This window comes from Candidatus Neomarinimicrobiota bacterium (assembly GCA_018647265.1).
Classification (GTDB): Bacteria; Fidelibacterota; Marinisomatia; order Marinisomatales; family TCS55; genus TCS55.
In genome coordinates this window covers 1-52457 of sequence record JABGTK010000022.1, presented here as the reverse complement: position 1 = coordinate 52457, position 52457 = coordinate 1, and the positions used below count along the sequence as shown (strand labels likewise).

The 52457-nt window shown below is 40.0% G+C and carries 47 protein-coding genes, 1 tRNA gene, 1 pseudogene and 1 riboswitch; of the genes and pseudogenes, 35 read left to right on the top strand and 14 right to left on the bottom strand.

The window, feature by feature from the left end:
- The 13 genes and pseudogenes from miaB to HN459_01790 all read left to right on the top strand — a co-directional run.
- Positions 1-1314, top strand: a 1314-nt coding sequence (miaB, locus tag HN459_01850; protein MBT3478183.1) for a tRNA (N6-isopentenyl adenosine(37)-C2)-methylthiotransferase MiaB, incomplete at its 5' end; no start/stop codon positions are given.
- Complete coding sequence (locus HN459_01845; protein MBT3478182.1) at positions 1314-1631, top strand: LapA family protein; 318 nt, start codon at positions 1314-1316, stop codon at positions 1629-1631. The genes miaB and HN459_01845, both read left to right, overlap by 1 nt.
- Positions 1632-1633: 2 nt before the next feature.
- On the top strand, positions 1634-2680 hold the full coding sequence (locus tag HN459_01840) for a tetratricopeptide repeat protein (GenBank protein MBT3478181.1): 1047 nt from the start codon (positions 1634-1636) through the stop codon (positions 2678-2680).
- Positions 2677-3522 carry an outer membrane protein assembly factor BamD gene (gene bamD / locus HN459_01835; GenBank protein ID MBT3478180.1) on the top strand — a complete coding sequence of 282 codons (846 nt, stop codon included), beginning with the start codon at positions 2677-2679 and terminating at the stop codon, positions 3520-3522. Before HN459_01840 ends, bamD begins: the two co-directional genes overlap by 4 nt.
- 19 nt (positions 3523-3541) lie before the next feature.
- Positions 3542-3634 (top strand) — tRNA-Sec (locus HN459_01830).
- A gap of 252 nt (positions 3635-3886) precedes the next feature.
- Positions 3887-4063: pseudogene (locus HN459_01825) on the top strand (histone).
- An 8-nt stretch (positions 4064-4071) separates the two neighbouring features.
- Positions 4072-4275 (top strand): hypothetical protein, encoded by a 204-nt coding sequence (locus HN459_01820; GenBank protein MBT3478179.1) that lies wholly within the window; start codon positions 4072-4074, stop codon positions 4273-4275.
- A gap of 8 nt (positions 4276-4283) precedes the next feature.
- Positions 4284-5012, top strand: a complete 729-nt coding sequence (locus HN459_01815; GenBank protein MBT3478178.1) for a TIGR02206 family membrane protein — start codon at positions 4284-4286, stop codon at positions 5010-5012.
- Positions 5002-6378: an NAD-dependent succinate-semialdehyde dehydrogenase gene (locus tag HN459_01810; protein ID MBT3478177.1), complete on the top strand. Its 1377-nt coding sequence runs from the start codon at positions 5002-5004 to the stop codon at positions 6376-6378. Before HN459_01815 ends, HN459_01810 begins: the two co-directional genes overlap by 11 nt.
- The gene (locus HN459_01805; protein MBT3478176.1) at positions 6375-6881 is read left to right on the top strand and encodes a hypothetical protein; all 507 of its coding nucleotides are present in this window, start codon (positions 6375-6377) and stop codon (positions 6879-6881) included. Before HN459_01810 ends, HN459_01805 begins: the two co-directional genes overlap by 4 nt.
- A 148-nt stretch (positions 6882-7029) precedes the next feature.
- A complete protein-coding gene (locus tag HN459_01800) occupies positions 7030-8106 on the top strand; it encodes a site-2 protease family protein (GenBank protein ID MBT3478175.1) in 1077 nt (358 codons plus the stop codon).
- Entirely contained in the window at positions 8106-10370 is a 2265-nt protein-coding gene (locus HN459_01795; protein MBT3478174.1) for a hypothetical protein, read from the top strand. The genes HN459_01800 and HN459_01795 overlap by 1 nt, the downstream gene beginning before the upstream one ends.
- On the top strand, positions 10367-10567 hold the full coding sequence (locus tag HN459_01790) for a hypothetical protein (protein ID MBT3478173.1): 201 nt from the start codon (positions 10367-10369) through the stop codon (positions 10565-10567). The genes HN459_01795 and HN459_01790 overlap by 4 nt, the downstream gene beginning before the upstream one ends.
- Here the strand turns inward: HN459_01790 and HN459_01785 are convergent.
- Genes HN459_01785 through HN459_01775 form a run of 3 tightly spaced genes read right to left on the bottom strand, consistent with a single transcriptional unit; the run spans position 10564 to position 14772 of the window.
- Positions 10564-11826, bottom strand: a complete 1263-nt coding sequence (locus tag HN459_01785; GenBank protein ID MBT3478172.1) for a cystathionine gamma-synthase family protein — start codon at positions 11824-11826, stop codon at positions 10564-10566. The two genes, HN459_01790 and HN459_01785, sit on opposite strands and share 4 nt — an antisense overlap.
- Positions 11827-11840: 14 nt before the next feature.
- Positions 11841-12902 carry an adenosine deaminase gene (gene add, locus HN459_01780; GenBank protein ID MBT3478171.1) on the bottom strand — a complete coding sequence of 354 codons (1062 nt, stop codon included), beginning with the start codon at positions 12900-12902 and terminating at the stop codon, positions 11841-11843.
- 4 nt (positions 12903-12906) lie between these two features.
- Complete coding sequence (locus HN459_01775) at positions 12907-14772, bottom strand: oligopeptide transporter, OPT family (GenBank protein ID MBT3478170.1); 1866 nt, start codon at positions 14770-14772, stop codon at positions 12907-12909.
- A gap of 108 nt (positions 14773-14880) precedes the next feature.
- Positions 14881-14986, top strand: a riboswitch (TPP riboswitch).
- On the opposite strand from HN459_01775, the gene HN459_01770 reads away from it, so the two are divergent.
- On the top strand, positions 14979-17282 hold the full coding sequence (locus HN459_01770; protein ID MBT3478169.1) for a TonB-dependent receptor: 2304 nt from the start codon (positions 14979-14981) through the stop codon (positions 17280-17282). Its footprint overlaps the riboswitch before it by 8 nt.
- A gap of 32 nt (positions 17283-17314) precedes the next feature.
- On the opposite strand, the gene HN459_01765 is transcribed toward HN459_01770, so the two are convergent.
- Both HN459_01765 and HN459_01760 read right to left on the bottom strand, forming a co-directional pair.
- Positions 17315-18391, bottom strand: coding sequence for a beta-lactamase family protein (locus HN459_01765; protein MBT3478168.1), 1077 nt, complete (start codon positions 18389-18391; stop codon positions 17315-17317).
- 1 nt (position 18392) lies between these two features.
- Positions 18393-19052 carry a pyridoxamine 5'-phosphate oxidase family protein gene (locus HN459_01760; protein MBT3478167.1) on the bottom strand — a complete coding sequence of 220 codons (660 nt, stop codon included), beginning with the start codon at positions 19050-19052 and terminating at the stop codon, positions 18393-18395.
- A 114-nt stretch (positions 19053-19166) separates the two neighbouring features.
- On the opposite strand from HN459_01760, the gene polA reads away from it, so the two are divergent.
- The 11 genes from polA (at position 19167) to acs (ending at position 32443) form a co-directional block, all read left to right on the top strand.
- Positions 19167-21884 (top strand): DNA polymerase I, encoded by a 2718-nt coding sequence (gene polA, locus HN459_01755; protein ID MBT3478166.1) that lies wholly within the window; start codon positions 19167-19169, stop codon positions 21882-21884.
- Positions 21884-22810, top strand: a complete 927-nt coding sequence (locus HN459_01750; GenBank protein MBT3478165.1) for an ABC transporter ATP-binding protein — start codon at positions 21884-21886, stop codon at positions 22808-22810. The genes polA and HN459_01750 overlap by 1 nt, the downstream gene beginning before the upstream one ends.
- Positions 22807-23556 (top strand): ABC transporter permease, encoded by a 750-nt coding sequence (locus HN459_01745; GenBank protein MBT3478164.1) that lies wholly within the window; start codon positions 22807-22809, stop codon positions 23554-23556. Before HN459_01750 ends, HN459_01745 begins: the two co-directional genes overlap by 4 nt.
- Positions 23553-24026 (top strand): hypothetical protein, encoded by a 474-nt coding sequence (locus tag HN459_01740; protein MBT3478163.1) that lies wholly within the window; start codon positions 23553-23555, stop codon positions 24024-24026. The genes HN459_01745 and HN459_01740 overlap by 4 nt, the downstream gene beginning before the upstream one ends.
- 9 nt (positions 24027-24035) lie before the next feature.
- On the top strand, positions 24036-25142 hold the full coding sequence (alr, locus tag HN459_01735) for an alanine racemase (GenBank protein MBT3478162.1): 1107 nt from the start codon (positions 24036-24038) through the stop codon (positions 25140-25142).
- Between the two features lie 31 nt (positions 25143-25173).
- On the top strand, positions 25174-26478 hold the full coding sequence (locus tag HN459_01730; GenBank protein ID MBT3478161.1) for a DUF1343 domain-containing protein: 1305 nt from the start codon (positions 25174-25176) through the stop codon (positions 26476-26478).
- A gap of 3 nt (positions 26479-26481) precedes the next feature.
- The gene (locus tag HN459_01725) at positions 26482-27624 is read left to right on the top strand and encodes a hypothetical protein (GenBank protein MBT3478160.1); all 1143 of its coding nucleotides are present in this window, start codon (positions 26482-26484) and stop codon (positions 27622-27624) included.
- Positions 27625-27657: 33 nt separating this feature from the next.
- Complete coding sequence (locus tag HN459_01720; GenBank protein ID MBT3478159.1) at positions 27658-28938, top strand: MFS transporter; 1281 nt, start codon at positions 27658-27660, stop codon at positions 28936-28938.
- A gap of 164 nt (positions 28939-29102) precedes the next feature.
- Positions 29103-29498, top strand: a complete 396-nt coding sequence (locus HN459_01715; protein MBT3478158.1) for an acyl-CoA thioesterase — start codon at positions 29103-29105, stop codon at positions 29496-29498.
- Complete coding sequence (locus HN459_01710) at positions 29482-30396, top strand: hypothetical protein (GenBank protein MBT3478157.1); 915 nt, start codon at positions 29482-29484, stop codon at positions 30394-30396. The genes HN459_01715 and HN459_01710 overlap by 17 nt, the downstream gene beginning before the upstream one ends.
- 109 nt (positions 30397-30505) lie before the next feature.
- Positions 30506-32443 (top strand): acetate--CoA ligase, encoded by a 1938-nt coding sequence (gene acs, locus HN459_01705; protein ID MBT3478156.1) that lies wholly within the window; start codon positions 30506-30508, stop codon positions 32441-32443.
- 3 nt (positions 32444-32446) lie between these two features.
- On the opposite strand, the gene HN459_01700 is transcribed toward acs, so the two are convergent.
- The 6 genes from HN459_01700 to HN459_01675 all read right to left on the bottom strand — a co-directional run bounded on the left by HN459_01700 (position 32447) and on the right by HN459_01675 (position 35126).
- Complete coding sequence (locus tag HN459_01700; GenBank protein MBT3478155.1) at positions 32447-32812, bottom strand: cupin domain-containing protein; 366 nt, start codon at positions 32810-32812, stop codon at positions 32447-32449.
- Between the two features lie 7 nt (positions 32813-32819).
- Positions 32820-33197 (bottom strand): PIN domain-containing protein, encoded by a 378-nt coding sequence (locus tag HN459_01695; GenBank protein MBT3478154.1) that lies wholly within the window; start codon positions 33195-33197, stop codon positions 32820-32822.
- The gene (locus tag HN459_01690; protein MBT3478153.1) at positions 33194-33406 is read right to left on the bottom strand and encodes a DUF2191 domain-containing protein; all 213 of its coding nucleotides are present in this window, start codon (positions 33404-33406) and stop codon (positions 33194-33196) included. Before HN459_01690 ends, HN459_01695 begins: the two co-directional genes overlap by 4 nt.
- Positions 33407-33508: 102 nt before the next feature.
- Positions 33509-33913 (bottom strand): GFA family protein, encoded by a 405-nt coding sequence (locus HN459_01685; protein ID MBT3478152.1) that lies wholly within the window; start codon positions 33911-33913, stop codon positions 33509-33511.
- A gap of 71 nt (positions 33914-33984) precedes the next feature.
- Positions 33985-34800, bottom strand: coding sequence for a hypothetical protein (locus HN459_01680; protein ID MBT3478151.1), 816 nt, complete (start codon positions 34798-34800; stop codon positions 33985-33987).
- A gap of 20 nt (positions 34801-34820) precedes the next feature.
- Positions 34821-35126 (bottom strand): HigA family addiction module antidote protein, encoded by a 306-nt coding sequence (locus tag HN459_01675; protein ID MBT3478150.1) that lies wholly within the window; start codon positions 35124-35126, stop codon positions 34821-34823.
- A gap of 181 nt (positions 35127-35307) precedes the next feature.
- Between HN459_01675 and HN459_01670 the strand changes: the two genes are divergently transcribed.
- Genes HN459_01670 through HN459_01655 form a run of 4 tightly spaced genes read left to right on the top strand, consistent with a single transcriptional unit; the run spans position 35308 to position 38862 of the window.
- Positions 35308-36777 (top strand): leucyl aminopeptidase, encoded by a 1470-nt coding sequence (locus tag HN459_01670; GenBank protein ID MBT3478149.1) that lies wholly within the window; start codon positions 35308-35310, stop codon positions 36775-36777.
- A complete protein-coding gene (locus HN459_01665) occupies positions 36777-37361 on the top strand; it encodes an HD domain-containing protein (GenBank protein ID MBT3478148.1) in 585 nt (194 codons plus the stop codon). Before HN459_01670 ends, HN459_01665 begins: the two co-directional genes overlap by 1 nt.
- Complete coding sequence (gene rmuC / locus HN459_01660; protein MBT3478147.1) at positions 37358-38455, top strand: DNA recombination protein RmuC; 1098 nt, start codon at positions 37358-37360, stop codon at positions 38453-38455. The genes HN459_01665 and rmuC overlap by 4 nt, the downstream gene beginning before the upstream one ends.
- Positions 38452-38862, top strand: a complete 411-nt coding sequence (locus HN459_01655) for a hypothetical protein (GenBank protein MBT3478146.1) — start codon at positions 38452-38454, stop codon at positions 38860-38862. Before rmuC ends, HN459_01655 begins: the two co-directional genes overlap by 4 nt.
- 34 nt (positions 38863-38896) lie before the next feature.
- Here the strand turns inward: HN459_01655 and HN459_01650 are convergent, their stop codons facing one another.
- A complete protein-coding gene (locus HN459_01650) occupies positions 38897-42079 on the bottom strand; it encodes a hypothetical protein (GenBank protein ID MBT3478145.1) in 3183 nt (1060 codons plus the stop codon).
- Between the two features lie 12 nt (positions 42080-42091).
- Positions 42092-44458, bottom strand: a complete 2367-nt coding sequence (locus tag HN459_01645) for a DUF5117 domain-containing protein (GenBank protein MBT3478144.1) — start codon at positions 44456-44458, stop codon at positions 42092-42094.
- 201 nt (positions 44459-44659) lie between these two features.
- Here HN459_01645 and HN459_01640 point away from each other — a divergent pair, with 201 nt between their 5' ends.
- Entirely contained in the window at positions 44660-45664 is a 1005-nt protein-coding gene (locus HN459_01640; protein ID MBT3478143.1) for a formylglycine-generating enzyme family protein, read from the top strand.
- A gap of 29 nt (positions 45665-45693) precedes the next feature.
- Here the strand turns inward: HN459_01640 and HN459_01635 are convergent, their stop codons facing one another.
- The gene (locus tag HN459_01635; GenBank protein MBT3478142.1) at positions 45694-48684 is read right to left on the bottom strand and encodes an ATP-dependent helicase; all 2991 of its coding nucleotides are present in this window, start codon (positions 48682-48684) and stop codon (positions 45694-45696) included.
- 121 nt (positions 48685-48805) lie between these two features.
- Here HN459_01635 and HN459_01630 point away from each other — a divergent pair, with 121 nt between their 5' ends.
- From HN459_01630 to HN459_01610, 5 genes are all read left to right on the top strand, one after another.
- Positions 48806-49828, top strand: coding sequence for a hypothetical protein (locus HN459_01630; protein ID MBT3478141.1), 1023 nt, complete (start codon positions 48806-48808; stop codon positions 49826-49828).
- A gap of 142 nt (positions 49829-49970) precedes the next feature.
- On the top strand, positions 49971-50924 hold the full coding sequence (locus HN459_01625) for a hypothetical protein (protein MBT3478140.1): 954 nt from the start codon (positions 49971-49973) through the stop codon (positions 50922-50924).
- A gap of 112 nt (positions 50925-51036) precedes the next feature.
- On the top strand, positions 51037-51558 hold the full coding sequence (locus HN459_01620) for a sigma-70 family RNA polymerase sigma factor (GenBank protein MBT3478139.1): 522 nt from the start codon (positions 51037-51039) through the stop codon (positions 51556-51558).
- Positions 51559-51561: 3 nt separating this feature from the next.
- Complete coding sequence (locus HN459_01615; GenBank protein MBT3478138.1) at positions 51562-51942, top strand: hypothetical protein; 381 nt, start codon at positions 51562-51564, stop codon at positions 51940-51942.
- Positions 51939-52442, top strand: a complete 504-nt coding sequence (locus tag HN459_01610; GenBank protein MBT3478137.1) for a hypothetical protein — start codon at positions 51939-51941, stop codon at positions 52440-52442. The genes HN459_01615 and HN459_01610 overlap by 4 nt, the downstream gene beginning before the upstream one ends.
- Positions 52443-52457 lie beyond the last annotated feature (15 nt).

Genomic DNA, 52457 nt, shown 5'->3' with positions numbered 1-52457 from the left:
TTCATAGAAACATTCGGTTGCCAAATGAATGTGGCCGATTCTGAATTGGTATCAGGACTACTTACCCAAGAAGGTTATACGGAATCCAATGATATCCACAGCGCTGACGCTATTTTTGTAAATACCTGTGCAATCAGGGAACATGCTGAAGATAAGGTGCATTCCCGATTGGGTTTTTATCACCAGATTAAACGGAAAAACCCTAGTACGATTATTGGAGTTCTTGGTTGCATGGCCCAGAATTTGAAAGAAGACATTTTAGAATCGAAACCCTATGTGGATATTGTCTTGGGCCCCGACTCCTATCGTCGCCTACCAGAAATGATTCGAGAAAGAAGTAGCGTTTCTACCCATTTGGTGGATACCAAACTGTCCCGTTTTGAAGTGTATGATGATATGTTCCCCAGCCGCCATGAAGGGATCAATGCGTGGATATCCATTATGCGTGGATGCGATAAATTTTGCACTTTTTGTATTGTACCATTCACCCGAGGGAGGGAGCGATCCCGCAGTGTGGAAGGCATAGTAAAGGAAACGGCCCGGGCAGTGTCCGATGGATTTGTTGAAGTTACCCTATTGGGGCAAAATGTAAATTCATACAATCACGATGGTAAGGAATTTCACCAATTGTTAGATGCCGTGGCCCAAATACCTGGTTTAAAACGCATTCGCTATACCTCGCCCCATCCACAGGATATGACCCAAGAAGTTCTGGATGTAATGGCCATGCATGATAATATTTGCAACTACGTTCACTTACCTTTGCAGGCTGGAAATGACCATGTTTTAAAAAGGATGAATCGTACATATTCCAAAGAAGAATTTGTTTCACTTGCCGATAAAATTCGAAAAACATTACCAAATGCAGGCATTTCTACTGATCTTATTGTGGGATTTCCCGGTGAGAATGAGATTGAATTCCAGGAAACTTTGGACGTGATGGAAACAGTGAAATTTGATTCTGCTTATACATTCAAATATTCTTCTCGGCCGGGAACAAAAGCAGCAGAATTTGAAGATCATGTTCCCGAACCGGAAAAACAATATCGTTTGGAACGGGTGATAGAAACACAAAAACAACATACTTTACTGCGGAATAAAGAATTTGTGGGACGGGTAGAATTGGTTTTAGTCGAAAAAGAAAGTAAACGCTCGGCCGATCAATGGGCAGGCCGAACCGATTCTAATAAGTGGGTAATCTTTAACAAGGGCGATGCCCAGATTAAAGATATTGTTCCCGTAAAAATTAATGATGCGAAGGGAATTACCCTTCGTGGCGAAATAGTTCAAATCCATGAAATGGAGGCAGCCTGATGAAGATGGTTAAAATATTTGCAGGATTGGTCGTGATGATAATTGTTCTTTACTTCTTGATGCAGAATACAAATATTATTTCTGTCGATTTGATCTTTGCCCAGTATGAAAATGTACAAGTTGCTGTGGTAATGCTGGGAGCCCTTACCGTCGGTATGTTAATAGGTTATGGCGTTGCATTGACAAATATTCTGTCCGGAAAATCAGAATTGCGATCGTTAAAAACGAAGAATCGTCGTCTATCAGATGAGCTAAATGACCTTCGTAATGTGGCCATTGATGAAGGAATATATGATACGGAAGATGGAGATATCTAATTTTGAATTGGATTATACTGGCTGCCGTTGTGCTGATACTGGCAGGCGGATTTACATTTTATTATTACCGCCCCAAAAAGCAAAAACGCACTGAATCTATTTATACCCATGCATTAAATGCAATGGTGCGGGGTGATACGCGCACAGCCCTTAACCATCTTAGGGATGTGGTTAAGCAGGATACCAATCATATTAACGCCTATCTTCAAATGGGAGATATCCTACGGGAAGAAGGCCATACCCAGGCAGCAGTAAAAATTCATCAGTCATTGACTGTTCGTCCAAATTTATCCAATGATATCCGCAGGGATATTCATCAATCTTTAGCGTTGGATTTTGAACAGATGGATTATTTGAATAAAGCCCGGCGAGAAGCAGAATTGGTATTAAAACTGGATCGAAAAAATTTATGGGCGAATCATTTTTTACTTAAAATATTTGAAAATCAGCGGGAATGGGATAAAGCAACTCAGATTACCAAATCGATTCAGAAGTTGAAACAATCCCAGGACCCAAACCAGATTGCTCGATTCTTGGTATATCAAGGAATGGACAAATTAGAAAAAGGACATAAGAAGGAAGCAGAAGCGCAATTTTTAAAAGCCATCAAAACGGCGCCTGAATTTGGACTACCCTATCTCAGGCTCGGCGATCTTTTTGCAGAAAACAGGGAATTGGTGAAGGCGATCGAAAATTGGGAAAGTTATGCTTTATTTACACCGGAAGAAGGTCGCGTAGTATATACCAAAATTGAGTCCGCATTATTTGATCTTGGCCGCTTCAGTGAAGTGGAAAAATTCTATGAACGCATTCTTGAAAAAGATCCGTCAAATTTGAATGCGTTAGCCAAATTGGCTAATGTGCTAGAAGAAAAGGGTGAACATAATAGTGCTCTTAATCTAGTTGAAGATGCCCTTTCAAAGAATAAAGGATCTGTTCATGGGAGGCTCATGAAATTGAAGTTATCCCTTCATATTTCCAAGCCCCACGAATTGTCCAACCAGATTGATGAGATAATTCAATTATTAACCAGTTCTAATGAAAAATGATGAAGCGTTGGCTTCCAATCTTTGCGATCCTTTGGGGAGGACAACTTTTTGCTCAAAATATTGATCTGTATCTAACTCTCCTAGAAAAGGGCAGAATGGATGAGGTGAAAGAAAATTTATCCGAATTGCTCTCCCGTTACCCCGATGAAGCAGGCATTTTTTTTCTTGAGGCGATGGTGACTGAAAATGGTGATTCATCTTTAGCACAATTTCAATCTATCGTAAAAAAGTTTCCCGAATCAGAATTTGCTGCAAAATCCGAAATGAAGATTGGCGAATATTTATTTTCCCGTGGATTATACTCCCAAGCAGGTGTCCAGTTTAAAACGGTGCTGTACAAATATCCCCAAGGAGATCACCGTCAACGTGCCATGGATCTTATGGTGAACTCCTATTTTGCTACAGGACAAGAAGACTCTGCCAAGGCTTCCCTTCGAATCATTAAGCAACTATACCCTAGTTTAAATTTTTCTCAATATGGTATTAAAGGATTGGACAGTTCGGCGCGGGAGGCTCGACTCGTAAAGTTAGATCCCAATTCAATTAGCAAAAAAATTAAATCCGCCAAAGCAGCACGTAAAATTGTTATTCCAAGATCTGTATCTAAACCGTGGGTGATTCAAGTTGGTGCTTTTGGTAAATATGAAAATGCGAACAGATTAAAAAAACAGATTCAAGGTCATGGGTATGCTACGGAAGTTCATACAGTGAATTCAAATGGAAAAAGACTGCACGCTGTTCGAATTGTTCGATATAAAACAAAATATTCTGCAGATAAAATTGGACAGAAATTGAAAAAGAAATTTGGATTAGATTTCCGGGTCATAAACAGCCCCGAATAACCGAGTTTGACGAATATATGGGAATGATTAGGAGGCTGGTGCCCCTCGCGGTCTTCAACACCGTTGTCCTGCTGATAAAGTAGGAGGTGAGTTCGATTCTCACGCGTTCCCGCAAAGGATAGAAGATTCCCTTTCCGTCGTTGCAAGGTGGAAGCAGATTGAGTTTGCCCCTCAAAGTTTTAATGGGACGTAGATGGGCATTCCTACTAAATATTTAAACATTAAAGGAAGTATCATGAATAAGAAACAAAAGTTAGTTGCAAGGAAACATAGAAGAAACCAGGAGCGTTTGAAGGGCCTAAGGTTGGCATCCATTGCTGTTGGTCAAAAGAAGGAAAGTAAAGCATCACCAAAGAAAGAAGCTAAAGTACCGGCCAAAGCAGCCGCAAAAACTAAAAAAGCACCGGCCAAAAAAGTAGCGGCAAAAAAACCAGCCGCAAAGAAAGTAGCAACAAAGGCAAAAAAGACAACAGTCAAAAAAGCCACAACTAAAGTTGCTACGTCGGTAAAAAAAACTAAAGCTACAAAAGCTAAAGCATGAGCGGTTTCTTGACTGACAAAATTCGTCTGGGAATTGGGTTTATCCTGATTGCTGTGGCGATTGGTTTATTCGTTTACGGATGGATGGAACGGTCAGTTGGGAGTCCATTCAATCAAATCTGGATGTTAGCTATATTTTCCCTCTTAGGGGCAATGGTTCAACTTCAAAAAATTGGCGGGGGCCAGAAACGCAGTCGTAAAAAAGGTGAGTAAAACTTATCATGCGATTAACCGTAGCTGAATATTTAAATAGCTACGATTCGTTTGATTTATTCGGGCCGTCCCATTGGGCGGCCATTTTTTTATTTTTATTTCTCGTAATATGGCTCCCATGGTTTGCCAAAAACCATTTAAATCAATATCAACAAAATCGAGTTGGGCTTATTCTAGGCGTTCTCATTGGCATCAACTATCCTGTTTGGGTTCTACTAGAAATTTTTGCAGGATCATTTGATGTAACATTGCATCTACCGATTCACCTGTGCCGGTTGGCAAACCTGCTTATGCCATTAGTCATGATTCAACGAAATTTCAGAATTTTTGAAGTGCTCTATTTTTGGGGATTGTCAGGCGTTTTTCAAGGAATGGTTACACCTGATATTATCCAAAATTTCCCCCATTTTCATTATTTCCGGTTCTTCATTGGTCATAACTTGATGGTGGTGGCACTGGTTTATGCCGTTGTTGTTTATGAGATGAGACCAACTTTAAATAGCTTAAAAAAAGCTTTTATTGGGTTGAATATATTTTTAGCAGTGGCTTTTTTCGCCAATACCATTTTGGATGCCAATTATTTCTGGATCATGGGGAAGCCACCCATGGGGTCCCTATTGGATTATATGGGTTCTTGGCCTTGGTATATTTTATCAGGAGAATTTGTTGCTTTGGCTCATTTTGGTTTCGCATATTTAATTTTTCTATGGATCAATAATAGAATTAATTGTGGCTGATCTTATTTCAACCAACCCGGTAAATGGTGATGTGGTGGGCTCATACCCAGAATTGACCTCAAATGAAATTTCTAGAGTTTTAAATGAAGTCAATGAAGCATTTACCGAATGGCGAAATCTGGATATAAAAGAAAGATGCCAATACTTCCGAAATTTAGCAGAAATCTTGCGATTGCGTCAAAATGAATTAGCCCTAATTATGGCACTCGAAATGGGAAAACCATTGGTTCAAGGAAAAGTTGAAGCGGAAAAGTCCGCTCTTTGTTGTGAATATTATGCTGATAATGGTCCTGCATTTTTAAAAGATAAACATATAAAAACGGATGCAAGTGAAAGCTATGTAACCTTCCAACCGTTGGGTGTTGTTTTAGCAGTAATGCCGTGGAATTTTCCGTTTTGGCAGGTATTTCGTTTCGCCGCACCGGCCATGATTTCCGGAAATGTGGCTGTATTAAAACATGCCTCAATTGTGCAAGGATGTGCCGACGCCATTGAGGGCTTATTTTTGGAAGCTGGGTTTCCCCCAAATGTATTTCGGAATCTCACCATTGGATCATCCAAAGTGGGCGAAGTTATCGAAAATCCATTGGTGAAAGCGATTTCACTCACCGGAAGTACACCGGCAGGAATAGCGGTGGCGCAAAAAGCAGGGTCAGTTCTGAAAAAAACTGTACTAGAGTTGGGAGGTAGCGATCCTTACGTGGTTCTGAAAGATGCCGATTTAAATCAAGCAGTTGAAGCTTGTGTAACTGGGAGACTGTTGAATACAGGACAAAGCTGTATTGCAGCGAAACGGTTTATAGTTGATGCATCCATTCAATCTGAATTTGAGGATAAAATAGTTGCTGCCATGAAAAACCAAGTGGTGGGTGATCCATTCGCTGATGAGACTACAGTAGGCCCTATGGTGAGTATCGCAGCGCGGGAGGAATTGAAATCTCAAGTGAAAACCAGTTTAGAGTCAGGTGCCAAGATATTATACGAAAGTGAAATCCCGAATATGGGAAATAGTGCTTATTATCCTATTACAGTTTTAACAAATGTATCGGCGGGGATGGCAGCCTTTGATGAGGAATTATTCGGGCCTGTAGCATCCATTATTACTGTGAAAGATGAGGAAGAAGCAATAGAATTAGCTAACAAAACACCATTCGGTTTGGGAGCGGCTGTATTTACATCTGATATTGAAAAAGGACGGAGAATTGCTGAAACCAAACTGGAAGTTGGCGCCGCATTTGTGAATGATTTTGTCCGTTCAGATCCACGTTTACCTTTCGGCGGTGTAAAGGAATCTGGCTATGGTAATGAACTCTCATCTTATGGTATATTGGAATTCGTGAATATTAAAACTATTTACATTCGATGAAAATTACCCTTTCAATAATAATTGCTTCTGCCTGTTTATTTGGTCAGATTTTGGAGAAGCAAAACAAACTTCTTTGGGATGGGACCGATTGGGCCAATGTCTCTGCTCGCGTGGATGGAAATCCTGAAATGTCCTCCCGAATTAAATCCGCTTATCTCAGTGGCATTCTTGATGGCCGTCTTTATTTTTATTTAAAAGCTTGGAGTGAAGAGCAGACATTTGCCGATAGTTTATACGGAGACCGTATCGACTATTTAACGCGGCGGGAAACGATTCGACAATTAGATCGATTTTATAAAGATCCACTCATGGTTTATGTACCTGTTGTTTCGGCTATGATTATTGTTCATATGCAGGCAGAACAAGTACCCAAAAAAGTGGTGGATCGATATGTTGAACAAACTAAATATTGGATTAATCAGATTACTTTGGATATGCAAAGCAGGGGTATGCACGAATTGCTGAAAGAAAAGCAAGAGAAGCATTCCAATAAAAAGTACTGACTCTCTATGGATTGCAACAATGAGCATAGCGAATTGTTACGATTCTAAGTTATTAAATGATTCCTGACCATCGTCATTTCATACCTTTTGTTGAACCGAATCCCCTCCCGATTGTTGTAATTTATTATTCATAGTTTATTCATAAATCATGACTGAAACCCAATTCCATCAAATTCTTAAAGAACTAGAGACTCATTTTCGTCCAAATCAAATTGGCTCTAACGAAGGCGAATGGCTGGCAGTGGGAAAATTGGTGGATGGCTCAACACAAAGCGAATTGGAATCCACCCTGAAAAAAGAAACTTGTATTTTTTCGATTAAAAATCAAGATGGACAAATTTATTTAAAGGTGAAAGAATCAAAAGAATCCGTTATTCTTAGAATACCCAAAATACCACGAATTCACTGGGTTTTATTTTTACTGACTGTCTTTACCACACTTCTGGCCGGAGCAATGATGGAAGGGGCTAGAATCTGGGAAAATCCAATCGAAATATTTAGAGGACTTCCTTTTTCAATTACATTAATGTTGATCTTGGGGACACACGAATTCGGCCATTATTACTATGCCCAAAAGCATAAAGTGGATGCAACATTGCCATATTTTATTCCAGCGCCTCCATTTTTATTTTTAATCGGTACCTTCGGTGCTTTTATTAAAATTAAGTCACCCATCTATCGTAAGGATGCACTACTTCAGATTGGCGCCGCCGGCCCTATAGCCGGCTTTGTGATTGCTGTTCCTGCATTAATTATTGGTCTCTTACTTTCTGATGTAGTTGAAAAAATGAATATTCAAGGCGCACTTATGTTGGGCGACTCGATACTTATGAAAGTCCTCACTTGGATTACACATCCGGGATTGTTGGAAACGCAAGATATAATGCTTCATCCAATCGCATTCGCCGGTTGGATCGGTTTATTGGTCACTATGCTGAATCTACTTCCCATCGGCCAATTGGATGGAGGCCATGTGGCCTACGCTATGTTAGGGAATAAACAAAATTTGGTGGCTAAAGTAGCAATGTTGGCTCTCATTCCACTGAGTTTCCTTTCACTGAATTGGCTAGTTTGGGGACTGCTTATTCTCTTTCTTATGCGTTCCACAAAACATCCGCCCATCCAAGATATAAACGCGCCTCTTTCGGAACAAAATAAACAAATTGGGTACATTTGTTTGGTCATTTTTATTCTCTGTTTCATACCGGCGCCTTTTAAGATTTGATGCGGAAAATATTTTCATTTTCTCTGGTGGCGTCATTGGTGTTTGCCCAAGTACGTGTAGGCGAAATGAAGTCTATTACATCCTCATTGGCGGTCAGAGATATCATTGGAGTTGGGGACGAAATTATTCTGGCAACTGGAGGCGGACTGGCTATTTACTATAAGAATTCCAGTGCTTATAAAGGTTATACCAAAGACCACGGATTGGGAGACACTGACTTGCAAACCGTTCATAGAGGTCCCAGGGGATTGATCTGGATCGGTAGTGAAATGGGCGTCCAAGTGTGGGATAATTCAACGGGAATGATTGTTGATTGGTTTCAACTGGACATTGAATCTGTGGCGGGTTTTGTCACCTATAAGGACATGGTTTATGGTGCTGTAAAAAATGATGGTGAATGGGGTATAATGGAATTCATTCACGCCAATGAGAAAGTTTATTACCGTGATTTCTACGGCAGGAATGAGATTGGTCAAATTAAAGATATTGTAAAATTCGGGGATGATCTCATTCTTTTAACGGATAAAGGGTTAATATCCGGCAATCCCCATAAAATACATCCAATCTATTGGACGAACCCTTTTCCGGTAATAGAATCTCCGGTGATGGCCATAGACCAAAAAGATGGAGAGTTAGCCATAGTTACATCTTCAGCGATTTATAGCGCCAAAATAAATGAAACTCTGATTCCCCTTGTTACTGATGAGAATGATTTTTTAAATATTCGATCCATCGCCGTTCGAGGTGAATTGGACTTCATGGCTGTTACTGATTCTGTAATTTATCACATTGGGACAGATGTATTTGAAAAACAATTTTCTGATCCGGGATTTCGCTTTTCTGTAATTAAAATAAACGGTTCAATATCTATTATTGGTACAAACATTGGGTTTGCTATATTTAACGGATTAAGTTTATTTCAGATTGCCGGAAATGAACCTCTCGTTTCTAGTCCTCAAGTTATTTTCTTAACGCCTGATTATTTGATTATGGCTGGTGAAAAAGGCATATCCATAAAACAGGGATATACTTGGTATAACGGTTCCACTGAATCTGTCCCAATCGGATTTGGAAGTATAATCAATCTTATTCCACTTAATTATAATATGGGTAAATTATTTTCGGGGATCAATATTGTAAATGATATGGTTTATCTAGGCTTGGGACAGTCTAAATCTGGTGGTATTTTGGAGACTGGTCTAATAAATGGTTATCTCAATACGGATATTCTTTCATATCCAAAGCTCGTTCCAGATTCTAGTGGTACTGACCCCGTTTATAAAGTTGGGGGAATTTACATTGATAAAAAGGATAACCTTTGGGCAATTTCAGCTAACATAACCAAAAAGCCACTGTCCGTAATTAATGGCGATCAATATCGCCATTTTTCAATTGAAGAAAGTGGAGGATTACTATCCAATGATTCCAAATCGATTTCGGTGGATAATTTCAATCGTATATGGATTGGGTCTCCCTCTGGATTGGTTATGTATAAATATTCCGGCAATGTGATGACTCCAACTGGCGAGACTTGGGCGAAGGTAGAAGTTGATCCAGGTTTGATCAAACGTACCCCTTTGGCTATTAATGTTTCTGAAAAAAACCGACTTTGGCTCCTGACGCCCATCGGTTTAATTCATAAAGATTTGCAAGTATCGGAGAATAATCCTGTGAGTCAAACTGGTCCCACTGCGAATAATGGCGAAATATATCCATATTTCCCCAGCGTGGCATTTAATGAATATTCTCGAATACGGTTCGATCCGAGAGGAAATGTATGGGTCACATCACAATCCAATGGTATTCATGTTGTGACTGAAAATGGCGAATACTGGCCTGATATCAATGGGTTGAATACATTTAACAGCAATCTTCTGTCGAACCATGTGAATGATGTGACTTTTGATTCGGAAGAAGGACTGGCTTACATCGCCACAGATAAGGGCGTCAGTGTAATTCGTATTCCATTTTCTGAAGAAAATAAATCTTATAATGCGGTAGAAATTTTCCCTAGCCCTTTTCGTATTCCCAGTTCAAAACCAATGACAGTAAATGGATTGAAAGATAATAGTTCAATTAAAATCATGACCTTAAACGGTAATGTTTTAAGGACAATTAATAATTCGGATGTTAAAGGTGATCAAGCCTTCTGGAATGGACGGGACGATTCAGGAAAATTTGTAGGAACCGGTGTTTATCTTATTGCCATTTATGATAATAAAGGTACATCTTCATTTGAAAAAGTTGCTGTGATTCGAGAATGAACCCAATTGTAAAAACCATCAAAGTTATCGTGGGCATCATATTAGTTATCATCGGCCTTATTGGCGGATTAATACCCATTTTCCAGGGCTGGATGTTTGGTATCCCTGGATTAATGTTATTGGGTAGTGTATTTCCACCTGTGAAACGATGGACACACAATCTAATGGAAAAAGCTAAGAAAAAGATGAATCGCTAAGCTTGGGATAGAGCCTGTTCTAAATCCCAAATAATATCATCTGAATTTTCTACACCAACAGATAGTCGAATCATTTTTTCGGTAATTCCCATGGCTTGTTTTTGATCAACGGAAACATCGGCATGGGTCATGGTATAGGGGTGTTCAGCCAAAGATTCCGTACCGCCTAGACTTACGGCTAGCTGGATCAGTTTTAAATTGTTTAGTACATTAAACGCTTCCGCTTCGCCGCCGATGACGTCAAAACTGAGCATAGCACCGGGAGATGAATATTGTTTTTTGTAGATCTCGAATTGGCGAGTTCCTTCGGGGATAAATCCAAGATAATATACTTTTTCAACCTGATCATGATTGTCTAAATATTCTGCAACTATTGTCGCATTTTTCAATTGAATTTCCATTCGCGCTTTTAGTGTTTCCAAACTGCGCATAAGTAGCCAACCTGTCCATGGCCCGGTCATATTTCCTAAAAAAGTGCGTAACCCTTTAATGCGCTGAATAACTTCATTGGATCCAAGAACAGCACCAGCAATTAGATCGCTATGTCCGCCAATATATTTGGTGGCAGAATAGATAACCATGTTTGCCCCATGCGCTAGTGGTTGCGACCATAATGGTCCCATATAAGTGTTATCCACAGCGATTTGTACAGGGTGGTCATGTGTCGAAAATTGATCAGCGACCTCCCTGCACATGGCAATATCCATGAGAGCGTTGGTGGGATTCGCAGGCGTTTCCATATAAATGACACCCAATCGATCGCTCAATCCAGAAGTATTTATCTTTTGTACAATTTCATCTTTTGTATTGTCTGCATGAATGCCCAGAACTGTAATTCCGTATTTGGTAAGAAAGTGATTTATAAAATGATCCGAACCGCCATATATCGGTTTACTGTAGATAAGAAGATCTCCCGGTTTTAGATATTCCAATAAAACAGTTGAGATGGCTGACATACCACTTTCAAATACAGCACATGCTTCTGCTTTATCCCAGAGGCAAAGACGATTTTCAAGAATTTCTAAGTCGGGGTTATTGAGGCGGCTATAGATGAGGCCCATATTTTCATCAGGGTTTTTTTCCCGCAGACCATACGCCACTTCAAAAAATGCTTTGCCTTCTTCCGCTGATCTAAAGGCAAATGTAGATGTCTGAAAGATGGGACATTTTACAGCGCCTTCTGACCATTCGGATTGATATCCATAGGACATCATTAAACTTTCCGGTTTGATACTTTTGGGAAGGTTTTTATTAAACATACTGATTTCCCCTTCTATTTTTGTTCGATGTATTCCGGCATAATGCCGAAATCAGTTTCAAATTCTTCTGCAATATTTTTAATCATTTCTTTTCTGACAACATGAGATAAGAAAGCTGCCTTCATGGCGATAATGGTTACTTCTCTAAAATCATGGAGGGTGAATCCAAAAAGATCTCGGGCTAAACCAAATTCTTTCGTGAGTGTTGTATCAGACATTAAGCGATTATCCGTATTTAATGTAACGCGAATGCCTTGATCGTAATAAAATCTCATAGGATGATTTTTTAAGGACCGTACGGAATAAGTGTGCCAGTTGGATGTAAGACAAATTTCCATAGTGATACGGTGATCATTCACATAATTCATCAGATCCTTATTCTCTTTCAAGCGTGTGCCGTGACCAATCCGGTGAGCGCCACAGTAATGAATAGCCTGATGAATTGATGCCGGTCCAAAGGCTTCTCCCGCATGAATGGTAGCGTTAATATTATGATTTAGAATCATATAAAATGCTTCTCGGTGATCTTTGGCTGGGAAATTTTCCTCTGCACCAGCCAAGTCGAATCCAACCACACCCTTGTTCTTAAAGCGAACGCAAAGGTCTGCAAGTTTGAGGGACGATTGTGGTGAGATATGTCTTATGCCACAAATGATAATTCCTGACTTTACACCAAAATCCTTCTCACCTTTTTTCAGTCCATCGCGAACAGAAATGACCGCATCTTCGAGAGTCATTCCTTTGGATGTATGTTGAATTGGTGAATAACGCACTTCGATGTAACGGACATTTTCTGCGGCCACATCTTCGATCAATTCATAGGCGATTCGTTTGAGTGCATCGGGCGTTTGCATTACGCTGAGAGTAATATCGAAGCGGGCAATGTATTCTTCAAGAGAACCACGCTTTTTTCCAATGGCGAGTATTTGTTTTAGATCGGAGGCATTTGAACTAGGCAGCGACACATTGTGCCGCTGCGCCAGATCAATAATAGATTCGATTCTCAGACTGCCATCCAAATGACAATGAAGCTCTACTTTCGGAAGCTTCTTCAGGAGGGCGTCTGAAATTTTCATGTAACTATTTTTTCGATACGGATTTATAGAGCCAGTATATTACCCCAATGAAGAGAGCCGGGCCCATTAATTCAAGACCTTCAAAATTCGGCCACCAGTATTTTTGACCGGTAATAAAAATAGGTACTGCAACTAGGATGCCCATTAGGGCTTCTCCAGTAATTAATCCCGATGCCATGAGGAGACCTTTTTTCTCTGATGCTTTGGATCCACCGGCTTTTTTACCGAGATGATTGATCATGCCACCTAAAAATATGGGGACCGTTAATGTGATTGGTAAATAGATGCCCACTGCAACGGCCAAAACCGGGACGCGGAAATCGGAGCCGATCTTTTCTTGCCGAAGGTCAATTAATATCAGGATAATGGCAATGATTCCGCCAATGTAAACAAAGGTCCAGGGCAAGTCACCGGTAAAAACACCGTCAGCAACTGATTTCATTAATGTTGCTTGAGGCGCTGAAAGAGTGGGTGATCCAATGGTATAAGCGGTGTGGAGGATATCCAAAACCAAACCAAGGACGACGGCCGCAGCAAGTGTACCGACAATTTGCATAACCTGCTGTTTCCATGGCGTCGCACCGAGAATATGACCCGCTTTCAAATCTTGAAGATTGTCGCCTCCAATGGCGGCGGCACAGCAAACTACGGCTCCAACCATAATAGCGCTGGCCGCTCCCACACCAGAACCTGTACCGAGAAGGGCCAACAGAAGTAGGGAGGCAAATAGTATTGTTGCAATCGTCACACCCGAAATAGGATTATTAGATGACCCAACCACACCAGCCATATAGGCAGCCACTGCTGAGAATAAAAACCCAAAGACCATCATAACGACTGCTAATAAAGCGGCGATTCCTACTGAGCCGATAATATCCAAATAAAGTAAAAAGACTGGGACGAGTAAAGCTAAAAGAGCAATACCCACATATTTGATAGACATATCCTGTTCTTCTAAAGGAACATCTGAGTCGTCAGTTCTGTTTTTTACTGCATTAAGACTCGCTTTAATTCCTTCAACCAAAGGTTTGAATAATTTAATCAATGACCAAACGCCACCAACAACCATGGCACCAACACCTAGGTAACGAATCTTGGAATTCCAAATATCCCATGCTGAATCGAGTGCATCGCCTTCAAATCCCATTATTGCAGAATAAATTGGAATAGCCACTGCCCAGGATATTAATCCACCGGCAACAACCAGAATTCCAATATTTCTACCGACAATATAGCCTACAGAAATCAAGGCTGGGGATAAATCGGTTCCAATACCAAAGATGGATTTTCCTACGGCTGCCGCTCCGGCCATTTCGGCGTGCCACATGGCGAACCCTTGCTGGCAGACTTTCATTGCACCGCCAACTAAACTGGCGATTCCGATTGTTTTTAGCCCACCGGATCCATCATCGGCAGCACCTTTCCGAGCTTCATCACCCGCTCGTAGAACTTCGGCTGTAGCAACACCTTCTGGGTATTTGAGTTTCGCTGTGACGATGAGCGCTCGACGCAATGGCACCGTGAACAAAACACCGATTACACCACCAATTGCGGCAATTTTCGCCACTTCCCAATAATCAAATGTATCCCAGTATCCTAGCAGAACTAAGGCAGGAATAGTGAAAATAACACCGGCGGCTAAAGATTCACCTGCAGAAGCGGCTGTTTGCACAATATTATTTTCTAAAATATTAGATTTTTTAAAGAGGGATAAAACCCCCATTGAAATAACTGCTGCGGGAATAGAGGCAGAAACAGTCATGCCTGCAAAGAGGCCGAGGTAGGCATTGGCACCTGCCAAGATCATGGATAGAACAATTCCCAGTAGGAATGCTTTAACTGTAATTTCTGGATATTGTTTATTGGACATAGATATTCCTCATTTATTATGGTAACGAAGATAGGGGAATTGCAATGAAAATTCCAAGTGTGGAGGAAAACCATCCTTTGGAATCTTAAAGATATGATTATTAATTTCCCAACTCGTTTGGGGTGCTGTTTTGAACCAGATCGAATCGGCTGAGAATATACCCATAAACCTGATCTGGATAATGCCAGCGTAGGAATTATCAAACTATGAAACACATACGCCTTTTTTCTATACTTTTAATCTTAAGTCTGTCTCAACTTTTTTCACAAACTATTGTGGTAAAAGGAATTGTTGTAGATGGAGAATCTCAAACGCCACTCGTGGGAGTGAATATCGTTTCCGGAAAAACGGGAACAATTACTGATGATAGAGGGGTCTTTGACCTTTCCATAAAAAATGCTGATGAAATAATCTTCTCATTCATTGGATATAAAACCATAACCACAACTCCCAAGGATCAAATGACGATTTTTATGGTCCCAACAATTTTAGAAGGGGCTGAAGTTATGGTTGAGGCAACTCGTGCCGTGGCCGGAATCACCCCTGTATCTTTTTCCAATCTTACGGCAAAAGAAATTGAAACACGTTTTACGGCGGAAGATGTACCTATGATTCTCGCTTCCGAGCCAGGTGTTTGGGCTTATAGTGAAAGTGGAAATGGTACAGGATATTCCTATGTTTCTATTCGTGGATTTGACCAAAGTAAGATTGGGGTCATGATTGATGGCGTCCCTTTAAATGATAATGAAAGCCACCAAGTGTATTGGGTAGATCATGGGAATCTTTTGGCTGATGCTAGTGATGTTCAAATCCAAAGGGGAATCGGAAACAGCCTTTACGGTTCATCGGCTTTTGGCGGATCCATCAATGTGAATACTCAAATTGGTAGCCATAAGCGTGAGATTAAAACATCATTTGGATCGGGAGATTGGAATACAAAAAAATATAGCGTTCGATATCGTTCCGGTAAGGACTTAGGGGAGGATTTGAGTATGACCATTCGCGTATCACAGATTGAATCTGATGGCTATCGGGAAAATCATAATTCAAAACAAAAGGGTATGTTTTTTGGGTTGGAACACCGTGGAAAAAAAATGACCAACAAATTCCGCGCTCATATTGGATATGAGAATACCCAACTCCTCTGGGACGGCATCTACATGACTGATATCAAAGATCGAACCAAACGCCGTGCCGGTTACAAAGCATATACGGATGATTTCCTACAACAAATTTATTCTTTAAATACTACTACCCGAATTCGTGAAAATTTATTTTTTCGAAATATAAGTTATCTCGTTATGGGAAAAGGGTATTACGAAGTGGCTAAATCCGGTCGGGATTATTATTCATATAATTTGGATGTTAATAATCAATACAGCGATACCCAGGAACAAAGTATGTCCAGCGATCTTTTGCGCCGAAAATGGATTGACAATAATTATTACGGCGTCGTTCCAACGCTTACATGGAATAACAAGGAACTTCGTGTGGATATTGGTGGAGAAATGCGGTTTTATACTGGGGACCATTTTGGGGAAGTTTCCCAATTTTCAAATGCAACTTTGGCTGCGACCATGGGTGATGATTGGTATCGTTATTATCGTTATGTAGGGGAAAAGAATTCCATTACCAGTTTTGCCCATTTCGTTTGGCATCCGGAAAATCAGCCATTCACCATAATGGCTGATTTTCAAAATCAAAATCATCATTGGACGCTTAAACAGGAAACCATTGGCCACGCGGCTGGTCATAATCTTTCAGCCGATTGGAATTTTTTCAATCCTCGTGTAGGCATGATTTGGGAAATTGGGGACTCTTTGCACGTTTTTGTGAATTGGGGCAAAGCACAGAAAGAACCGGCCAATAACCAAATTATTAATGCGGATGATGTCTGGAGTAAACCAGTCATGGCAGCAGCAGAAGTCATTACTGATCTAGAATTGGGAATGGACTTTACATTTGGTAAAGGTCGTGCAAGAATCAATGGATATCACATTCAGTATTTGAATGAACAGTTAAAGAATATTGACGTGGCACAAGAAGGAGAATATGATTATTATTCTGCTGATTCTACCGATCACATGGGTTTTGAGTGGGAAGCAGCATTTACATTTAATCCACGTTGGAGTCTTTCTGCCAATGGCGCGTTAGTTATGAATTATTTCACCAATGGAAAAAGTTTACCCAATATTCCGGCAACCTTGTTTAATCTGTCGGCGAATTATCGTCCTCGGAAAAATTTGTTATTATTCGTTCACTGGAAACGTATTGGACACATGTACGTGGATAATGCTAATACTGAAGAAGGTATGATTGATCCATATGGATTGTGGGATGTGGGTGCCAAATATAAATGGGGCAGTTTAGAAGCGATGGTGAAGGTCAACAATATATTTGATAAACTCTATTCTACATTTGGTTATGGATATGAGTGGGATGGATATCACGCATATTTCTGGCCCGGCGCACCGCGGAATTCATTCGTGAATATATCGTATACATTTTAATTTCAACTTTAGGGGATGCAGATTGGTGTCCCCTACTTAATAAACCGATTTGCTATCCGCCGTGCAAGCCTGTTCAAATTTCCGCCGCCTCCTGAATTCACTAAAATAGCAACGGTCACATCCTCTTCAGGATAGTGAATTAACATAGCGCGTCCTCCCGTTGAACCACCGGAATGGCCCACAATCTTATTCCGCCAAAAATCTTTTTGCGTCACCCACCCCAATCCATAATTCGTAGATTTACCGTTATTTAGGTGCAATGGTTTTTGTAATTCCATTAAAGAATTATCAGATATAAAAGTTGAATGATTCAACCCATGAATAAAATTGACCATATCAGTAGAGGTTCCCACATATCCTCCACCGGCCCATTTGTAACTATTATCAACTTTGGGTGCTAAAATTGGTGTTCCATTTTTAATATGATAGAATGAGGCAATAGGGGAGAGGGTAGAATCACGATGCTCTGCCATGAGAGTTTCCAATCCAAGCGATGTAAAAACGGAATCTTCCATATAGGCAAGGAATCCAATCCCTGAGGCACCTTCCACTACAGCACTCACCAAATTCCATCCGTAACTGCTATAACGAAACTTTGAACCGGGCTCATGGAGGAGGGTATCATCGTTAAATATTTCTAATCCACTGGCTACATCGGGATAAAATATATTACTGAGCATTTCTTGTCCTCGGTAATGGCGAATGCCTGCCAAATGTCCCATCGTTTGTCGCGTTGTGATAGGCCATTTTTTTACGGGAAAGGTGTGGACATATTTTTGTATCGGTGCATCCAAGTCTAATTTACCTTGGTCTAACAGTCGACCAACGGCGGCGGAGGTGACTGTTTTGGAAACACTGCCAATTCTGAATCGTGTTTTGGGCGTCGCTGGAATATTTTGTTCAATATCAGCGAGGCCAAATCCTTTGCTCCAAACAATTTCTCCTTTCCTTCCAACCGTGACTGAAAGCCCAGGGATTTTATTTGATTTCATGAAACGCTGAATCATTCGCTCCGCCCTGTTATCAGGACTATTTCCTGAGTTGTATTTCCCTCCAACTGCGAGGATAAAAAGAAAAATGAGGATATAAAAATTCTTCAATGTTTCCATACTAATCCTTGTGATGTTTTGATTTTTCATGGAGGTAATCGGGAATTTCAACTGTTTCTGGTAAAACAGGATCGGATATGAGTTCTCCTTTTGTGACCGCTATTGGCATAACGCCAGCCCAGACAGGGAGTGCATAGTCTTCTTCCTCGTCCCCTGGCGGACCCTTTCGAATTTTAGCAGAAGCTTCTTGGAGTGAAATTGAAATAACCGTCGTGGCATCCAGTTCTTTTTGGTTGGGTTGCCTTGCATCTTCCCAACGGCCAGGGATAAGATGATCAGTAACAATTTTAAGTGCATGCCCTTTTTCATCCGCATCTTCTACAATTTTTCCATTTCCAAAGATGACTACCGAACGATAGTTAAGAGAATGATGAAATGCCGATCGGGCCAAGACAATTCCGTCTAATAAAGTGATAGTAACACACATATTATTTTCACTTTGTACGGATTTTAGTAATCGGCTGGCGGCAGAGCCATGAATAAAAAGGGTATCATCTTTACGGGCATGAATTGTTGGAATAACAACTGGACTATCGTTATGATTAATGCCTACATGGCAATATATGGCTTCATCAATTATGGAATAAATAGTTTGTTTGTCGTAGTGACCTCGCTCAGGGATTCGCTTAACTCGTGTTCGTTCAGTTTTCAAAGAATTCATTCAACCTCTTATATTAATGGTTTAATTGCTAATTTGAATTTTGGCATGAAATATGCATAAGGCAAAAGTTTTGTCCATTATCATATTTCAATTTTCCTTTAACTTAAAGGCTTCATGTCAGTTAATAAATCTACCCGAAAACGCCTTTTCATTATTGATGGCTATGCCTTGCTATATCGTGCCCATTTTGCCATGATTCGAAATCCATTAATCAATAGCAAAGGAATGCATACGTCAGCCTTGTTTGGGTTTGTTAATCAAGTCCTCAAATTACTACGACAAGAGAAACCGGATTATCTCATGGCTGCCTTTGATTCATCCAAAAAAACTTTTCGCCATGAACGCTACCCAGAATATAAAGCAACCCGTGAAAAAATGCCGGAAGAAATGCGGGATCAATTACCTTATTTAGGGAAATTAATGGACGCCATGCGCATCCCAACACTAGAGCGACCGGGTTTTGAAGCGGATGATATAATCGGAACTTTAGCCAAAAAAGGTGATGAATTCGGATTGGATGTCTATATCGTAAGTGGTGACAAAGACTTTATGCAGCTTATTAATGACCATGTCTTTCTTTATTCCCCATCGGGCAGTCGAAAAGATTTAAAAATTTATGACCGTGAAGGTGTTATTGAAAAATGGGGTGTTCCGCCGGAAAAAATTATTGACCTTTTGGGGCTCATGGGAGATGCTTCCGATAATGTTCCTGGAGTGATGGGAGTCGGAGAAAAAACTGCTGTAAAATTATTGAACGAATATGGCACATTAGAAAATGCGCTGGACCATGCGGATGAAGTAAAAAATAAACGGGCCCGGGAAGGACTTCAGAATTGTCGGGAGAATGCCTTTTTGAGTCAAGAACTAGTCACCATTGTAACCAATATGGATATCGAAGAAAACTTCGAAGAAATGGAAACAAATGGATTCAATGTAAATGCATTAGATGAATTGTTTCGTGAATTAGAATTCCAGGCGCTCCAAACGCAACTTAATGCATTCCATGGGGAAGCACCGACTGAGGGGAAACGGCCGGAAAAGGATTATAAAACCTTACTCACTCAGGATGAAATTCGATCATTTGTGAATCGGGTGAAAAAAGGTAAATGGCTTTCATTTGACTTAGAAACAACTTCCGTAATACCCATGCGGTGCGAAATTGTTGGGTTATCATTTTCTACAAAAGCAAATACTGGCGTTTACATTCCCATACAATATAAAGAAAAAGAACCTGACTTATTTGGTGACGCGCTCAATTCAGTATTATCCATTATTAAACCGATGATGGAAGATGCATCTGTTCCCAAAACTGGACAGAATATTAAATTTGATGCGTTAATCCTTAAACGGCACGGTATAGATGTAAAAGGAATTCAATTTGATACATTAATAGCCGCCCATTTGTTACAGCCCGAATCGCGCAATTTAAAATTAGATAACCTCAGCATGGAGCATTTGGAATACAGAATGGTGCCTATTACTGATTTGATAGGAAAAGGGCGTAACCAGATTACCATGGCAGAAGTGGAATTAGAAAAATGTGCATTTTACGCGGCTGAAGATGCGGATGTCGCCCTGCAACTCACTTACATTTTTGAGAATGAATTAAAGAAAGTTGGTATAGAGAAATTTTTCAAGGAAATTGAAATGCCTTTATTGCCAGTCCTGCTAGAAATGGAATTTCAGGGCATGTTTGTGGATGGGCAAATGTTGGAAACTATGTCCGTCGATTTAGGAAAAAAGATCGATAGTTTTGTGATCGATATTCAGAAAGAAGCTGGAACAGAGTTCAATGTGAATTCCACCCAACAACTGGCCAATATATTATTTGATATTAAGGGATTACCCGAAATAAAGAAGCGCTCCACTGCAGAGAATGTGCTTCAGCGATTGAAAAATGATAATCCAATCCCCGGACTTATTCTTGAATACAGAAAGCTAAATAAACTTAAAAATACTTATATAGATGCATTGCCGGCGTTGATCCATCCAGAGACAAAGCGGATCCATTCTACATTTAGTCAAACGGTGGCATCAACGGGGCGACTATCCTCAAGAGACCCCAATTTCCAAAATATACCGATTCGTACTGAAGAAGGGCGAGAAATTCGTAAAGCATTTCGTTGCGAAAATAACGACTGGAAAATATTTTCAGCAGATTATTCTCAAATCGAACTACGAATTATGGCTCATATTTCTCAGGATGAAGCATTGGTAGATGCCTTCAATAAAGGTGAAGATATTCATACTCGAACTGCTGCTGAAGTATTTAATGTTGCCATGGAAGATGTCATTCCAGAAATGCGGCGGACTGCAAAAATTGTTAATTTTGGTTTGTTATACGGCGCAGGTCCATTTCGAATGAGCCAGGAATTAGGCATTCCCCTAAAAGAAGCCAAAGCAATCATTGAAGCCTATTTTAATCGTTATTCCGGAATAAAGAATTATATTGATTCCACAGTAGAAAAAGCGCGCGAAAACCATTATGTTGAAACAATGTTGGGCCGCCGTCGCCCAGTTTGGGATATTGATAGTAGTAACCACCTTCATCGAGAAGCAGCCAAGCGAATGGCTATCAATATGCCCATTCAAGGGACTAATGCAGAAATGATTAAACTGGCTATGGTCGCTATCCAGAAAAATATTGAAACGGGTAAATTGAAATCCAAAATGGTACTTCAGGTCCATGATGAATTGGTTTTTGAAGTGCCGGACAATGAGTTAGACTCTTTAGAGTCCATGGTTGTTAAAGAAATGGAAATAGCATTACCCTTATCCGTGCCCATCGTTGTGGATTGTGGCCATGGAAAATCTTGGTACGAAGCGCACTGATGGAAGCAAGTATTACACTCAAAAAAGTTGGAAAATTAGCCGGAGATAAAACTGTACTGGCCGGTTTAACATTTGGTGTTGAACGAGGATCTCTCGTTGCTGTGATTGGTGATAATGAAGCAGGTAAATCTATGTTGCTAAAAGTGATTTCTGGGATTGAATACCAGGAATTTGGCCAAGTTTATATTAATGGATTGGATTCACGCACTCGGCGTTTAGAGGTGATGTCCTCAATTGGTTTTGTCCCTCATGAAATTGACCTTGACCCATGGTTGACTCTTGAACAAAATATTCGATTTATGGGAATGCTTTATAGTATAGATGTGGAAACCGTGAACACCCGCATGGTACAGCTGGCGCGGGAATTGCATATAATTCCATATCTCAAAAGAATGGTTCAGGATATATCACCGGGGATTGTCAAAAAAGGAATGGTACTCCGCGCCTTAATCCATGATCCTGAAATCTTGATTATGGATGAACCTACCGCCTTTATGGATGCAGAATCTTATCGCCATACTTGGGACTTATTATTGCGCTTCAAAGGAGTAAAAACAATTGTATATGTGAGCCAATCTCTTCAGGAAGTTGAAGCGGCTCATGATCGAATATTAGTGTTAGAGGATGGCCGAATTGCTTTGGATGGGAGTCTGGATAAATTATTGGGAAGTACCTTTGAGTTTCACCAGTTTCAAATTGAATTCGAAGAATTGCCGGAAAATTTATTTCAACAGTTATCCAAATTACCCAAAGTAAAAAACCCTTCTAGAATTGGAAATAGCATTCACTTTTATGGTCGTGAAAGAAATATTTTTTTTGAAGTGCTTAATGCAGCTACTTCTGCCGTGATGAAAGATATCAGTGTGAAAAAGCTGGGCCTTCAAGATCTAATGGATGCCAAATTTGCCAAGGATGGGATACATTGATTAAGGCGCTATTTTTTCGAAGATTATGGCTCATCCGTCATCGTTTAATGTCAACCCTCGCTTTTATGGTATTGCTACCTTTATTGTTACATATTGCCATAACAATGGTGATGAAAAATATATTGATCAGTTCTCTAGATCGAGTGCCTTACGAAGTATGGGTGTTTCCTGGAATCATCTTCTTAATAGCCGGACTTTCGACTTTTTCTATTATTTATCGTGATTTGTTTGACTTGCGCATTCATAAAAAATCATTTATTCCCATAACATTGGCGCCTTATAGCAAGACACAATTAATTCTTGGGTTTTTAACTACATCTATCCTTGAATCATTAGTTTATGTCTTAGTTGCAATGAGTGTTTTAACGGTCCTTTTACCAGAGCCATTAAATTGGACAGCGTATTTATTCATTCCCGTCTTCACCTTTTTATATACATTTATGTTGGGGAATTTTGTGATTACTTTTTCTGTTTTAACCGACAGGATTTCAACCTATTTGTCTATCGTGATAACCATGTTTATGTTCGTTCTGTTTGGCACCGGCGTATTGGTGGAATTTGATTTTTATCCCAAAACAATCGGAACCATTTTGTCTTACTCACCCTTAAGTATGATTTTATCCGATTTGAGAGGAATTATTTTTTTTAACAGGGTGGATTGGCCCCAGATATTTGCACCATTAGTTATTGCCATTGGCTGGACATGGTTAAATGGATATCTCCTTAAACGAAAGATGAAACAATGAAAGCCTATCTTTCCGGCGCTATGGAATTTGCTATCGATGAGGGTGCCGGCTGGCGCATAGATATTACCAATTGGCTTGTTAAGCATTTAAATCATTCTGTCTACAACCCTGTGGAGGAATCTCAATCCTTAGTAAAGAAAAATGGTGCGGAAAATTATCGAGAATGGAAAAATTCCGATCCGAAAAAATATGCAGATTTTATCCGTATTTGCGTAGATCGAGATATTGATATAGTCCGTAACCATTCAGATTATATTATTTGTCTTTGGGATGAGAATGTGCTGAAAGGTGCGGGAACACATGCAGAAGTCACTATTGCTTATGATTGTAAAAAGCCCGTTTTTTTGATTAATAAATTACCGGAACCAGACCTGAGTGGATGGATTATGGCCTGCAGTTCAAGAATATTTTCAGATTTTGACCAGTTGAAAAAATATTTATCGGAACAATATTCACCTGTTTCTATTTGAGAAAAAATTATGGTAGGGCCCAAAGCAAAAATTCATCTGAACCGACTGAAGCTTAACTATGATTTAATCCAAAATCAGGTACAAGGGAAGCCCCTCATGGCAGTAGTGAAAGCTAATGGATATGGTCATGGTGGTGTCGATTGTGCTAAATCACTAGAATCTCACGGATGCCGTTTTTTTGCCGTATTTCATTTGGATGAAGGTATTGAATTGCGTGAAGCGGGTATAAAATCGGAAATTTTAGTTTTTAGCCGAATAGACTCTGCTCGACTGGGAAAGGCCATTTCCAATGATTTGATTTTAAATATCTCTAGCAGTTCAGATTTACCCGATTTGATTTCATATTATGATGCAAAAAATGTCTGCCCAAAAGTGCATATAAAAGTGGATACTGGTATGACGCGTCTCGGGTACAACACTGTTGAAATTGAGACATTAATTCATACCTTGAAGGATAATCCTCAAATACCATGTGAAGGGATTTATTCCCACTTCTCTACGGCGGATGAAGGTGATCTATCCTATGCTTATGAGCAAGAAGCAAAGTTTAAAATTGTTTTGGATATTGCTGACGAAATAGGATACGCATTTAAATATATTCATTTTTCCAATAGTGGTGCCGTATTAAATATGGACCAAAGTTCGTATAATATTGTCCGTGTGGGAATGCTACTTTATGGTGCCTTCCCATCCAATGAAGTGCCCAAATCTTTACCGGTTCAACCGGTTATGGAGTTCAGGGCACCTGTGGTTGAAGTTCGCCAAGTTTCCGCCGGAACTCAGGTAAGTTATGGCGGTGTCTATAAAACAAAGTTTGAAACAAATATTGGCGTAATTCAATGTGGCTTTGCCGATGGTATTCCCAGGCCATGGTATGAAGGCGGATATGTCAGTTTTAATGGAAGACATTTCAAAATTGCCGGTCGTATCTGTATGGATCAATTTATGGTTGATTTTGAAGAGACTAAACCGGTCTTCGGTGATGAGGTTCTTTTAATCGGTGAGAGCGGCAATGATGATGTTCGCATGGAAATGATTGCTGAAAAAATCAATTCTACTCCCTATGTTTTGGCCACAGCAATTGGTGGTAGGACTCATCGAATCTATCAGGATTAATTCCCACAATTCGTATTAGATTTCCCTGACGATGATTCGAGGAAAATTAATCTATCCATATTTTATGAAAGCAATTTTATTGTTTTCAATTCTGGCCGGGCAGCAATTCAATCATAGTATTGTAATGCCCGTTCCCGATCTTTCGTTTCATCCTGCCATTTTTTATGGTATCGATGTTCTTGAGCAAATGGACTTTAAGCCATTATATGGAAAAACGATCGGTGTATTCACCAATCAAACGGCTGTGAATCGAAAAGGAACACATCTTCTTGATCTTTTAAAAGCGCATCCAAAGATTGATATTGAAATAATTTTTACACCCCAATATGGTTTATTCGCAGAGCAAAATGAACGGTTTAGAATTCAAGGAGATCAAAAGTATGATCCCATTTATAATGCCCGAATTGTCGAAGTTTTCGGCCGAAATGTAAAACCACCGGAATGGTCCATGCGGGGATTGGATTTGATACTTGTAGATATTCAAGACACGGGCGTGCGTTTTTCTACTTATGTTGCGACCACGACTAAAATAATGGAAGTAGCCAGCCATTGGAATACCCCAGTCATGGTGTTGGATCGTCCAAATCCGCTACGGGGTGATCGTATAGATGGCCCGGTTATTCGTTCCCAATTCCAGTCATTTGAAGGCTATCATCTGGTGCCAATTCGTCATGGCATGACCATTGGAGAAATGGTAATTATGGCCAATGAAATGGGTTGGATTAAAAATTTAAAAAGAGCCAACTTAACGGTGATTCCAATGGCGAATTGGAAGCGATCTTATTGGTTGGATAAATCAGAACATCCCTGGATTAACCCCCAGCCAAAGATTAACACACTTAAGACTAATTTAGCTTATGTAGGTTTTGGACTTTTGGAAGGTACCAATTTAAATGATGGCCGAGGAACAGATAGACCCTATATGCGTGCTGGTGCACCATGGCTTTCTGGATACCACTTGGCCGAAAAACTGCTCCTCTTAAAATTGCCCGGTGTGGAATTTCGCGTAGTAGAGTATATCCCTCGTAAAAAAGAAGAGGATAAAGTTGTACCCCTTCATGTGGATGAAGTTTGCAGCGGCGTGGATATTTATATTACCGATCCGAATCGATTTGATCCATTGGCCACAGCAACAGCCATAATGGTGTTATCTCGACAATTGTACCCCCGCCAATTCAAATGGGATGCTTTGCACCGAATTGATAAGCTTTTTGGCCATAGCCAACTACGCGTTTTTGCCGCTCAGGGAAAACCGGCTAATTATTTGCCGCCTCTATGGCTGAAGGATGTGTTAAAGTTCAATGAATTCCGTCAGCAGTTTTTACTGTATCAATAATTTATGGGCAAAAAACTTTTCCCCTTTTACTTCTTACTTTTTACTTATTCCTTAGCTCAAACTCATTTCACTATTCCCCAAAATGTTTGGCGGATCAGCCTTCAGCAGAAAATTGCAAGGGGAAATTGGAAAGGTCACGATGGCAAAAATGGTTGGAAGGATTTCACTTATCAATTAAATGGCACTGACTTTACAGTTACCCAAGAATGGAAACGGAGTAAAACCACCCAAACTTTCCTCATTGAATATGGCTTTACGGATAGATCAACTTTTGTGTTGAATATTCCGAAATTGAATAAATATGAACAAACCCACAGCTGGTCAATTTCCAGCGATTCTTTAATTACGCCTATGGATGATTTGTTAAATCAATATTATCCAAAATTAAAATCTAATTCGGGATTGGGGAACGTCACTATGGGTATGAATGTGCTCATCCTCGGGAACCCGGCTTGGCGAGGTGGTAAGAATAAATATTCACTTTATGGCGGAATTGATGCCACATTTCCATTTGGAGAACGACTAAAAAAATATTATCCTAAGGATGTCGATGACAATGGTATCCCCAACCAATTCAAACAATTACCTATTAGCAATGGCTTAACCCAATGGCGGGGAAGGGTTTTTGGAGAATTGTACCGTAAAATGTGGGGCCGGCTTATTAATGTAAATTGGTCCATAGGCCTTTCATCTTCCAGTCGAGAAATAATCAATCCGCCTTATTCCTTTTTGTGGATTCAGGAAACGGGGATTGATTCAATATCAAAAGTTATCGGCAATGCTGTTTTGTTTGAGCAGGGAGGACAAGTGCTCGGAGCGATCCAAGGGCAAATGGAATTATGGCCTCAGCGAATGTTCTTTTCTGTTGGCATGGATTGGATGGCATCGGGCCGAGATAAATATTTTTCCGGCAGTGCTGATTGGAATAGTTGGATGGTATCCCGAAAAAATTATGATACAAAAAAAACAAGAACTACCCAATTCATAAAATTAAATTTTCTAAATGTAGACCCCTTTAAGCAATTTGGTCCAGTTCCATTTGAATTGGAATTAGGATTGCGATGGTATGTACCATTTTTAACCTATCACACGTTTGGGTATACATCATCCTGGATTCGGATAAGTTCTTACTTTCAGGCATGGTAAAAAACTATATTCTTTTCATGAATAGGCATCCAAATGATTGATTCAAAAAAATCTATTGTGGCATGGTCCTTTTATGACTGGGCCAATAGCGCTTTTGCCACGACTGTCATGGCAGGCTTTTTCCCAATTTTCTTTAAAGAATATTGGTCCAATACTGACAGTGTTACTTTAAGTACATGGTATTTGGGATTGGCAAATTCTATTGCATCTATCATAGTTGCTGCCATGGCGCCATTTTTGGGCGCCGTTGCCGATAGAGGTACAGCCAAAAAGAAATTTTTAATCTTATTCGCTTTTCTTGGCATAATTGGAACCGGCTCCTTATGGATTGTAGGCCAAGGGCAATGGCAAATGGCAGTTATGTTATATATTATTGCATCGGTGGGATTCTTGGGTGGAAATATTTTTTACGACTCGTTACTACCGGGAATTACATCAAAAAAGAAGATTGATTATGCCTCATCTCTGGGATTTGCTTTGGGATATATTGGGGGTGGTATCCTTTTTCTTATCAACGTACTTATGTATAAAAATCCTGATATGTTTGGAATCCCCGATGGTGCTACAGCTATTCGAATTTCATTTATCATGGTGGCAGTATGGTGGGCCGTATTTTCAATTCCAATTATGGTATTTGTAAAAGAACCGCGAATTCATCATCCCATCGGATTAATGAAAGCGGTTGGGGCAGGATGGGGCCAGTTGGGGAAAACAATTAGGGAGATAAGGCATCTGAAAGTTGTGGGCACATTTCTGCTGGCCTATTGGTTGTATATCGATGGGGTGGATACCTTGATTCGTATGGCTGTGGATTATGGCACAAGCCTTGGCTTTCCTGCAAGTTCACTAATCACAGCACTGTTGTTGGTTCAATTTGTAGGCTTCCCCGCCACCCTTGCTTATAATTGGTTCGCATTTAAGGTTGGTATTAAAAAGGCTATTTATGTGGCTATTTGCGGTTATATCGGCATTACAATATTTGGAGTTTTTGTACAAGAGTTATGGCATTTTTACGCAATTGCCGTGCTTATCGCTTGTTTCCAAGGAGGTATACAGGCCTTGAGTCGATCTATGTATTCACGTATTATACCGAAGGAAAAAGCAGCAGAATTTTATGGGTTTTATAATATGTTGGGGAAATTTGCTGCCATTATTGGACCGCCACTCATGGGATATGTTGGATTGGTTACCGGAAATCCACGGATGGGAATTTTAGCTATTTCAGTCCTGTTTATTGCCGGTGCATTTATCCTAACAAAAGTAGATCTTGACGAGGGAGAACGGATGGCAAAAGAATATTTATCCCTAAAATAAAAAAAATACTTGAAACCAATATCATCTTGAAGATAAACTTTTTCATCAAGCCCCGCAGGTGTGGCGTGCTCTTCAGGGAAAACAGAATTTCTCGAGGGTGTATTTGCGGGGCTTTTTATTTATCATAACCAATGCATAGTTTTGCAGGAAAGGATTTTAAAATAATGCCGGGAGTTTCAGCTAAATATTCACAATTCGTTATGCCTGACCATATAAACGTGGTGGGCACTCTTTTTGGTGGACAAATGATAGCATGGGTTGACTTGGCTGCGGCCAAGGTGGCCCATCGATTTTTAAAGGGGGCCGATGTAGATGGCGCCGTCACGCGCACCATTGATAAGGTGGAATTCAAAGAACCGGTTTATCTGGGAGATTGGGTAAATTTTACTGCAACCATTATTGATACAGGAAATACATCCTTCAAAATTCAAGTGGATGCTTATGCAGAGGGCAGAAATTCTGATCCTCGTTTGGCGTGTGTTGCCACAATTGTCATGGTTTCGGTTAAAAAAGATGAAAAAGGGAATTATAAGAAAACGCCCCATGGGAAATCCTGCTAAACTTTTTCTACCTACTTATTTTATAACATGTCTTTCATTGGCATTTGCTCAAGAAGATTCCACGGCAGTTGATTCAATTTTATCGGTAATAAAAGCTCAGGAATCGGAAACGGTAAGCATCATTGCAACTGTCAATCCGATTGAGGTGACGCCTACGGCTTATCGTTTTAGTATATATCCCCGGAACCACCCGGCAGAACCATATATGCAGAAATTATTTTTCCCCGATGAATCTATCCAGATTATCCTACCCGCCAATATATTGAATTCGGATACACTTGGGAATGTGGCAAAAATGGAACCTCTTGGGGATGCCTATGATCTTCAATATCGAATGTTCAATGCAGCCAGTGGGGAGATAACACTAACCCAATTTGATATTCTTATTCCGGCCGATATCATGAAACTTAGCATCGTGGATGATGCTTCCGGTGATCCTATTCCCAATGGTCATATTCGCATTTCCCAGAATGGTGAGACGCTGTCTACCGCTGAAGCAGACTCTAGTGGTTATACCCCAGTTCGAATTCCCATAAAGCGGAATATGGGTGAACCGGTTTTACTATCCATTAATACGGATGGTCGGTTTCCTACATGGAAGGGCAGCATCGAAGTGCCCGAGGGCGATTCTGAAAGGACAGTCAAAATATCACCAATAAAACTAGGTACTGGTGAAACTATTTATGAAGTTATTGATGATCTGGTTCCATTTAGAGAAGGACCTGAAAATGGATCAGCAGTATTATTTTTGCTGAACGAAGGCGACCAAGTTGTCATCTCTAAAGTGGCGGGGGATAGGTTATTCGGCCGTGTGCGCATCTATTTAGACAATCAAAATAAATATCAAAATGTGAATGGTTGGATTTTGAAAAAACATGTTTTAATGAAAGATAATTAACCCTTAATTTTCTACCTCACTCAAACACTAATATACATTTATTATCTCAACAATAAATTCAATTAGTATCCATTCAAAGGGGGAAATATGAATGTAAAAGGGGGGGAATATGAATGTAAAAGTTTTTAACCCGCCGTCATTATTCTCAATCAATTCCCATGTTAAAGACATGGATCAATATCATACTGAATACAATCAATCTATTACAGATAGAAACGCATTCTGGGCAGATAAAGCTGAACGAATTTCATGGCTTAAAAAATGGGATTCTATCGGTGAATTTGATTTCGTGAATGCCAATATAAAATGGTTCGAAGGTGGTAAGCTCAATGTGAGTTATAATTGTTTGGATCGTCATGTAGAAGCTGGGAATGGCGATAGGACAGCACTCATTTGGGAAGGGAACGATCCGAATGAAGATCAACATTTCACTTATGCAGAATTGCTGGAAAAGGTTCAGAAGTTTGCCAACGTACTTAAAGGCCTGGGTGTAGAAAAGGGTGATCGCGTTTGTATGTATATGCAGATGGTACCCCAATTACCGGTGGCCATGTTGGCCTGCACACGGATTGGCGCCGTTCACTCCATTGTTTTCGGAGCATTTAGTCCCGATTCGTTAAGAGACCGAATAAATGATTCTGAATGTAAAATTTTAATCACACAGGATACAGGTGTTCGTGGAACGAAACAAAATATCCCAATGAAATCCAATGCCGATTTGGCTTTAGTGCAAACCCCATCCATCGAACACGTTATTGTGGTTCATCGCACAGGGGAGCCAGTTGATATGGTGGAAGGTCGAGATGTATGGTGGCAGGAAGAAATGGCGAAGGCGGCCACTAATTGTGCTCCCGTAGAAATGGATGCGGAAGACCCGTTGTTCATTTTATATACATCTGGTTCAACGGGTAAACCAAAAGGTGTCCTCCACACAACAGGTGGATATTTGGTTTATGCCAATTACACGTTTGAGCAGATTTTTGATTATAATAAAGACGATATATACTGGTGCACAGCAGATATTGGTTGGGTTACAGGCCATTCATATATTGTGTATGGTCCAATGTCATGTGGTGCAACTTCAGTTATGTTTGAGGGTGTGCCTAATTATCCCGATTTCGGCCGATTCTGGGAAGTGGTTGACAAACATAAAGTTACCCTTTTTTATACAGCGCCAACCGCCCTAAGAGCATTAATGAAAGAAGGCAATACTTGGGTTGAGAAACATGATTTATCTTCTCTTAGATTATTGGGAACAGTAGGCGAAACTATTAAAGAGCCGGAATGGATGTGGTATCATTCTATTGTGGGAAAAGAAAAATGTCCTATCGTGGATACGTGGTGGCAAACGGAAACGGGCGGTATAATGATGACACCATTACCTGGTGCCACCCCGACTAAACCCGGTTCTGCTACATTCCCATTCTATGGTATTGAGCCTGTTTTACTTACAGATTCCGGAGATGAAATTTCTGGTAACAATGTATCTGGATTGTTGGCAATGAAGGCCTCCTGGCCGGGGCAAATGCGCTCTATCTATGGCGATCACGATCGATTTGTTGAAACATACTTTTCTGAATTTCCGGGCTATTATTTCACAGGAGATGGGGCACGGCGAGATGAAGATGGATATTACTGGATCACTGGACGGGTAGATGATGTACTTAATGTATCCGGACATCGAATTGGATCAGCCGAAGTGGAAGGTGGAATCGGTAAAGCCAATGGTGTTGCAGAAGCAGCTGTTGTGGGATATCCCCACGATATTAAAGGTGTAGGGATATATGCATTTGTAACGCTAATGACAGGGGTAGAAGTAACCGATTCAATTATAAATGATATTCGGTCAACAGTTGTGAAAGAAATTGGTCCCCATGCCAAACCAGATAAAATTCAGTTTACACCGGCTTTACCTAAAACACGGTCAGGAAAGATCATGCGACGAATATTAAGAAAAATTGCCGAAGGTGATACGGATAATATGGGCGATACTTCTACATTGGCAGATCCATCAGTCGTAGAAAATCTTATTGAGGGTGCGATTTAGACTTTAAATCCAAACATCATTTTCGGCTGTGTGTTTACCACCAACATTACCCGTATTCACAACACCTTTTGGTTCGATCAACATGATATGACATTCTCTTTTCGCAATGGGTTTATGTTCTTTCCCTTTAGGAACGATAAACATTTCGCCTTTTTTTAAATCAACCTTACCATCACGGAATTCAATTGTGAGTTGGCCCTCGATCACAATGAATGTTTCATCCGTATCGTCATGGGAATGCCACACGAATTCTCCCTCTACTTTGGCCAGTTTGAATTGGTAATCATTCATTTCAGCAAAAACCTTGGGGCTCCACTGATCGGAGAATAATTCGAATTTTTCTGTTATGTTGATTGTTTCATTCTTCATCTGAATATTATGGTTTAAATCGATCTTTGTAAGATATAATAGATAACAGTTTTTTATCTAAGGTCCAGATTTGACATCCTCGATCTTTTGCATAAATTAATATAGCGGAATCAATTAGGCCAACTCCTTTGGCGATCCATTTATTATTTCCGGATATTTCGCCTGCCTTAAAAAATATTCCATCCATGGAGAATTTGGGAAGGTGATGCCAATAATTGGATATGATGGCTCTTTCCCGTTTGTTTTTTACACCTTGCATGAGTTCACCAAAAACAGGTTCAGCGGCAATCACCTCCCCTCGTTCGAGGTGGACTTTTAATTTTGGAAAGATAGAAGAGTGATTTTTAAAGAATTCAATCCAGACCGAAGTATCAACAACAATCACGAGCGGTTGGTTTCTCTTGCTGATTGTGCATTAAAATCGGATTTGAATTCCAAAGGTTTTTCTGACACTTGAAGATTCAGGTCTTTGATTTTTTTAATGTCCACCCATTCTGTGAGTGCCTTAATTAATGAATCAGTAATGTTCTTTCCATTAGTGAGTTCTTTCACCTCAAAAATGAGTGATCTAGGTATTAAAGCTGTAACTTTCATGGCGGAATATACGATAGCCTATCGTATTAAAGTGCCGATTAACGCCTTGCTCAGCGGAAAACTGCGAGCGTGAGCGAGCAATTTTTCCGCTGAAGCAACTTGTTATGCATTTTCAGGCGCACCCTCTTGGTATTGAAGCACACCTTCAGGGATAACTTCCCAGCTCGCTTTAGAACCAACATAGATATGCCTACCTAGTTCAATTTTTGGGTCACCATCGACACAACCCAAAGTCACACCATGAATAGCATCCTCAAAAATACCACAAAGTGTAGAACCGCATTTGCTACAAAATTGGAGACCGAAACCATGCTGACCAACATAGGATGTGAGAAGATCTTCACCTGAAAGCCATTTAAAGTCTTTTGGATTAAGTAGTGCGTAAGCTGACGCTTGAGAACTGAATGCCTTACGACAACGGGAACAGTGGCATGATCTAGCATCGCGAAGCATACCATTTACTTGGTATTTTACTTCGCCGCAAAAACACTCTCCAGTTATTGGCATTTTATTCTCCTCGATGCATAACGAATAAACTCAACCACAAATTCGAAAGATTTTAATGAGTAAAATGTTTCCTACAATGATAAATAAATTTGTTCTGCTATGTATTTGTGGGTTTCTGTCATGAAATGCCATTGATCAAACCAAAACCATTTACCTTGTTTTGGATAATATTTGGAATTTTTATAGGGAGTTGTTATATCTTCAAACTTTTTTGAAATCTCTGTTATCTCATAGTCTGCGTCAAACAGGTCTACCCGTATATTATTTTGATTTGAATTGTATTGAATCACCGAATCTTCAATAATTGTATTGAAGATTTTAAATTGTTTTTGTGCAAATTCAATTTTGTCTTTATAGTAATCATACATATGATAATTTTTATTCGTGAAGGCAGGTGGGACTAATGACGTATTTAAATTCCAGAGTATAATGCGTTTTGCTCCTTTGGATGATAGTTCGCTCATTGCACTTATAATATTATCAACTACTTGAGTAGGAGATATATTATAATTTGGATCATGCAAATCATTAAACCCAATTTCGATAATAATTAATGTACTATCCATGTTAGTCGATGGAGCATATTGTTGAACTTGCCATAATAGGCCCGACCAATCTTTGGCATTATTTCCTTCATTGCCCATGCCAGAAAACGCACCGCCCCAAGCTCTAACCTCTAATGATTGTACTTCCAATCGATCCGCCAAATATTCAGGCCATACTTTTCCATTTGAATAGAGTTCAAATCCATGTCCATCATCAAAACCATTATCTGAATGGCTGTCGCCAAAAACAACAAGGTGATCGTAATTACTAGAAAGTAGTCCTTTTGAATTGCCAATTGATAAAGTTGTAAATAATATTAATGACAGAAAGTGTTTGCTCATGATTTGTGCTCCTGATTCATTTAAGATACATCAAAATAGGATTTAACTTCTTTATCAAGAGGATCAACGATTCTATCAATTTCTAAGTTTAGGTCATAATCCATTTGTAAACCTAACCTGAATTGGGGTGTCATATCAAAATAGCGCCCCAACCTTAAAGCTGTATCTGCGGTAATGCGCCTTTTTTCTAAAACAATTTCATTAATTCGACGGGGAGGACACCAATTATCTCTGGATATTTTATTTTGACTTAATCCCAAGGGAGTTAAAAATTCTTCTAAAAGAATTTCGCCTGGATGCAGTGGTTTTATATTCTTGTTTTTCATATTATTCTTCTAAATATCACACAAATATTACTTATAATATGATTAAATACCATGTTCAAAATAATTTGGAGTATTTTGAATAAACAATTCACTTTATTTATTCCCATATTTGAAAATGTAAATGAAAATACTAATTTTATGCCTAGATAATATTTAATTCATTCAAAATTTGAGGTTAAAGATGGCACATCTTTCAAAAATAAAACATAGTTCAGGCGATTGGCGTAATATCAAAGCAGATGCTATTGCGGTAGGCATCTATGATGATCTGAAACTTTCCCGTCAATTCCAAGGTGTGAATCGGAAATTGGGACGAGGACTTTCTAATGCTCTGGCGGCCAATCTCATTAAAGGTAAGGTGGGTGAAGTCAAAACAGTTGTTGGAAAAAAAGGTGCAATTGCATTTGTATTTGGTCTCGGCAAACGAGGTAAACTTAATGGAGAAACTTTGCGCAAAGCCGGAGGTGGTGTTTCCAAAGCGTGTGTGGCTAATAAAGTAGAGTCTGTTTCTTTCCTTATACCTGTAGAAGCGAAGGATGACTATCAATCCCAAGCTACGGCAGAAGGCCTCGTGTTGGGTAGTTACCAGTTCAATGAATTCAAGACCACGGACGAAGACCTTTTCGACATGAAGGGTGCCACTATCATTGGCGACAATAAACAAGCTGTAGTAAAAGGGGCCATCATAGCCAATGGTGTGTGTCTTGCCAGAGATGTAGAGAATCGTCCGGGGAATGTGGCTACGCCGACTCATTTGGCTGAGAAGGCGCAAGAGATTGGGAAATCCGGTGGCATGAAAGTGACCATTTTTGATAGAGCAAAATTTACCAAAATGGGGATGGGCGCTTTAGCTGGTGTAGCCTCAGGTACAGAAGTGCCACCAAAATTTATCATTATGGAATATATGGGTGGCCCAAAAAAACAAAAACCTAAAGTATTGGTGGGTAAAGGTCTCACATTTGACAGTGGTGGCATATCCATAAAACCATCGGCTAAAATGGATGAAATGAAGTACGACATGTGTGGATCCGGTGTAGTACTTGGTGTCATGAAAGCAGTGGCGGAATTGAAGCCAAAAATGAATATTGTAGGTATTATTCCTTCTACTGAAAATATGAGTGGTGATAAGGCCTATCGCCCCGGAGATGTGCTCACCGCCTATAATGGCAAAACAATCGAGGTGTTGAACACCGATGCAGAAGGACGCTTAATTTTAGCCGATGCTTTATCCTATGCATCCAAGAATTATGATCCGGAATATATGATTGATTTTGCCACCCTCACTGGCGCTGTTGTGGTAACCTTAGGCCATGTGGCTACAGGAATCATGGGTACAGATGAAGCACTGGTAGAATCCATTAAATCGTCTTCCAAAACAACAGCAGAAAAAGTTTGGGAATTCCCCCTTTGGGATGAATATTTGGCACAAGTGAAATCCGCAATAGCCGATGTAAAAAATGTAGGCGCACCCATGCAGGCGGGTACAATCGCTGGCGGGGCATTCCTGAAAGCATTTGTAGATGATGATATTCCTTGGTGTCACTTTGACATTGCCGGAACTGCTTGGGGAGATAGAGATTTGCCCTATCATAATAAAGGTATGGCCACGGGAGAAGTTATTCGTCTAGTTGTTGATCTTTTGGGCGTTTAATGGCAAGTTTTCCTTCAAGAGAAGATGCGTTGGAACTGCTATATGAATATACCAAAACAGATAGTTTGCGACGACATGCATTGGGTGTAGAACAAGTCATGCGGAAAATGGCAGAACAATATGATGGTAATTCCGATGAATGGGGAATGACAGGACTTATGCACGATTTTGATTATGAGAAATATCCATCCATGGAAGAACATCCCTTTCGGGGGAACAAAATCCTGAAAGAAAAAGGATATCCCGAATCTATCACCAGAGCCATTATGGGCCATGCGACTTATTCAGGAATTTCCAGAGACACCTTTATGGCTAAAGCACTTTTCGCCGTGGATGAATTGACCGGATTCATTTTTGCCGTAACTTATGTACGTCCGTCTAAGTCAATTTTTGAAGTAAAACCAAAATCCGTGAAAAAGAAATTGAAACAAAAGTCATTCGCCGCATCCGTTTTAAGGGAAGATATTTTTCAAAGTATCGAAGAACTTGAGGTTGACATGACAGAACATATCCAATTTGTGATTGACGCCTTAAAAGAAAAAGCAGACATTTTAGAATTGAAGGGAAGTATAGAGATAGCATGACATTTATTACTGGCATTATTTTATTTCTGGTTGGCTTTGGGGCAGGGGCAGGAATTGTTTGGTTCTTTCGTCAAAAAGAGATCGATGCTGCCCAATCTAGCAGAGATCAGCTTAAAGTTGAATTTGGCGATTTATCCAAACAAGCATTAGATCAAAACTTAGAGACCTTTCTAAAACTGGCAGAAAATAAATTTGGTGAATTGGTAAAATCTTCTGATGGGCAATTGAATCAGAAAAAAGAATTGATCGATCAATCTTTGGTTGAAATGAAGAAAAAGTTGGATGGACTTGATAAATCCACCAATGAACTGAAAGGGCAGGTTGCAAATTCTCAAAAAGGGATTGGTGACCTAGCTGATACAACAACAAAACTTTCCCGTATTTTATCCAGTTCTCAAGCGCGAGGCCAATGGGGCGAACGGATGGTGGAGGATATTCTTAGTTTTATGGGATTGGTGGAAGGAATCAATTTTGAAAAGCAAGCCCAAGCAGGGGAAGGTCGTCCTGATTTCACCTTTAAACTCCCAGATAAAAAATGTCTTAATATGGATGTGAAATTTCCCCTAACCCATTATGAAAATTATCTAGGTACGGATAATGAAAATGAGCAGGCTGCTGAGAAAAAGGCATTTCTTGCGGACGTTCGCAAGCATGTGAAAGCGATTGAGAAACGCACCTATATCGACCCTGAAGGGGGTACGGTGGACTATGTGCTCATGTTTATCCCCAATGAAAGTATTTATGCTTTTTTAAATCAAGAAGATCGAGACTTGATTGATTTTTCACTCTCCAGGAAAGTATTACTTTGTTCACCCATTACACTCTATGCTGTATTGTCACTAATTAGACAATCTGTCTCCAATTTTTCAATGGAGCAAAAAGCGGGTGAAATGCAAAAACTGGTTGGCGTCTTTAAGGAACAATGGGAAAAATTTATTGAGAAACTTGATGCGTTAGGAAAAACACTGGGGACAGTTACTACGCATTATGAAGATCTTACTGGCACACGCCGCCGTGCATTAGAAAAACCTATGGATAAAATTGAAGAGTTGCAGTTGGGACAAGATGAAAGTCTGGATACGTTAGGCGAATGAAGAAATTTTTATCGTTTACCCTTTTATCGTTTTTCTTGTCTTCCTGCGTCGGCCCGCCTGACCCGAATCATGGATTGGTGGAGAATCTTCCGGTAGTGATTAATACACCATCGGCTTTTTCATTTAGCGTTCGCGGAGACAATTATACTTTTGATGAAACAATTGATTTATCCTTCAACCTGCAGGCAGGAAAATCCGTGGCATCCACATTAATTGTTACAGATTTTAAAAGTAGTGATACGACTATTGTCCGTCTGGAAGATGCCAATGGTGGAACGATTTATCAATATACAGTGACGGGCAATGCAACCAGTGTGGATGGATCATCCACAACCACGCCAAAGAAAGCGGTGATTCAAGGAACCAAGTTTAATGGAATTCTTGAGTGGACTATTACAGCAAAATAAAAAAGAGTCGAAGTACGACCCTTTTTTATTTATTCTAATCTACCGTAATCGGTTTATAGTCTTTAAATAGGGATAATTTTTCATCCTCAACTGCCGATTGATATTTTGGCCAATCATCTTTGAAAAATTGATTTATTTTATCTAAAACTTTTTCCGTTTCAGTTTCTGAATATTCAAGTAAGTAATCGTGACTTGAATTAGGTCCGGTCAAATTGCTGTATAAATACCCATTAATGGCGCCAATCTTTCCACTGAGAATATTGGGACTTCTCACAATGCCCTGGAGTCCTTTTTTATTAACGATAAGTTCTTCCAGAACTTTCAGGCTGTCGGTCATTGATTTACCATTTTTCTTGAGTGCTTTATGTGATTTATTCTTTTTCGCATCCAGCATTTTATTTATTGATTCAATAATCTTTTTTGATTCCCGAATCCGATCCATGGCTTTGGTGACCGATGCAGTAATTTCCATTTGCCGCTCATATATCGGCTGGAGCCGTTCCAGATTTCGAGTATTAATACCTACACGTGGATCTAAAATAACATTTACGATTTGTGATGTTGAATCCTTCCCATGGGATAAACGAATAGTGTATTCACCTGGTAAAACGGGAGGGCCGCCCGGTTCACGTGCATCAGGTTTGGTTGACTTAGGTGAATTAGGATAACGAACTCCTTTTCGACGCAATCCCCAATAAATTCGATTAACACCCGTTTCTACATTGTGTTTTACCGTGCGAATAATATTACCATCAACATCCATGACTTCCATGGTTACCTTTTCTTTTTTGTCCTCGGATTTTCCTTTTTTATCGCTGGAGCTATTTTTAGGTTTTTCTTTCTTTTTCTTTTTATCAGGATTGAACACAAAGGTCAACATGGCGCCACGACTTCGGTTTTTCCCAGTGAATATTGCGTTAGCTTCAAACCTAGTTCCCGATGCTTGGCGATTGATAGCTAGAACGGCAGTTGGTGGTTCGAAAAAGTGGAGTCGTTTTTTCATTAGATTATTTTTGGTAGAGGCCATTTCCCGCAAGGGTCGAATATCATCCAAGATATAAGCCGCTCTGCCAAATGTGCCAATCACAAGGTCATGCTCTCTTGGATGTATCTTCAAATCCATGGTGGAAACTGTGGGATATCCGCTGGTCCATTTTGTCCAAGTTTTTGCATTATCCAAAGTAACATAAAGACCATATTCAGTCCCTAAAAATTGGAGATTTTGCTCAACAGGATCTTGTACATAACTTAATGCATGTCCCCAAACTTTATCTTCATCAGCAATAGATTTCCAGGATTTACCATAATTATCAGTTTTAAAAACGTATGGTTTCCAGTCATTACGGCGATAATTATTAATGACAACAACCGCTTCGGCCGGATCATATTTAGATGCATTAATTTGTGCCACCCAACTGCCCGCAGGCGCACCATGAATTTTCTTATTTACATTATTCCAAGTTTTTCCACGATCGGTAGTGAGTTGCACATTACCATCATCCGTGCCAACCCATATTACATTGTGATCTAAAGGACTGGGTTCAATGACCAAAATAGTTGTGAAATTTTCCGCACCGGTAGCATCAAATGTTAATCCACCACTTTCATGTTGTTTTTGTTTTTCAGGATCGTTGGTGGTGAGGTCAGGAGAAATGATTTCCCAATTATTTCCACGATCGGTACTGTAATGAACATATTGGCTGCCAAAAAATATAGCATCTTCATCGAATGGATCTTGGGCAATAGCCGAATTCCAATTGAAACGAAGATATTCTCCTTTTGGGTGAACAGGGCGAATCATTTGTTGATGGCCTGTTATTAGGTCATATCGGCTTACATATCCTTGTTGACTCATGGCATAACCAAATCGGGAGTTCCCTGGATGTGGAACCACATCAAATCCATCGCCAAAGGCCAACTCGTCCCAATAGGAATTTCGGATACCACCGGATCGCCAAACATAAGCGGGACCGCGCCATGAACCATTATCCTGCATACCGCCATAAACGTTGTATGGCCAATCCATGTCATAGTTAATGTGGTAGAACTGGGCCACAGGGAGATTCTCCACAAATCGCCAAGTTTTGCCACGATCCAATGAAATATTCAATCCACCATCATTTCCTTCAATAATAAAATTGGGATTAGTTGGATGTCCCCAAAACGCATGGTGATCCGGGTGGACACCATTGGCGCCATAAGCGGTCATAAGGGAGCCAAATGTTTTACCTCCATCGTTAGAAACAGTTACATAGGTGTGAAGGTTATAGATTCTGTTTTCATTAATAGGGTCAACATAAATTTCTGCATAGTAAAAAGGGCGCCCGCCAATATTTTTATCAGACACTTTTTTCCACTTAAAACCGCCATCTTCTGATTTATAAAGTGCATTCTTTTTCGATTCAATTAAGGCATAAATAAGTTTTGGATTACTTGGTGCAATGGCGATGCCCATCCGTCCCAAGTCGCCTTTAGGAAGACCGTCTTTATCGGTTCGTTTTTTCCATGTTTTACCACCATCAAACGTGATGTGCATACCTGAACTTGGTCCACCGGATTTGAAGAACCAAGGCCACCGCCTGAACTGCCACATATTGGCAATAAGTTTGTCCGGATTTCGAGGGTCCATCACCAATTCGCCGATGCCGGTTTTTTCATCAATATAGAGAATCTTTTCCCATGTATCACCTCCATCGGATGTCTTGAAAACACCACGGTGCTCGGTTTCTCCCCAGGCTGGTCCTTGGGCGCCAACATATACTTCATCGCTATTTTTAGGATTAACCAAAACACGATGGATATTTCGCGTTTCGCCCAGTCCTTTAAAGTCCCAGTTTTTACCCCCATCAATACTTTTATAAATACCAAATCCAGCCGATTGACTATTCCGCGGGTTGCCTTCGCCGGTGCCCACCCAGATCACGTCGGGATTGGTTGGGTCAACCGTTACATCTCCAATGGATGCAGCTTTTTGGTCGTCAAATATGGGTTCCCATTTGATGCCGCCACTTTCAGATTTCCATAATCCACCAGATGCTGTACCAACGTATATAACATCCGTATTGGACAGGACAACATCAATGGATGTTACACGCCCGCTCATACCGCCAGGACCAATGCTACGTGCTTTCATTCCTTTGAATTTTTTCATATCCAAACCATCTGCTGAAAGGATAGCGGATATCATAATAAGAATAAATAGGATTTTGCGTTTCATTTTTACTTCCTTTTAATTAGAATTATTTGTGAATGGATTTTCAAATGTACATCCAAACTCAGCCCCAATAGGAGATCCGGGAGGTGCTTCTAGAACCTTGATTGGTTCAAAATCTTCTGGTTCATCCATGAATATTTTTATCCGATGCTGAAGCATGTTATTATGGGATCTGACTCTGGATGATTTTCCACGAAATCGTAACAGGTGAAGTGCCAAAGAATTTACTTTTGCCATGGCGATCGATTGGGCGGCTGGGGATGCATTTTTATTTACGGATAAACTCAAAAGATGATCAAGGACGATAAAATCTACATTTCTTTTAACTTCGCCACTAAGTCCGACAGGAGCCTTTGATAAGATTGTTTGGTCTACGATTTCACTTAATACTTTTTCCAATCCCGGTTGATTAGAATTGCGGGCGTTGTATTCAACCAATCGTGTGGCTCGTGCTGGATGGAAGATCATTCGGCATGTTAGATTAGCCGCTGTTTCTGCAAGGCTGACACCATCAAATGTGACACTAGTTCGAGAGTTAAAGGACTCTCGAGTTCGTCCTCGGCCCGCAGCACGAGGCGGAATAATTTGCAATAATTCTTCTCTCAAAGTTAGTGCATCTGGTTGGAGTGTGCTTATAAGCTCATCCAGTGCATCCATTTGAAACTTTGGGTCAAGGAATTCTGTCACCAATTGATCATCGCCCCGGAGTGCATAAGTGTAATTCAATCCACCGACCACTTTAGCCGCACCTTCAATTTGAAACCGGTGGAGAAAATAAATCGGCACTAGCACATCTTCAATATCGCTGTATGGTTGTCCCATTCGAATATTGTTTTCTCCAAATTTATTCAGAGCTACTTTTCTTACAGCCATTAAATTTTTCAATTCGGAAACAGGATCTTTCCCATTATCCCACAGGTGGGCGGTTGGATGGGCAGAGCCGAGTGGGCGCGCATCCTGATCGGTTATAAAAGTATAACCCCTTCGAATCCCATCTTGGATTAATTCTTCCAGTGCTTCTTTTTCATTGGTCCCATTCGGAAAATCCTGATAACCGTATTCCACAGTAATTTTATCCCACTCGCCGATGCCTGCATCATAGGCATCCCGCCATTCCACATTACCATTTTTATCTAAAGAAACAGTAGGATGGGGGTAATCCATTACCGATGCCCGGCCGACGGTACTGGCGATATAATTATGAGCAAGTCCAATAGTATGCCCTATTTCATGTGCAACCAATTGACGGACGCGGGCGAGAGCCAATTCACGCATATGATCCGGAACTTCTGTGCCCTTATTATAAGGAGCAAGAAGCCCTGTGGCGATGAGATAATCTTGGCGGAGTCTGAGTGAGCCGAGGGATACATTTCCCTTAATAATTTCACCCGTTCTTGGGTCAACCACAGCGCCGCCGTAAGACCATCCCCGAGTGGCCCGATGAACCCAATGGATCATGTTGTAACGGACATCCATTGGATGGGCGCCATCAGGGAGTACTTTGACTTGAAATGCATCAATATATCCTGTGGCATTGAATGCTTGATTCCACCATCGTCCACTTTCTAGCATGGCCGTTTTCACCGGTTCCGGCACACCGGGATCAATATAATAAACAATGGGTTCTACTGCTTCACTTCTTCTTTTCTGAGGATGTTTCTTTTCCAATCGATGTCGAGTAATGTAACGGATATAAATGGATTCATCCAGCGGGACAGCATAATCCTGGAAAGACATTGGGAAATAACCCGCGCGCGGATCGTGGTTTCGCGGTGTGTAATTTTTATCAGGAAGTTCTACAAAAGAATGATGAAGACGAACCGTCATAGCAGAAGGAGTGGGTGTTACCTGTCGCACATATTTTCCCGGGTTGGTCCCCGTATATGTCATGAGTGCTTCCACTTCTGTATTATTGGGGAAGTTCATGGTGGCCGGAAGGTGAATTGCGGAACGGCTTTTATCTACCTTATAATTTCCCATTTTTTGATTTTTTAGGCGCGTTACGATACCATGGGCATCATCCAAAAAGAAGTCGGTAGCATCTACTAGTACACGACTTTTTTCTTCTGCTTCAACTTTAAATCCCCAAAGTGCAGATTTTGCAAATCCATCCGCGACTGATTGTTTTTCCTTGGGATCACTCGTATTGGCGCGATAATAATAATTGGGTTGAATCAATAGGACTTTCGGTCCAATACGATGAAAATAAACAATACGTTCATTCCCAAGTTGGCCGCGATCGAGGCCAACATCATTGGAGCCCATCCCTGCCATGAGAGAATTCACGTATAAAAATTCTTTTTCGAAATGGGCAATCTCCAACCACAATTTCCCCGTAGTGTTGTCCCAATACAAATCCAAATACCCATCCATCTTTTTCATGGATTTGGTTTTTTCAGAGATCGATTCACCAAAAATGAAACCAATCATCAAACTTAATATGAAAAATTTCTTCACAATTACCTCCTCATAGTGGTGTCAAAGATTGCCAATTTAAATCTGAGGATATACATGAAACAGAAAAATTTATTCAATCCGTTTCGCCCAAATCAAGTTTGGCATTAGATTAATCCAAGTATAATGATGAAAAAACTCCTTCTAATCCTTTGTCTTGCAGGATGCAGTTATAGTCCTGACCAAAAACGTATATCCATTCCCATTGGAAATACGGAGATAGTAATGGTATGGATTTCTGGTGGATCATTCAAAATGGGCAGCACAGATTCCATGGCGAGATCCGATGAACAACCGGTTCATAAAGTAAAAATGGATGGATTCTGGATGTCAGAAACAGCAGTAACAAATGCACAATTTTCTGCATTTGTGAATATATCAAATTATGTGACTACAGCAGAAGTGGCCCCATCCCTTGAGGAAATCATGGCTCAGGTGCCTACCGGCACGCCACCACCACCAAAAGAAATGCTAGTAGCTGGATCTTTAACATTCATCAATCAACCTACACCTGCGAGTCAATATTCACCGGTTCAATGGTGGGCGTGGTCAACCAATTCAAATTGGAAACATCCTTATGGCGAAGATTCCTCAATTGATGGATTAGAAGATCATCCTGTTGTACAAGTATCATGGTATGATGCAGTTGCTTTTTCTGAAGGAACAGGAATGAGTATTCCGACTGAAGCGCAATGGGAATATGCTGCCAAAAAAGGTGAGGTTACTAATTCAAGGGAAATGAATATTTGGCAAGGTATATTTCCTGTAAAGAATACCGGATCCGATGGATTTGAAAAAACAAATCCAGTTCATGCCTATAAACCAAATAAAATTGGCCTTTATGATATGGCTGGGAATGTATGGGAGTGGGTGGCCGATTGGTATCGCCCAAATTCATATTTAATGGGTGGACGTGAAAATAATCCTATTGGGCCGCCATCCAGTTTTGATCCCATGGAACCAACGGTGCCTAAACGGGTAACCCGTGGCGGATCATTTTTGTGCAATGATCAATATTGTGCGGGATATCGTCCCACGGCGCGAATGAAAACAAGTCCCGATACTAGTTTGGAGCATACGGGATTTCGATGTGTTATGAGTGAGGAGCAAATGGAGAAATATTTATCTAATTAATAATTATCAATTCATAATTATTAATTATTTCACTCTTCCCATGCGGGACAGATGAAATTTTTATAATCGCACCAATCACAATGCCGTCCGGTTTTTGGTTCAAAATTTCTATCACGGATTCCCAGGGCAACTTCTTTAATTTTTTCTTCTTTTTCCAACAATTCTTCCGGTTCAAACGAATGAGATTTAATCGGTTTGTCCTCTTCTCTTAAAAAGTACAGACTGGCCATACTCGGTAACCCGCCAATTATAGGATCATTCGATTGTTCCAAAAACATGGAATAAATCGCTAACTGCATACTAGATTTTGCTGATGAAGTTGTATTGCTAGTTTTATAATCAACCACATGATTGCCAGAGTCAGTTTTATCAATTCGATCGATGGCGCCGGTGATCTTGATATCATCAATCATAAAATTAAATTTTTCTTCACGTGCAATCACTTGAGGCGGTTCCAATTCATATGTAGTAAAATATCTCTTAAGGATTTCCTCTCCCTGGAGTTTGAATTCCTTCTCTTGATCTGGGTAGAAAAAACCACTGCCGTCCCATTCTTCATCAAGCAATTGCAGGAGGCGATCAAGGGTGTGATCTTCTTCAGAATCATGAAACCGCTGGAGTGCCCGGTGGATGATATTTCCAAAAACCAACTGTGGTTTACTCTGCGATTCGGGAATGGCATCAATCTTTCCTAATCGATACTTCATGGGGCAGGATAAATAAGTTTCAATGGAACTAGCGGATAAATAAAGTTTGTCCGGGGTTGAAGGTTGGAACCCGCCCTCTAAATTGTTCTTTAACTCATTTTCCCAGGAAGCGTCTTCCCATGAAAAAGGATGATCCTTTTCAAGTAAGTGAATCCGTTCAATGGCTTTTGTAAGGTCGCCAATTTGTTGAAATTGGTTTTGGCATAACGCTTTTTGCAACCGTTGTTCATAGTTTGATCGCAATACCGAATAAGGTTTTGGTTTGTTAATTGTTTCATTCATTTCGATGATCTCCATTAATTCAGGTGGTAATTCTTTGATAAAAGGTGAAGTTGCCCGTTTCGGTGCTAACAAAAATAATTGTTCCTGTGCCCGTGTGACGGCCACGTAAAAAAGGCGTCGTTCTTCTTCTTTATGATGTTCTTTTGAAGTGAGATCCGTATCCTTGATATAGTCCAGCCATTTATCCGGCGGTCGGTTGATCTTTTTTTCCGATCTATAATTAAGGGGGAAACTTGCGGACCGATTATAAGGGATAAATACCACGGGAAATTCACCGCCTTTTACTCCATGAATGGTTTGAACTATGACGCTATTAAATCGTTGTCTTTCCTCGGGATATGATGCGAAAATTTTTCCTGAAACCATGAGCGATTCCATAAAAGTATTAAAACTGCGAAGGCTGTTCTTCCCCGGGTTTCGTCGAGAAAATTCTTGTGCTTTTTGAATAAATTGTCCTCCATTCATGAGGGCCACTTGATCGTCAAATTCGTAATGATGGTTAAATCGTCTCAACAATAGAGTCTTTGCTAAAATGGAATTTATGATCTCTTCTGCCGATTGTGGTTTTGGGTGTTCTCTAAGTTCCTGAATAGTTTGACATAATTCACCGAATCCTTCAATGGGATTTTCTTCAAAATGCACAAGAGCATATTCCAATCGTGAAGATGGATCCCTTCGGTCAAATTGATTGAAAAAATCTATGGCATTTTGTTCAGAAGAATTTTGTATCAACAGTCGGTAAAAACCAATATCTTGATATTTTCCACCGCCAACAACTTGGCACCATGCATTGAGGTCTTTAACCGAAGGAATATCAAAAAATTTTGGAAAGCGAGCTTGAACTGGAATTCCGCAGGATTGTAAATATGTTGTTAATTCTGATGCTTGGCCATGGGTACGGCAAAGAACAGCAATATCATGAAATAGCCTTCCGCTGTCAGTGAGTTTATTAATCTCTGAATTGATGAATTGGTTTTGGTTCGGTTTCTCTCCATAATATAAGGTGGGTTTTCTATCGGAGAGGCCGCTGAATGAACGGAGTGATTTTTCAACGCGATCCACATTGTTTTTAATGGAAGCGTTGGCCACATTCAAAATTTCTTGGTTGGATCGAAAATTCTCTTCTAGGGCAATTTCTAAATATTGTACATGTCCACTATAACGATTACGAAACAAATGAATATTATGAATACTGGCACCTCGGAAACTGTATATCACCTGATCTTCGTCTCCCACAACAGTAATCTGTTTACGCTTTTTGGCAATTAAACCAATGACCTCATTCAGTGCAAAATTATTATCTTGAAATTCATCAATAATTAAATGTTGAAATTTGTCTTGAACTTTTTTTAGTACTACAGAATTTGAATTTAACAATTTAAATGCGGACAAGATCATATCCCCATAATCCACCACATTCATGTTCTGTTTCCATTGTTGAAAAATTGGGTAAATGCGTTTTAAATCTGCCAACTGAGCACGAATTTCTGGATCTATGGATTCGATATCCTCCGGCTTTTCATTGGGTTTGATTAATTCATCCCGTGTGCGGTTGAAGAAAGGAATAAAACTTTCTGTAACAGCTTTTACCGGATCTCGCGGAAACTCCCTCGATTCAAATGGACCAAGATCATTGAATTGATTTAGGAGCAAAAAAGAGGCCTCACTTTCCTCAAGTAAAATGGGAGATGCGCCCGATTCTTTAAAATCTTTTACGAGATTAAAACAAAATGAATGAAAAGTAGAAACGGTCATTATATCCGCCCGTTGACCGATGACTGAAACAATTCTTTCTTTCAATTCCCGCGCAGCTTTTTCTGTATATGTAATGGCTAAAATTGATTGTGGCTCAGCCTTGTAATGTTGAATTAGATAAATAATACGGTGGATTAGTGTGGATGTTTTTCCTGTTCCAGCACCAGCTAAAATCATGAGTGGCGCAGGTGGATGGGTGATAGCCGATTCTTGGCTAGTATTAGGTTTGAAGTTTCCACTTGAATATGGCATAGTTAAAGTTAGTGTTATCATCATTTCAAAAAAAATGTTTCGTCAGAAATCAAAAAATATTTGAATAAAATTTTAACTTAGTCTAGTGGTTGCGCATCTAATAGGCTAAATGAAACAATTCAAAATAATCCAAAAAGGAATAAACATGAAAAAACTAATCTTACCAATCTCAACCTTGCTTTTGATTGCTGTTGGATGTGACAATCCTATTCGTGATAAAGCTGTAGAATTAGACAGTGCTGAACTTCAGAGCCTTTCATATGAACTGGCATCGGACCTAGGCCTTAGTCAAACATCTGCTAAAGAAGTTAACGGTGTTCTAAATAAGCATGGACGCGGGGGGAAACATCGTGAACCAGGCTTCTTGTGGAATGTTGCGGGAGAATTGGCTGTAAAATTATCCGATGAAAAAAAAGCACGTCTCTTTGAAAAAATGGATGAGCATAACATTCAAGTCTTTGGTGGAAAAAATGGTCAAATGGGCCAAGGTCATGGTGGTAAACATGGTGGCGGTATGATGGGTGGCAGACGTGGTGGCGGTGGCATGGGCCAAGGTCACGGTGGAAATGGCTCCGGCGGTGGACTCTATAGTATTCTAACCGATGAACAAAAAGCAGCATTTAAAGAAATAGCTGAATCATATAAAGATCAATTCCAAGCGATTCAAGCCCAAGTCAAAGAAGGCACGATTAACCAAGACGATGCACGGTCACAGATGGAAGGACTTCGGGAAGCCATGCATGCTGAAATTGACGCATTGCTTACGGATGAACAAAAAGCAGAGCTGGAAGAAATGAAAGCCGATCATGAAGCAGAAATGCAAGCATTTCAGGATTCATCTAAAGCTGTGATGGTGGAAGTCTTAGGATTGACGGCTGAACAACTTACTGCATTTGATCAAATAAAAGATGATACAAAAACAGCAATGGAAGCACTGCGAGAACAACTATCTAATGGTGATATTGATTTAGATGCTTTTCGTGAAGCTGCGACCGTTTTACATGGTGATGCTTCTTCAAAACTTGAAGCATTATTCACGGATGAACAAATAGAAATATTTAAAATCCATAAGGCTTTAAAATTACGGATGAAAAAACACCACGGAAGCAAAGGTAAAAAAGGCCGTGGTCATAAAAGCAATGGTGGAAACAGAGGAAATAATAAATAAAACTGCTCTCCAAACAGTAAAAAAAGAAAAGGGTCGCTTCACGATATTTGGAGGGCCCTTTTTCATTTATTTTTTAACTTGTATTATTATTGAGTGTCTAAGTCCTAAATTCACTCTAAATTACGATGGAAAAGGATATCTTATGAAAAAACTAGCTTTACTTTTAACCATTGCACTTTTTGCAACCATTGGCTGCGATAAGTTAATGAAGGATGAAACAATCCTTGTTGACGACCCTGAACTGCAAGCATTTTCCGACGGATTGAACACCGATATTGGCCTGAGCAATAGTAGCATCAACGCCCTCAATGGTGCATTGAATCGCCATGGCAAGGATGGGAAACACCGACGCGATCCTGCTTTCTTGTGGAATATGGCTGTTGAAATGCAGAAAAAATTATCTGATAAAGAAAAAACAAGACTTTTAGAGTGGATGGATAAAAATGCAGTTCCATATCTTTTCAGTAGTGGAATGGATGGTGGCAAAGGGCGCGGCGGTCCTCACGGTGATAAGGGTGAATTCGATCTACGTGGTGTATATAGAGTTCTGAGCGATGACCAGAAAGCGTCTTTTAAAACTATTATGACCACCTATGGCGAAAAAATGAAAACCATTCAACAGCAGGTTAAAGATGGCACGATTGATAAGGAAGTCGCCAAGACAGAGTTGGAAGCACTCTCAGCAGCTATGAATGATGAAGTTGAAGCGCTACTCACCGACGAACAAAAACAACAATTAGCTGATGAAAAATCTCAGATGGAAGCCCGTATGGCTGAAATGAAAAAAGCTGCCCACGATGCCATGGTTAATGCATTGGGTATGAGCAATGATCAGGAATCTGGATTAGAAACCATTAATAAAGATGCGGCTGCAATTACAAAGGCATTATTTGAAAAAGCTAGAAATGAAAAAATGGATAGAGAGACTCTTCATAATGCATTGAAATCAATTATTTCTGATAGGAATACGGCTATCGACGGCCTATTTGATGATACACAAATAGAAATCATTAAACTTTATACGGCAATGGGCATGCAGTATAAACGACATTGTGGACAAAAAGGTCGTGAAGGGGGCAAAGGGAATAAAGGATAATCTTTAATTTGACAATTCGAAAAGAGGCTGTTCAGTTTTTTCAGGACAGCCTCTTTTTTTTATGAAATTTTTTTAACTTTTGAAAGAAAATGTTGTCTAAAATGGCAAATGAATGAAAACAGACCACGAATTGATCAGGGAATTTCAGAATGGGAATAACATCGCATTCGACGAATTGGTTAAACGGCACCTCCCTAATACATATGGATTTTTTATCAAGTTCACTGCGGATGAAGTTGAGGCAGAAGACCTTGCCCAGGATGTGTTCATCAAAATGTTTAAGGCACTTAAAAAGTTTCGATTTGAATCTGAATTCAAAACATATTTATTTCGAGCCAATATCAATATGTCCAACACCTATCTCCGACGCAATAAGTGGCGAAATCTACTCCACTTGGACCAAGTCCCAGACCAGGGTTATACGGATACGACCCACGAAGATGAATGGCGTAGAAAAGAATTATGGGATGCAGTTGCAAAACTCCCTTCCCGCCAGAGAATGGTTGTAACAATGAGAATTGCACAGGTAATGCCTTACAAAGAAATATCAGAAATTATGGGCATTAGTGAAAATTCAGCTAAGGTGAATTATCATCATGCGGTGAAGGCTTTAAAAGAAAATATTGAGAATTAAATTATGAATATCGAAAATAGATTTCAGCAGATTTCACAATCAGATTTTAACACTCCGGATAGTGATACGTTTTTGATAAATCTCCATGGAGAACGACAACGCCGTTATCAGAAAAAAATGGGAATTGTTAATGGGCTTGCTGCAGCAAGTGTGCTATTTGTATTGAGTTTGGTTACATTCAATCAATTGACTGATGATCCAACAGTATACGCATCCAATGATTTCAAAAAGATTGAAGTAATGGATTCAGAAACAGAAGAATACGTTTATGACTTAGCGGGATATCTCGTGGAGAACAGTGACGATATCTGGGAAACACTGGCATTTTTAGATAACATAGAGTTTGAACCAGTGGCAACAATGAACGACGGAGAAACACAATGAAAACAACGATAACACTAGTACTATTAATCCTGTGTACGCTTGTAGCGCAACCGGGGAAACCCCAAGGTCCCGGCGGACAATATGGTGAACGAATGGAAATGATGTTGATCTGGAAATTAACGGATCATCTTGAACTGACCGAAGATCAAGCTGAAAAGTTTTTCCCCAGTATGCGGGCGCACCAAAAACAGGTTTTGAATATTCGAAAAGAAGAAAAAGACCTTTTTTCACCATTCTATAAAAAGGTAAAAAAGGGTGAGGACATTTCAAAATCTGATGCAAATAAATTGCTGAATAAAATTGCTGTGTTTGAACAGAAAAAAAGTAAAGCGCGAATTGATTTTGTTAAAGATTCACGTGATATACTTAATCCAACTCAACAAGTGAAGTTACTTATGTTTGAAGGACATATGAAACAGCAAGTCCGTAATCGAATGCAGGATAGATATAAACCACCCGCTCCACGAGGTGGTAAACAAAAACGCCGAAGAGAATTTTGACTTATAAGTAAGTCT

What these genes read in the sequence shown, in the direction of transcription:
- HN459_01845 (MBT3478182.1), top strand. Translation starts at nt 1,314, where the DNA reads ATGAAGATGGTTAAAATATTTGCAGGATTGGTCGTGATGATAATTGTT.
- bamD (MBT3478180.1), top strand. Translation starts at nt 2,677, where the DNA reads ATGATGAAGCGTTGGCTTCCAATCTTTGCGATCCTTTGGGGAGGACAA.
- HN459_01815 (MBT3478178.1), top strand. Translation starts at nt 4,284, where the DNA reads ATGCGATTAACCGTAGCTGAATATTTAAATAGCTACGATTCGTTTGAT.
- HN459_01805 (MBT3478176.1), top strand. Translation starts at nt 6,375, where the DNA reads ATGAAAATTACCCTTTCAATAATAATTGCTTCTGCCTGTTTATTTGGT.
- HN459_01800 (MBT3478175.1), top strand. Translation starts at nt 7,030, where the DNA reads ATGACTGAAACCCAATTCCATCAAATTCTTAAAGAACTAGAGACTCAT.
- HN459_01795 (MBT3478174.1), top strand. Translation starts at nt 8,106, where the DNA reads ATGCGGAAAATATTTTCATTTTCTCTGGTGGCGTCATTGGTGTTTGCC.
- HN459_01790 (MBT3478173.1), top strand. Translation starts at nt 10,367, where the DNA reads ATGAACCCAATTGTAAAAACCATCAAAGTTATCGTGGGCATCATATTA.
- HN459_01785 (MBT3478172.1), bottom strand. Translation starts at nt 11,826, where the DNA reads ATGTTTAATAAAAACCTTCCCAAAAGTATCAAACCGGAAAGTTTAATG.
- add (MBT3478171.1), bottom strand. Translation starts at nt 12,902, where the DNA reads ATGAAAATTTCAGACGCCCTCCTGAAGAAGCTTCCGAAAGTAGAGCTT.
- HN459_01775 (MBT3478170.1), bottom strand. Translation starts at nt 14,772, where the DNA reads ATGTCCAATAAACAATATCCAGAAATTACAGTTAAAGCATTCCTACTG.
- HN459_01770 (MBT3478169.1), top strand. Translation starts at nt 14,979, where the DNA reads ATGAAACACATACGCCTTTTTTCTATACTTTTAATCTTAAGTCTGTCT.
- HN459_01765 (MBT3478168.1), bottom strand. Translation starts at nt 18,391, where the DNA reads ATGGAAACATTGAAGAATTTTTATATCCTCATTTTTCTTTTTATCCTC.
- HN459_01760 (MBT3478167.1), bottom strand. Translation starts at nt 19,052, where the DNA reads ATGAATTCTTTGAAAACTGAACGAACACGAGTTAAGCGAATCCCTGAG.
- polA (MBT3478166.1), top strand. Translation starts at nt 19,167, where the DNA reads ATGTCAGTTAATAAATCTACCCGAAAACGCCTTTTCATTATTGATGGC.
- HN459_01750 (MBT3478165.1), top strand. Translation starts at nt 21,884, where the DNA reads ATGGAAGCAAGTATTACACTCAAAAAAGTTGGAAAATTAGCCGGAGAT.
- HN459_01740 (MBT3478163.1), top strand. Translation starts at nt 23,553, where the DNA reads ATGAAAGCCTATCTTTCCGGCGCTATGGAATTTGCTATCGATGAGGGT.
- alr (MBT3478162.1), top strand. Translation starts at nt 24,036, where the DNA reads ATGGTAGGGCCCAAAGCAAAAATTCATCTGAACCGACTGAAGCTTAAC.
- HN459_01730 (MBT3478161.1), top strand. Translation starts at nt 25,174, where the DNA reads ATGATTCGAGGAAAATTAATCTATCCATATTTTATGAAAGCAATTTTA.
- HN459_01725 (MBT3478160.1), top strand. Translation starts at nt 26,482, where the DNA reads ATGGGCAAAAAACTTTTCCCCTTTTACTTCTTACTTTTTACTTATTCC.
- HN459_01720 (MBT3478159.1), top strand. Translation starts at nt 27,658, where the DNA reads ATGATTGATTCAAAAAAATCTATTGTGGCATGGTCCTTTTATGACTGG.
- HN459_01715 (MBT3478158.1), top strand. Translation starts at nt 29,103, where the DNA reads ATGCCGGGAGTTTCAGCTAAATATTCACAATTCGTTATGCCTGACCAT.
- HN459_01710 (MBT3478157.1), top strand. Translation starts at nt 29,482, where the DNA reads ATGGGAAATCCTGCTAAACTTTTTCTACCTACTTATTTTATAACATGT.
- acs (MBT3478156.1), top strand. Translation starts at nt 30,506, where the DNA reads ATGAATGTAAAAGTTTTTAACCCGCCGTCATTATTCTCAATCAATTCC.
- HN459_01700 (MBT3478155.1), bottom strand. Translation starts at nt 32,812, where the DNA reads ATGAAGAATGAAACAATCAACATAACAGAAAAATTCGAATTATTCTCC.
- HN459_01690 (MBT3478153.1), bottom strand. Translation starts at nt 33,406, where the DNA reads ATGAAAGTTACAGCTTTAATACCTAGATCACTCATTTTTGAGGTGAAA.
- HN459_01685 (MBT3478152.1), bottom strand. Translation starts at nt 33,913, where the DNA reads ATGCCAATAACTGGAGAGTGTTTTTGCGGCGAAGTAAAATACCAAGTA.
- HN459_01680 (MBT3478151.1), bottom strand. Translation starts at nt 34,800, where the DNA reads ATGAGCAAACACTTTCTGTCATTAATATTATTTACAACTTTATCAATT.
- HN459_01675 (MBT3478150.1), bottom strand. Translation starts at nt 35,126, where the DNA reads ATGAAAAACAAGAATATAAAACCACTGCATCCAGGCGAAATTCTTTTA.
- HN459_01670 (MBT3478149.1), top strand. Translation starts at nt 35,308, where the DNA reads ATGGCACATCTTTCAAAAATAAAACATAGTTCAGGCGATTGGCGTAAT.
- HN459_01665 (MBT3478148.1), top strand. Translation starts at nt 36,777, where the DNA reads ATGGCAAGTTTTCCTTCAAGAGAAGATGCGTTGGAACTGCTATATGAA.
- rmuC (MBT3478147.1), top strand. Translation starts at nt 37,358, where the DNA reads ATGACATTTATTACTGGCATTATTTTATTTCTGGTTGGCTTTGGGGCA.
- HN459_01655 (MBT3478146.1), top strand. Translation starts at nt 38,452, where the DNA reads ATGAAGAAATTTTTATCGTTTACCCTTTTATCGTTTTTCTTGTCTTCC.
- HN459_01650 (MBT3478145.1), bottom strand. Translation starts at nt 42,079, where the DNA reads ATGAAACGCAAAATCCTATTTATTCTTATTATGATATCCGCTATCCTT.
- HN459_01645 (MBT3478144.1), bottom strand. Translation starts at nt 44,458, where the DNA reads ATGAAAAAGATGGATGGGTATTTGGATTTGTATTGGGACAACACTACG.
- HN459_01640 (MBT3478143.1), top strand. Translation starts at nt 44,660, where the DNA reads ATGAAAAAACTCCTTCTAATCCTTTGTCTTGCAGGATGCAGTTATAGT.
- HN459_01635 (MBT3478142.1), bottom strand. Translation starts at nt 48,684, where the DNA reads ATGATGATAACACTAACTTTAACTATGCCATATTCAAGTGGAAACTTC.
- HN459_01630 (MBT3478141.1), top strand. Translation starts at nt 48,806, where the DNA reads ATGAAAAAACTAATCTTACCAATCTCAACCTTGCTTTTGATTGCTGTT.
- HN459_01625 (MBT3478140.1), top strand. Translation starts at nt 49,971, where the DNA reads ATGAAAAAACTAGCTTTACTTTTAACCATTGCACTTTTTGCAACCATT.
- HN459_01620 (MBT3478139.1), top strand. Translation starts at nt 51,037, where the DNA reads ATGAAAACAGACCACGAATTGATCAGGGAATTTCAGAATGGGAATAAC.
- HN459_01615 (MBT3478138.1), top strand. Translation starts at nt 51,562, where the DNA reads ATGAATATCGAAAATAGATTTCAGCAGATTTCACAATCAGATTTTAAC.
- HN459_01610 (MBT3478137.1), top strand. Translation starts at nt 51,939, where the DNA reads ATGAAAACAACGATAACACTAGTACTATTAATCCTGTGTACGCTTGTA.